The sequence below is a fragment of the Prosthecobacter algae genome (assembly GCF_039542385.1).
Taxonomy (GTDB): Bacteria; Verrucomicrobiota; Verrucomicrobiia; order Verrucomicrobiales; family Verrucomicrobiaceae; genus Prosthecobacter; species Prosthecobacter algae.
The window spans coordinates 1-43,509 of record NZ_BAABIA010000017.1; the positions used below are offsets into that span (position 1 = coordinate 1).

General features: G+C 61.6%; 38 protein-coding genes and 1 tRNA gene. 21 read left to right on the forward strand and 18 right to left on the reverse strand.

Annotated elements, in window-relative coordinates; translation table 11 throughout:
• Positions 1 to 1,246 precede the first annotated feature (1,246 nt).
• The 7 genes from ABEB25_RS23985 to ABEB25_RS24015 all read left to right on the forward strand — a co-directional run bounded on the left by ABEB25_RS23985 (position 1,247) and on the right by ABEB25_RS24015 (position 8,795).
• Positions 1,247 to 2,665, forward strand: coding sequence for a hypothetical protein (locus ABEB25_RS23985; RefSeq protein WP_345738999.1), 1,419 nt, complete (start codon positions 1,247 to 1,249; stop codon positions 2,663 to 2,665).
• 70 nt (positions 2,666 to 2,735) lie between these two features.
• Entirely contained in the window at positions 2,736 to 3,122 is a 387-nt protein-coding gene (locus tag ABEB25_RS23990) for a hypothetical protein (RefSeq protein WP_345739000.1), read from the forward strand.
• A 61-nt stretch (positions 3,123 to 3,183) separates the two neighbouring features.
• Positions 3,184 to 3,375 (forward strand): hypothetical protein, encoded by a 192-nt coding sequence (locus ABEB25_RS23995; RefSeq protein WP_345739001.1) that lies wholly within the window; start codon positions 3,184 to 3,186, stop codon positions 3,373 to 3,375.
• A 95-nt stretch (positions 3,376 to 3,470) separates the two neighbouring features.
• Positions 3,471 to 4,844: a hypothetical protein gene (locus ABEB25_RS24000; protein WP_345739002.1), complete on the forward strand. Its 1,374-nt coding sequence runs from the start codon at positions 3,471 to 3,473 to the stop codon at positions 4,842 to 4,844.
• Positions 4,845 to 4,884: 40 nt separating this feature from the next.
• Positions 4,885 to 5,652, forward strand: coding sequence for a hypothetical protein (locus ABEB25_RS24005; protein ID WP_345739003.1), 768 nt, complete (start codon positions 4,885 to 4,887; stop codon positions 5,650 to 5,652).
• Between the two features lie 516 nt (positions 5,653 to 6,168).
• Complete coding sequence (locus ABEB25_RS24010; protein ID WP_345739004.1) at positions 6,169 to 6,795, forward strand: hypothetical protein; 627 nt, start codon at positions 6,169 to 6,171, stop codon at positions 6,793 to 6,795.
• 215 nt (positions 6,796 to 7,010) lie between these two features.
• Positions 7,011 to 8,795: a hypothetical protein gene (locus tag ABEB25_RS24015; RefSeq protein ID WP_345739005.1), complete on the forward strand. Its 1,785-nt coding sequence runs from the start codon at positions 7,011 to 7,013 to the stop codon at positions 8,793 to 8,795.
• 99 nt (positions 8,796 to 8,894) lie between these two features.
• Here ABEB25_RS24015 and ABEB25_RS24020 read toward each other — a convergent pair whose 3' ends face one another.
• Positions 8,895 to 9,617, reverse strand: a complete 723-nt coding sequence (locus ABEB25_RS24020) for a leucine-rich repeat domain-containing protein (protein WP_345739006.1) — start codon at positions 9,615 to 9,617, stop codon at positions 8,895 to 8,897.
• A 361-nt stretch (positions 9,618 to 9,978) separates the two neighbouring features.
• On the opposite strand from ABEB25_RS24020, the gene ABEB25_RS24025 reads away from it, so the two are divergent.
• The 3 genes from ABEB25_RS24025 (at position 9,979) to ABEB25_RS24035 (ending at position 12,692) form a co-directional block, all read left to right on the forward strand.
• Entirely contained in the window at positions 9,979 to 11,370 is a 1,392-nt protein-coding gene (locus tag ABEB25_RS24025; RefSeq protein ID WP_345739007.1) for a KAP family P-loop NTPase fold protein, read from the forward strand.
• A gap of 23 nt (positions 11,371 to 11,393) precedes the next feature.
• Positions 11,394 to 12,104 carry a nucleotidyl transferase AbiEii/AbiGii toxin family protein gene (locus ABEB25_RS24030; protein ID WP_345739008.1) on the forward strand — a complete coding sequence of 237 codons (711 nt, stop codon included), beginning with the start codon at positions 11,394 to 11,396 and terminating at the stop codon, positions 12,102 to 12,104.
• Between the two features lie 147 nt (positions 12,105 to 12,251).
• Entirely contained in the window at positions 12,252 to 12,692 is a 441-nt protein-coding gene (locus ABEB25_RS24035; protein ID WP_345739009.1) for a hypothetical protein, read from the forward strand.
• A gap of 156 nt (positions 12,693 to 12,848) precedes the next feature.
• Here the strand turns inward: ABEB25_RS24035 and ABEB25_RS24040 are convergent, their stop codons facing one another.
• The 8 genes from ABEB25_RS24040 to ABEB25_RS24075 form a co-directional block, all read right to left on the reverse strand.
• A complete protein-coding gene (locus ABEB25_RS24040) occupies positions 12,849 to 13,589 on the reverse strand; it encodes a P-loop NTPase family protein (RefSeq protein ID WP_345739010.1) in 741 nt (246 codons plus the stop codon).
• A 261-nt stretch (positions 13,590 to 13,850) separates the two neighbouring features.
• Positions 13,851 to 14,669, reverse strand: coding sequence for a hypothetical protein (locus ABEB25_RS24045; RefSeq protein WP_345739011.1), 819 nt, complete (start codon positions 14,667 to 14,669; stop codon positions 13,851 to 13,853).
• An 883-nt stretch (positions 14,670 to 15,552) separates the two neighbouring features.
• Positions 15,553 to 15,801, reverse strand: coding sequence for an acyl carrier protein (gene acpP, locus ABEB25_RS24050; RefSeq protein ID WP_345739012.1), 249 nt, complete (start codon positions 15,799 to 15,801; stop codon positions 15,553 to 15,555).
• Between the two features lie 102 nt (positions 15,802 to 15,903).
• Entirely contained in the window at positions 15,904 to 16,227 is a 324-nt protein-coding gene (locus ABEB25_RS24055; RefSeq protein WP_345739013.1) for a hypothetical protein, read from the reverse strand.
• A 266-nt stretch (positions 16,228 to 16,493) separates the two neighbouring features.
• On the reverse strand, positions 16,494 to 16,775 hold the full coding sequence (locus ABEB25_RS24060; protein WP_345739014.1) for a hypothetical protein: 282 nt from the start codon (positions 16,773 to 16,775) through the stop codon (positions 16,494 to 16,496).
• Positions 16,772 to 17,125 (reverse strand): hypothetical protein, encoded by a 354-nt coding sequence (locus tag ABEB25_RS24065; protein ID WP_345739015.1) that lies wholly within the window; start codon positions 17,123 to 17,125, stop codon positions 16,772 to 16,774. The genes ABEB25_RS24060 and ABEB25_RS24065 overlap by 4 nt, the downstream gene beginning before the upstream one ends.
• Positions 17,126 to 17,224: 99 nt before the next feature.
• The gene (locus ABEB25_RS24070; RefSeq protein WP_345739016.1) at positions 17,225 to 17,395 is read right to left on the reverse strand and encodes a hypothetical protein; all 171 of its coding nucleotides are present in this window, start codon (positions 17,393 to 17,395) and stop codon (positions 17,225 to 17,227) included.
• 74 nt (positions 17,396 to 17,469) lie between these two features.
• On the reverse strand, positions 17,470 to 17,691 hold the full coding sequence (locus ABEB25_RS24075) for a hypothetical protein (protein ID WP_345739017.1): 222 nt from the start codon (positions 17,689 to 17,691) through the stop codon (positions 17,470 to 17,472).
• 1,272 nt (positions 17,692 to 18,963) lie between these two features.
• On the opposite strand from ABEB25_RS24075, the gene ABEB25_RS24080 reads away from it, so the two are divergent.
• The 4 genes from ABEB25_RS24080 to ABEB25_RS24095 all read left to right on the forward strand — a co-directional run bounded on the left by ABEB25_RS24080 (position 18,964) and on the right by ABEB25_RS24095 (position 20,854).
• Positions 18,964 to 19,036 (forward strand) — tRNA-Ala (locus ABEB25_RS24080).
• A gap of 85 nt (positions 19,037 to 19,121) precedes the next feature.
• Positions 19,122 to 19,376 carry a hypothetical protein gene (locus tag ABEB25_RS24085; protein ID WP_345739018.1) on the forward strand — a complete coding sequence of 85 codons (255 nt, stop codon included), beginning with the start codon at positions 19,122 to 19,124 and terminating at the stop codon, positions 19,374 to 19,376.
• 89 nt (positions 19,377 to 19,465) lie between these two features.
• Positions 19,466 to 19,900, forward strand: coding sequence for a hypothetical protein (locus tag ABEB25_RS24090; RefSeq protein ID WP_345739019.1), 435 nt, complete (start codon positions 19,466 to 19,468; stop codon positions 19,898 to 19,900).
• A gap of 180 nt (positions 19,901 to 20,080) precedes the next feature.
• Positions 20,081 to 20,854 (forward strand): hypothetical protein, encoded by a 774-nt coding sequence (locus tag ABEB25_RS24095; protein WP_345739020.1) that lies wholly within the window; start codon positions 20,081 to 20,083, stop codon positions 20,852 to 20,854.
• Positions 20,855 to 20,980: 126 nt separating this feature from the next.
• On the opposite strand, the gene ABEB25_RS24100 is transcribed toward ABEB25_RS24095, so the two are convergent.
• Positions 20,981 to 21,154 (reverse strand): toxin-antitoxin system protein, encoded by a 174-nt coding sequence (locus ABEB25_RS24100; RefSeq protein ID WP_345739021.1) that lies wholly within the window; start codon positions 21,152 to 21,154, stop codon positions 20,981 to 20,983.
• Between the two features lie 277 nt (positions 21,155 to 21,431).
• Here ABEB25_RS24100 and ABEB25_RS24105 point away from each other — a divergent pair, with 277 nt between their 5' ends.
• Positions 21,432 to 22,730 (forward strand): PQQ-dependent sugar dehydrogenase, encoded by a 1,299-nt coding sequence (locus ABEB25_RS24105; protein WP_345739022.1) that lies wholly within the window; start codon positions 21,432 to 21,434, stop codon positions 22,728 to 22,730.
• Positions 22,731 to 23,499: 769 nt separating this feature from the next.
• On the opposite strand, the gene ABEB25_RS24110 is transcribed toward ABEB25_RS24105, so the two are convergent.
• The 5 genes from ABEB25_RS24110 to ABEB25_RS24130 form a co-directional block, all read right to left on the reverse strand.
• A complete protein-coding gene (locus ABEB25_RS24110) occupies positions 23,500 to 24,135 on the reverse strand; it encodes a hypothetical protein (protein WP_345739023.1) in 636 nt (211 codons plus the stop codon).
• A 423-nt stretch (positions 24,136 to 24,558) separates the two neighbouring features.
• Positions 24,559 to 24,999 (reverse strand): NYN domain-containing protein, encoded by a 441-nt coding sequence (locus tag ABEB25_RS24115; protein ID WP_345739024.1) that lies wholly within the window; start codon positions 24,997 to 24,999, stop codon positions 24,559 to 24,561.
• A gap of 756 nt (positions 25,000 to 25,755) precedes the next feature.
• Entirely contained in the window at positions 25,756 to 28,260 is a 2,505-nt protein-coding gene (locus ABEB25_RS24120) for a tetratricopeptide repeat protein (RefSeq protein ID WP_345739025.1), read from the reverse strand.
• Positions 28,261 to 28,328: 68 nt separating this feature from the next.
• Positions 28,329 to 28,766, reverse strand: a complete 438-nt coding sequence (locus ABEB25_RS24125; protein WP_345739026.1) for an ExbD/TolR family protein — start codon at positions 28,764 to 28,766, stop codon at positions 28,329 to 28,331.
• Positions 28,767 to 28,792: 26 nt separating this feature from the next.
• Positions 28,793 to 29,617: a MotA/TolQ/ExbB proton channel family protein gene (locus ABEB25_RS24130; protein WP_345739027.1), complete on the reverse strand. Its 825-nt coding sequence runs from the start codon at positions 29,615 to 29,617 to the stop codon at positions 28,793 to 28,795.
• 255 nt (positions 29,618 to 29,872) lie between these two features.
• Here ABEB25_RS24130 and ABEB25_RS24135 point away from each other — a divergent pair, with 255 nt between their 5' ends.
• Complete coding sequence (locus tag ABEB25_RS24135; protein ID WP_345739028.1) at positions 29,873 to 30,733, forward strand: sugar phosphate isomerase/epimerase family protein; 861 nt, start codon at positions 29,873 to 29,875, stop codon at positions 30,731 to 30,733.
• 370 nt (positions 30,734 to 31,103) lie between these two features.
• On the opposite strand, the gene ABEB25_RS24140 is transcribed toward ABEB25_RS24135, so the two are convergent.
• A complete protein-coding gene (locus tag ABEB25_RS24140) occupies positions 31,104 to 31,616 on the reverse strand; it encodes a putative molybdenum carrier protein (RefSeq protein ID WP_345739029.1) in 513 nt (170 codons plus the stop codon).
• Between the two features lie 1,691 nt (positions 31,617 to 33,307).
• Between ABEB25_RS24140 and vccD the strand changes: the two genes are divergently transcribed.
• From vccD to vccA, 4 genes are all read left to right on the forward strand, one after another.
• Positions 33,308 to 34,048: a Verru_Chthon cassette protein D gene (gene vccD / locus ABEB25_RS24145; RefSeq protein ID WP_345739030.1), complete on the forward strand. Its 741-nt coding sequence runs from the start codon at positions 33,308 to 33,310 to the stop codon at positions 34,046 to 34,048.
• A gap of 83 nt (positions 34,049 to 34,131) precedes the next feature.
• On the forward strand, positions 34,132 to 34,659 hold the full coding sequence (gene vccB, locus ABEB25_RS24150) for a Verru_Chthon cassette protein B (RefSeq protein WP_345739031.1): 528 nt from the start codon (positions 34,132 to 34,134) through the stop codon (positions 34,657 to 34,659).
• Positions 34,656 to 35,705: a Verru_Chthon cassette protein C gene (gene vccC, locus ABEB25_RS24155; protein ID WP_345739032.1), complete on the forward strand. Its 1,050-nt coding sequence runs from the start codon at positions 34,656 to 34,658 to the stop codon at positions 35,703 to 35,705. The genes vccB and vccC overlap by 4 nt, the downstream gene beginning before the upstream one ends.
• 57 nt (positions 35,706 to 35,762) lie before the next feature.
• Positions 35,763 to 39,554 carry a Verru_Chthon cassette protein A gene (vccA, locus tag ABEB25_RS24160; RefSeq protein WP_345739033.1) on the forward strand — a complete coding sequence of 1,264 codons (3,792 nt, stop codon included), beginning with the start codon at positions 35,763 to 35,765 and terminating at the stop codon, positions 39,552 to 39,554.
• A gap of 1,479 nt (positions 39,555 to 41,033) precedes the next feature.
• Here vccA and ABEB25_RS24165 read toward each other — a convergent pair.
• Complete coding sequence (locus ABEB25_RS24165) at positions 41,034 to 41,411, reverse strand: VOC family protein (protein WP_345739034.1); 378 nt, start codon at positions 41,409 to 41,411, stop codon at positions 41,034 to 41,036.
• A 237-nt stretch (positions 41,412 to 41,648) separates the two neighbouring features.
• Here ABEB25_RS24165 and ABEB25_RS24170 point away from each other — a divergent pair, with 237 nt between their 5' ends.
• Complete coding sequence (locus ABEB25_RS24170) at positions 41,649 to 42,698, forward strand: hypothetical protein (protein WP_345739035.1); 1,050 nt, start codon at positions 41,649 to 41,651, stop codon at positions 42,696 to 42,698.
• 27 nt (positions 42,699 to 42,725) lie between these two features.
• Here ABEB25_RS24170 and ABEB25_RS24175 read toward each other — a convergent pair whose 3' ends face one another.
• Positions 42,726 to 43,061, reverse strand: coding sequence for a hypothetical protein (locus tag ABEB25_RS24175; RefSeq protein WP_345739036.1), 336 nt, complete (start codon positions 43,059 to 43,061; stop codon positions 42,726 to 42,728).
• Positions 43,062 to 43,509 lie beyond the last annotated feature (448 nt).

The window sequence follows — 43,509 nt, forward strand, 5'->3', positions numbered from 1 at the left end:
CCTGTCAAGCTTGTCTTCCTAAGACCGCTTGGCCTCCGACTTAAAACCCCACGCCCTGGCGGGCGCAGCTACACCCCGTAGCTGCCTGCGCCAGCAGGTGGCTGCCCCCCCCGAAAGGCATCGCCACTCGCCCCCCAAAACCCCACGCCCTGGCGGGCGCAGCTACACCCCGTAGCTGCCTGCGCCAGCAGGTGGCCACCCCCCGAAAGGCATCGCCCTTCGATCCCCCAAACCCCACGCCCTGGCGGGCGCAGCTACACCCCGTAGCTGCCTGCGCCAGCAGGTGGCTGCCCCCCGAAAGGCATCGCCCTTCGATCCCCCAAACCCCACTCGCGGGCGCAGCTACATCGCAGCCGCAGAGCGTCCTGGACTGCGCCAGTCCTCTGGCGCTTTCGATCAGCTCTCCCGCCTCCATTGCCTCACTTCCTGTTAATCCTGCCATCTTGTTAATCCTGTAAAAAAGGCCCCCATACCACCGCCGATCCCCGTCCGCCCCAAACACCCCCAAACCACGGGACTTGGCAAGTCCCGCTCCTTGGGCTGATCCCCCCTGCCCAGTCTTTCTCCGCCCAAAACCCCCAAACAAGCAAGCCTCCCACTTCCGTGTCTTCCGTCTTTTCCGTGGTTGAAAAGCTTCCCGCCCTGTCCGCGCACGCACATCATTTACCACTTGCACACAGTGTACCACGATTTTTTGAACTGGACTTTTACCGCTCTTCAGTGAATCTTTACCCCGGCGGTGGAGCGCCCTGGCGGCCGGGGCAGATGAGGCGAGTGGGCGCTGGGGAAAAGGCCCCGGCGCGAGGGTCAGGGTGCGGAATGGGGGAACACAAACGAGGAGGCAAAGCAAAGGGGCATGAACAACAAGGAACGATCACGGAACGGGACAGGCAAACACACGGCTCTGGACAGGCAGGGGCTGATCTGGGAATCACGCGCCCCCCAACTATCGCCGCCTGAAAAGCCCCTGCAGCGGACCCTCGCAGACTCAGCCCTCAATCCGTGGCTGAACCCTCCAGGGGCAACGAGCGACATCAACACCACGCTTCCTGTTAGGCCCTTCCAGCCGTCCCTGCTGCCGTCGCAGCCCCCGGCAGCTTTCCAAGAGGTACCCCGCCCCGCCGCCGAGGACTGGACGGAGCTTTTCAGAGGCCCGGCCCTGAGGCCCGCGCATCCCGATGCCAATTGGCTGAAGCCTCAAACGCTGGAGGAGCGACACAACCGAGACGCCTGGCCGCAGGGCAAGATGCCAGATCCTCGAACATTGGAGGGGCGCAGTGACATGCAGGGTTTGACGTGGGAGGACTTGCCCAAGGCACCTCTCTTCCCAACCGCCGCCGACCGCGCTACTGCAAAGATGGTTCGGCAGGCCCTGCTGCCCGGCGGCAAGGTGCCAGAGGGTGCCCTGCTGGCTAGCACACCTCCTGTTAGGCCTGCGGAGGCCCCACCCCAGGCCCCGCCGCCCCTGTGGCAGGGCCGCCTGGGGGCCGACCTCAGCGACAAGGCCGAGGACATCACCATCCACAGCCGCCAGGGCAATGGCACCTACCTCACCAGCGTGGGCGGGCGCGCCCCACAGCCCCTGGACGAGGGCGATGTGACCGCGCTGACGGATCTCCCCGCTGCCCGCCTGCAGGCCCTGGCCGCTCAATCGGAGAAAAGGTCGCCCGCCGCCGCTGCCCTGCTCGGGACCGCCCCAGGCGCAGCCGCCGCAGCCCAACCGCGACTGGCCGAACCCAAAGCATCGCAAACACAAACAGAAGGAAAGTCGGCAGCAATATCATCCGGACCTGACAAACTGAGAATGGACCGATCCTGGAGTGAACTGAAACAAGAATTGGCCAAAGCGACAGTAGAGACATGGAGGGAGTATCCGAGAACTGCCGAACAGGCGGCCGCCAACATCACCCTGAATGGAGCAGAGCTCAATGAACGGGAAGTACGAATGCTCTATGAAATGTTTCATCAAAAATATCCTGGCTGGGGGAAACGCCCGCAGGTAGATCCCACCCCCAAAAAACAAATGCCGTTGCCTCCCGGCACTCCAGTGATGGAGGCACTCAAGCCCCATCAACTTTTGAAAGAGGCCAATGCCTCATTTGACGAAGCCCTTTCAGCCTACTCAGCTTCGCCTGCTGAGTGGATAGTCAATGAAATAACAGGAATGAAAAATAAAGGTTTTTCATATGGTCCAGACCACGCGTGGACCAAGCTTTTGAAGCTAAAGCCGGTTTATGAAAGAATGCGCTACGGTCCCAATAGCATCTCAGCATGGGCTGCAAAAAAAGACAAAGAGGGAACTCTTGACCAATATGTTGGTTGGAAAGGTTCGCCTGAGAAACCTGGCCTTACTTGGGATGATTCAGCGGATGATGGACCATGGTATCAACCCGCAAATGATGTTATCAATTATGTAACGGGATCAAAATTAAAAACGTCTGGAAGTGTTGAAGCCGACATTGTGATTACCCATGTCGATCATGGTAATCGAACCATAACCTTTGAAGTGAACGCTCACGACAAACTCCGCGCCGGTAGCATGGCTAGAGTTCCCGGCAAGACACTTTTAATAGGCGATCAAGAAATGCTGGAAGACAATTCGAAAGGTCCATTTCTATACACGACCCCCTTGAGGTGGAAATGGACAGAAACGGTTAACTACTGATTTAAAACCTCATCCAACCAACTCCGTGCTTGCGCCTGGTTCCGATGGCAGGCAAACTCATTTGAACACCATGAAAAGCGCTTTTAAAATTCTGTTCGGTCTGACTTTGCTCCTTTCGCTGGGTTTTTGTTTTTTTTACAAGCCTGGGCCCGTATGGAAAGACGGCAGCTACCAAGTGTATCAGATGGATTGCGGAAAGAGGCTAGGCCTCTACAGTGATCCTGGTTATTTTGGACTCATACCAGAGGTGGTGGTGGCTGCAGGCAGCAACAAGGAATGGGTGGTAGCTGAACAGAATGCCAAAGGGGAACGACGGTTTTACATCCTTCGAAAACCTGTGAAGAACGAATTTCCAGATGACCCGGAAGGCCCCTTCACACTCGACGAGTATAACAAAAAGGTTATTACTTTGGGTTTACCACCGTTTTCCTGGCGGGAGCCACACACAGAGAAGTGAATGTTCAGCATGCCACCCCAATCAGATCCCTCCCCCAAAGCCATGCCCCGGCGCCATTTCCTTGAAGTGGATCGTGGCAGAGCGGCGGTGGAAGGGCCAACGACAGTTTTACATCATCCCGAAAGAGGCGGTGACCCATGACAATGGCATCGACTACTACGTGGGCAAACCCGAAGGTCCGCTGAGTCCAGAGGCCTATGAGAAAGAGGCCGTAAAGCGCAGTCTTCCCAGCTTTTCCTGGCATTCCGCGTAGGTGCTGGTGAAGCGGCCCGAAACGGTTCTGCGATCAAAGACAAACTTTGAGGCAGTGCCGCCGCAGACATAGCCCTGGAGGCCGCCAACCTCGCCGTGGAAAACCCCGATGCCCACCTCACCGACTACCTGGCCAGCGGGCGCGATGCCATCGCCGCCGCCCTCGGCCTGCATGGTGCCGGCATGGCCATCGGCGCAGCCGCCCAGGCCGTGGACCCCGCCCTCACCCGCCTGGCCGAGGCCGCCGGGGAAAAGGCCGGCACCGCCTTGGCCAAGCGCCTGCATGGGGACCTGCCCCCTGGCAGCCCGCCCGCCGCAGATCCACCGCCCACCAGCAGCCCCCAGGCACTGCTGCCAGACATCCCCCTGCCCATCTCAGAGTTCAATCCCCAGATCCTCCAGGAGGCCCCCGGCACATCTCCCACGGCAGAGCCCCCCACACAGCCCATCCCCGCCCTGCCACCCCTGTGGCAGGGCATCGCCCGCCACGGAGAAGCCGCCGAAGTCCTGCGCCGCAACCCCGACGGCACCTACCAGGTGCGCCGCAACGGCGGCCCCGAAGAGACCTTCAAGGAAAGCCAGGTCGCCGCCATGACCCGGATGCAAAAACCCGAACTCCACGCCTACATGGCCCAGGCCCTGCAACGGCAGCAAAGGCTGGAGAAGATCGGAAGTGAACAACGGCTGCCAGCAGATGCAGTTGCGCCGCCCCCTTCCTTTTTGCGTCTTGCAGACCAGGATCATGGGTCTAACTTCGGCCATGAGCGATCAGGAACTGAAAGAACTTATCCAAAGCGTGAAGATAGGGACCCTGGAAGAGCGCTTGAGAGCCTCCGCCAAAGTGCCTCTGGACAGCGCTCTGCGGGCTCTGGCCAAACATTCGGAAAAACCGACCGACCCAGACCCAATAGCCCAAGCTATCGCCTACCGGAACTCGATGCTCAATCAATCGAAAATGGAATAGTCTCACTGGAGCGAAGAAAGGGGGAGGAGCATGATGTCAGGTTTGACCCCGCATCCAACACGGTGATCAAACTCACCCGTCCTGGTGAATTTGGCTCAGAGAAGCTGGGATTGGACGGCTATCTCCAGCGTCTTGCATGGGCCAATGAGCTGTTTGGTGACCGCATTCGCGTGGAGGGCATCGTCCACCTTCCGGGAGAAAGATCGTCGCGGGTAGTGACAACGCAGCCTTGGTATCGGGCAGACGAATCCAGGCCACAACCGACCCAGCGTGAGATTGATATCTACATGCGTAAAAAGGGATTTCTAAAAGCGTACGATGGCGCTTACCTCTACGAAAGCCGGGATATTGTTGCCAGTGATGCGGTGCCCAAAAACTTTGTTCGCGATGTGGAAGGTCATCTACACCCTGTGGATGTGGTGCTGGTGGAGCCCTCCGCCACACAATACGAGAGGCTGGAAAATCAAGTCTACAATCTTCCTCAGATCTCTTTGGATACTCCTTGAAAAGGCCCGCCTTTAGCCTTGAATGAAACACGTAAATGTGATGAAAACAGGAACCCTGCCAGAGCGGCTTCAAGCATCTCTCAAAGTCACGCTTGAGGTGGCGCTTCAGGCTCTGGCACGACAGGCAGGCCAGCCCACTCGGCCCTGTCTGTGGGAGTCGCCCACAACCTTCCACGGGTATGGGTGTGTAGCGGATGCAGACTTGCTCAGACGAGGATTGGATCCGAAACCCTTTCAGGCCGCAGCAGCGGACACTGGAGTCAGCCTACCCATATTGGATACCGCTGCCCTAGCGGTGCTGCTACGGGGGCGGCCCCGCCTGCATGGAGGAGAGCACGAAGTTTGGTTTTGTGCCGAGGTCAATTTGGCCGTGAAGCTGACCAATGCGGGCGAATTTGGAGCTGAGAAACTAGGGCTGCCTGGATATGCCCGGCGGCTAGCCTGGGCGAATGAGCTTTTTGAAGATGACCTTCGCCTGCTAGGCCGCGTGCTGCTGCCTGGTGAAAATGGCGAGCGCGTGGTGACCACGCAGCCCTGGTACCGGGCAGATGGACTCGCCACCGAGGGACCGCACCCCACCCAGAAAGACATCGATCTCTACATGCGGCACCGGGGGTTTCTAAAAGCCTATGACGGAGCGTATCTGCATGAGGCGAGGGACATCGTGGCCAGTGATGCACTGCCCAAGAACTTCATCCGCGATGCCGCCGGACATGTCCACGCCGTGGACATTGTTTTGGTCGAACCCTCCTCTCGTCAGTCCGAGCGACTGATGACCATGGTCGCCAGCCAAATTCAGGTAACGTAAGCGGGAAAGAGCCCTGTTCACAACAGACGTCCCACCCGCCCAGCTCCAGGCCCTGGCCACCCAGGCCGGGAAAAATCAAACCACCCCGCCAGGCCCCACCGCACCTCCCCAGGCCGCAGGCAGCACGAATCTCGCCGAACCAAAAGCATCGCAAGAACCCGCCCCAGGGACAGTCGCCAGACCGCCCAGCATCCCGCCCCTGTGGCAGGGCACCGCCGGGCATGGCGTAGCCGCCGAAGTCCTGCGCCGCAACCCCGACGGCACCTACCAGGTACGCCGCAACGGCGGCCCCGAAGAGACCTTCAAGGAAAGCCAGGTCGCCGCCATGACCCGGATGCAAAAACCCGAACTCCACGCCCACATGGCCCAGACCCTGCAACGGCAGGAGGTCACTAGAAGACCTTCCACAGACGCGGTCCTGGAGGCCTCCAGCCCACCGTCGAAACCCTTCAGGATTCAAACGCTGTTCAGATTGCACCTCGACAATGAAGCCTTCGAAATCTAACGAGGGCAGGCATGGTCTACCTCCCTGTTCATACTTTTGAAAAGGTCCTCTGCTCGCTCGACCGCGAGAAGGCGACGGGCAGGCCCTGCCTGTGCATTCCAGTCATGACGGAGTTCTGCCAGTATGCGGAACACTATGAACTGACCCCGGATGAATTTGAAAATCTGGCGGGCGACATGGCAGCTCTGGAGGCCCTGGCCACCCAATGCAGGAACCGGGAATGCGACCACCGCCTGATGGAAGCCCCGCCTGCCGAACGCGGCCGCCCCTGCCGACTGGATGCCTGGGAGGGAAGATCCCTGATCACCTCCTTCCCGACGAGGGACCACCTGCACAACTACCGGACGATGTACGTCTATGAACCCCGATTCTCCCTGTGCTACGACTTGATCGGCGAGACTTACCTTTTAGATCTCCAGGTCACCCTGTCCCCGCATTTCGATGGCAGCGAAAGGTATGAACTGACCGCAGAAGAATTCACCACCGTGGCGCAGGATCGCGAAGCCCTGCTGGCCCTGGTGGAAAAATGCTGTGCCGGTGAAAATGATCCGCGACTGCTCACCCCGCTGCCCGAAAAGCGGGGCGATCCGGTGTATCTGGAATGGAAGAGCTTTAGAGAAAGACAAGGGCTGAGGTAACCCCTCGGCATCGGATTGGCCAGGGCCGTCCCCTGCCCTGATGGCCGCCACCAGCGTGGCTCCCCACGCCCCCTCCATTCCGTACCAGGCTTGACGTTTCACCCGTGGAGGATTAGAAACGCTCCAGAATTCCCCCTAATTCTGTTTTTTCGAGGCCCCTCAGTCTAACGGCCCATCCAGAGGCCCCGCCTCCCTAACCAAGCCCCCGTTTTGCCATGCCCACCCTTTCCGTTTCCCCCTGCATCGAAGCCCTGGAATCCCGCCTTGCTCCGGCAGGCCTCGTCACCGTCACTTCCAGTGGCGATACACTCACCATCACGGGCGATGGCGAAGATAACAACCTGGACATCCGTGATAACGGGGATGGCACCTGGACCATCCGCGATCTGGCAGGCGAGGGGCAGCCCATGCCAGACATCATCGTGCCCGCCCCCACCCATCTCAAGGTGAACCTCCAGGGCGGCAGCGACTACCTCGAGATGGAAGGCCTGCACATCGCCGGAAACGTACTCATCACCGATGCTGGGGCTGGGGGGGACGATACCGTCATCTTTCACTCCACCGTCATCTCCGGTACGACGAAGGTGGACCTGGGCGATGGGAATGACAGCGTCACCACGGAGTACGTCACCTTTGGCAAGCTGCTCACCCTCCAGGGCGGCAGCGGCAGCGATACCTACACTCTGGGCCGTGGCTACTACACGGGCATCAAGGCCGACTTTGGCACTGGCAGTGACACCTTTTCCCTGAGGGGTGGGGAAGGCGATATCACCGTGCAGGGGCGGGTGGATCTAGTGTCCAAAAGCACGTCCGCAGAGGCCCTCACCGTGCAGTTTGGCGCGGCCACTCTCACGATCACCGGCCACGTCTCGGTGAAGACGGGCGCTGGTCGTAGCAGTCTCGACCTCGGCACGCATCTCGAGGGGACCTTGCGGGTTCTAGGTGGCTTCACTTATACGGGCGGTGATGGGGCGGACGCCTTCCGGCTTGCGAGTCACATCTTCATCGGTGGTCGGCTGGACATCAAGACTGGCGATGGCCCCACCCTCCTGAGCACCGGGGGCTTGAACACCCTCACCCTCGGTTCCCTAAACTTCACGGGCGGCCATGGCGAAGACCGCCTGAATTTCACCCTGGGCCGCATCCAGATCCTGGGAGACGCCACCTTCAATTTGGCCCATGGGGACAATGAAATGCTGGTCATCTTCGGGCAAGTGGATCTCTCCATCGGCGGCAAATTCACCTACAAGGGTGGCTCAGGCAGTGACTGGGTGACGCTGCATGGCAGCCGCCTGCACATCGCCGGCCCGATCCACATCAGCCCCGGCGATGGCAAGAATACATGTGACATCGTGAACGCTGAGGCCTGGGTGGGGAACATCACCTACACGGGTGGCAAGGGGGATGATTCCTTCGAGGTCGGCTACTACACCGCCACCGTGGGCACCACCCACGTCTTCGGCCACATCACCGCCAGCCTGGGTGCCGGCAAAAACTTCGCCTCCATTAGCGACGCGTACGTTCACGGCCATGTCCGCCTCACCTCCGCCACGGATGATCCCAGCCATGTCCGTGGCTCAGAGCATCTCGGCATTCGCGACAGCATCATCACCGGCACCACGCACCTGAAGGCCACCGGCACCAGCGGCACCACCGCCGCCCTGCATAACAGCATCTTCCAGGGCCGCGTGCTCGTGGAGACGGGGCGGGGCAACGATGAGGTCATCCTCGACTATTCCATCCCCGACTTCCCCATGAAGGGGCGGAAAAACCAGTTTCACGGAGCCGTCCGCATCCTCCTCGGCGCGGGGGGGGATTTGCTGAATCTAGATGCCCCAAACCCCGCCCTCTACGGCAACATCTTCCACAGCACGTTTTACGCCGATGGCGGCCCAGGCAAGCCCATCACGGGCGATCTCAACATCGTCTTCGGCATCCCCAGCAGCGCCCATTTTTTCAGCACAGCCCCCACGCTGAAAAACTTCCAGCCCGTCGTCTAGCCCCGTTTCCACGGACGGGGTGTGGAGGATCACCTTTTGGTTAGGCAGATCGGCTCTCCATCCGTCAGGAGACCTCAGCGGGTCCTGGCCAGTCGCAGCCTAAAGTTGCAGGCCGGGTAGCTCGCGCAGATACTCGGGCAGAGAGATCAGCGGGTTGCCGGTGAGGACGAGAGTCCGCAGCTCAGGCAGCAGGCCCAGCTCCGCTGGCAGGGAGGTCAGCCGATTGCCCTTCAGGTACAGCTTCACCAGCGAGGTCAGATTGCCAATCTCAAGCGGCAGGCGGTCCAGGCCAAGGTTGTCCAGAAACAGGGTGCGCAGGCTGGTGAGTCCCCAGAGTTCCTCCGGCAGGCCGGTCAGGGGATTGTCATTGAGGCTCAGCTCCATCAACCGCTTCAGGTGGCCGATCTCGGGCGGCAGCCGGGTGAGCTGATTTCCCCACAGGTGCAGCCGCCACAGGCGCGTGAGCTGGCCTATCTCAGGCGGGAGCTCCGTCAGCGCATTCTCGCCCAGGTAGAGCTGCTCCAGCTTCGTCAGCCGCCCGATCTCTGCTGGCAGCGTGGTCAGCCGATTCTTCAGCAAGAAGACCACCTCCAGGTCTGTGAGCAGGCCGATCTCTGGCGGCAGGCAGGTGAGGCGGTTTCCGTTCGCCGAAAAAAACTTCAGCGCCGTGAGCTGGCCGATCTCCGGCGGCAACTCCGTGAGCCCCAGCGAGTCGAGGTTCAGGTGCGTCCCCCGCTCCCCCTGCGCCCGGCAGACCTCCATCCGCCGCCTCGCTTCCGCATACGCCCCCCGCGCCTCAGGTGTCATGGATGGATCAGTCATGGGGGGATGGGATGACGATCAAGATAATGAACGCATCACCGACCGCAACGAAAAGGCGTGGGGGGGGACTGGGAAGGGTTCAGGAGGCAAGTCAGCCAGCCTCACATACTGCACTTATTGTTAGGCTCGCATCGAAGCAGCGACGAAGAGGCATTTAAGCAGCCTCAACGCCGCGCTTATTCTTCACAGCAGAATAGGCATTCGAGATTCGCGAATCTCGAATATGCTCAGAAGCGTGACCGCGACTTTGGGTCTTCTTTGAGGAAGGAGAGCCCAACTTAAGTTGCTAAAAATTCCGCATGAAAATCCTTCACCTCAGTCTCATTCATAGGCACAGTCATGATTCCTTATTCATCCCATCATGTCCAAGACACCCTCACCGCTGACTTTTGAAGAGACCGATCGCCTGGATCTGAAAGCCTATTGTAAGCGTCTTGAGTCCTTCCTCCTCGTTGAAAGCGACTTTGTGGAAAGCAGTCTTGTGGTCGCTCTCAATGCCAGCTTTGGCCGGGGCAAGACCACCTTTATTGAGATGTGGAAGAACGATCTTCTCAAGCGCCGCAGTTCACCGAATGGCGATGCTCTTGAGGTGCCTATGCCTGTGATCCTCAATGCCTGGGAAAGTGACTACTGTGGGGATCCTCTGGTCGCCATTCTGGCAGGTCTTCTCAAGGCTGTGGACGCCATGCAAGGCAAGAGTAAGTCTGATGAAACCAAGGCCAAAAAGATCAAAGAAGCCGCCCAAAATTTAGGCTGGATGTTGGCGGGAGTAGGTAGTGGTTTTACCAGCAAACTCACGGGAGTGAATCCCCTCGAAGTTGCCAATCTTATGGATGCTAAAAAGGCCGAGCGAAATCCTGCCCCGCCCGACTTCATTCAACTGTTTAACCATCGGCAAAAGGCTCTTGAGGACCTTCGTGAGGCTCTAGCGGAAGCCTTCGCTGGATATAGCCCCAAGGTCCTTGTCTTTGTGGATGAGCTCGACCGCTGCCGCCCCGACTACGCCATCAACTACCTGGAGACCATCAAGCATGTCTTCAACATCAAAGGCATGATCTTCCTTCTCGCCATTGACGCCCACCAACTCGAGGTCTCGGCCAAAGCCCTCTTTGGTGATGGTCTGGATTTCCCTGAGTACTTCCGGAAATTTTGTCACCGCGTCTTTGAATTGCCAATGCCCGAACGAACACCATTGGCTTTGTTCCTTGAGCACCAAATCAGCCTATACGTTCAGGTATTGGAAAAACGAAACAGCCGCCTTAAGGCAGACAGTCAGTTCATCACCAATGCAACTCAATTGGCTCAAGGATTCAATCTGACTCTCCGACAACTCCAAGAGGTCTTCAGAGTTTTAGGGCACGCACTTTCTACACAGGATCAAAACAGCATAGAGAACATGCGTCCCAGCGCGGGCAGGGCCGCCCTTATGCTTGCCATCTTCAGAATTTCTTTCCCCTCTTTATACCTCCAAATTGGTCACTCCCAAACTGATCACGCCCCATTATGCCGAGAGCTTTATGCGCGATTGGGCGCAAGGAATGCCAGATCATGGATCATTCTTTATCTAAGTGGCCTAGTTGATGAGGATCAAGAGAAGAAAGATTTCAAAGCAATTTTAAAAGATGTCGGCGATGAAAGTTACCAATCGGAACTTCTAGATTCGGTCCAGCGAGCATCGTACGATTTATGGAGCCATCACGAAGGAGTATTGATACTTATATGGAACAAGATGCAAAGCATCGAATCCATTTAGCCTTGCCTTAATCAAGCTCGTCGTTGCGCCAACACAGCCGGGCGATCATCACCGATACCCTTCTGGTTAAGCTGCAACGCACCCTGGGAAATAGGGAAGCCTGGAGCCTCATTCCCGGCAATCTCACGGATGAGCGGGATCCCTTTACCCTTCATCTTCACTATCCTCAGTGTGGCTTCACCTCCGAAGATGACTACCACCAGCCGCGTGTGAAAATCGAACTGAGCGCCCGCGCCCGCCAGGAACCGATGGAACAACGCAGCATCCAGCCCTATGCCGCGCAGATCCTTCCCGCCGAATATCAAGCGAGCCTCACCGCCCAGGTCAACTGCGTGACACCCCGCCTCACCTTTTGGGAAAAGACGGCGCTCCTACACGAACAACATGTGAGGCCCGCCCAAGTGGGAGAGCCTGAAAAAGGCCCAGCCATGCATCAGGCACGCCATCTGTATGACCTTCATCGCCTGTGGACGCATCACGGCCTCGCCCAGGATGCCACCCTGACGGATCTGCTGCCCACAGTCGTGCATCATCGCAAAACTTTCTTTGCCTACAAGTGGGTGGATTACGATGCGCTGACGCTGGATAAACTGGTGCTCATGCCCCCGGAATCCCGGCTCACTGCGTGGAGGGAAGACTACCAGAAAATGCGGCCCATGTTCTTCAGTGAGCCACCCAGCTTCGAAGAGATTTTGCAAACCCTGGCGCAAATCCAGGATCGCTTTCGTTCCTAGCCCCTCTCGCCCATAGCCCTGGAGTATGATACAGTAGCTCTGGAGTATGATACAGTAGCCCTCCCCTTCCACGGGTGGGTTCGAATCCCACCCTCCCCCAAGCATTCGCTGGAAGTCGGGGCCACTTGGCCGCGTTATGGAGGGGGTATGAGACTTTCTTTTTTATCGGCTTCTTTCGTGTTTCTCCTGGCGGGCAGTGGGGCGCTGCTGGGGCAGGACGTGAAGGCGCAGGCTGCTTCTGCGGCTGCGGAGGCACCTGCGCCTAACTACACGTATTACTTTGAGCTGGTGCGGGTGGTGGATGCGAACACGGTGGCGGTGAACATTGACCTGGGCTTTGGCGTGTGGCTGCACAATCAGAACCTGGACCTCCAGGGCCTGCCGGAGCCTGCGCCGATGGCCACGGAAACCGCCGAACAAAAAGCATCGCGGCTAAAGCTGGCCGCACGCCTGCGCGATCTCCTGGAGGGCCGCACCCAACTGACGCTGCGCAGCGCCAAGGACAAATCCACCACCCCACCCCGCTACCTCACCACCCTCTGGGCCGATGGCGTGAACATCAATGAAGCGGTGCTGAAGGGGGAGTAGGCCGCGTCCCCTGCCCTGCCAGCACAGCGGCTGCCCTCGCGACCCACGCCATCCCCTTTGTCACTCACGAATGAGCGACAACCGGATTTGTCGCTCATTAAACGAGAAATGTGAGCAACAAATCCTGCGAAACGTCCCTGCAATGGCGCTTTTTCCTCACCCGCCCACCACGGTGCAGGATTCCAGGAGCCGGCGCAGGAGGGGGGCGCCGCGATCTGGGCCCAGGCGGTGCTGCAGGGTGGCACCGGGGGCATTGGTGGTGAGGATGAGCGGCAGGGCGTGGACGAGGCGGTGCTCGATGAGGCCGAAGAGCGCCTCCCCCACAGCCTCGCTGAGCTGGCCCGTCTGGCCGGAGGCGCGTTCCTTGCCCACGTCATCCAGCAGCAGCAGGCTGCAGGTGCGGGCGCGGTGCAGGCAGTGGGCCGCCGTCTGCGCCACGCGCGGGTCCTCATGGTATTGCAAGCGCACGGCGCTGGCCAGGCCCTGTAGGTGGCTGCCGTGATCCCACGCATCGCCCGCGTGCAGGGCATAGACGCTGCGGCCAGAGTCATGCACGCGCTGCAGCAGGGCAAAGGCGGCCCGCGTTTTCCCCAGGCCCGTGCCGCCGGTCAGCAGCAGGGACCGCCCCGGCGCAGGCTGCCAGGACTGCACCAGCGCCACCAGCCCCGGTGCCAGATCCGCGTGCGCCCAGTCTGTGTGCCGATACAGCGGCGGGCAGAGCGCCTGCCAGCGGCTTTGCCGCACTTTTTGTTCGGCCAACCGCCGCCCCTCCACCTCCCGCCACTGCCGCACCTCCGCACAGTCTCCACACAGGCCCAGCACACCCGTCAGCGTGCAGCCGCAGTCCACACACACACGTTCCCGCAGCAGCGGGCGGAGATCAGGAGAGGAAGTCATGGGGAGGGGGGAGGTCAAGGCGTCAAAGGTCAAGGTGGGTCAAGGTGGGTCAAGGCGTCAAAGGTCAAGAGGTCAAGAGGTCAAGAGGTCAAGAGGTCAAGAGGTCAAGAGGTCAAGAGGTCAAGGAGGCGCGGAGCGTCCTGGAGTGCGCCAGTCCTCTGGCGCTTTCGCAGGGCGAGGGAGTGTTGTTTGAGGACTCATGTCAAAAGGGGCGCATGGGTGTTAGCATTCCGGACTGAGCACTCAGCCTCGGTTCCCCACTCATCCCCGTCCCCCGCGCCCCGTCCCGGCGAAGAAGCTGGCGGCGGCATCGGTGGTCGTGGGGGACGGAGGCACGGGGGGCAGGATCGCTGGCAGCGCCACCGGGGGCGACAGGGGCGGTTCATAACGGCGCAGCCAGCCCAGGAAACGACGCCGCGTGCAGCACAGACCCCGGGCGGTATACCAGGCATGCATGCGGGCAAATTCCTGGGCCACAGGGATGTGGCGAAAGCGTGCCTCCTGCTGGAGCTGGCCTAACCAATTTTCCTCCGAAACCTCCTCCGCTTTTGTTGCTGCTGCCGTGCTGCGCCGCTTCCTCGCGGGCCGGGCCGCCCCGTACGCACCTGCGGATGGGGGCGTGGGGGTGGGTGCGGAGGATGGGGGAACGGGGGAAGGAGGAGAGGGAGGGGGCGAGGGGGAAGGGCCCGCCCCAGACGCAGCCCCGACTGAAAACGTCTGAACCGCGTCTGAAGGCGTCTGGACAGGGCGCACAGGCGTCTCCCCTGCCCTGTCGGCCACTGGGGCAGCGACCGCGCAGGCGGGGTTAACTTGTGTTAAGCCCGCCTCTCCTTCCTGTGGGTAAACCGATCCGCCGGGAGCTGCGGCAGCGCCAGATCCATCGTCTCCACCGGCAGCCAATTCCTCCATGCGGACCGCCGGTGCAGCCGCCAGCGCCGCCGCTTCCTTGCGGCGTTTGCAGGCCTCGTAGTAGCGGCGATTCCGCGCCTGGCGGGCCGTGTGCTGCGGCAGCGCACCATCCTGGGCCGCCGTCAGCAGCGCCAGCAGTTGCTCAGCGGTGAAGGTAAAAGTCGTGTTCATGCAAGGAGAGGGTGTCAAAAAGGGTGGCTCAGGCCCGGTGAAGGCGCGGGCAGCTTCGTGTAGCCGCGCCCGCCAGGGCGTGGGGTTTGGAGAGGCTTCGAAGTTGTGTGAGCCGTCGAAGCCACCCATCCCACCCGCTGGCGCGGGCAGCTACACGGTGTAGCTGCGCCCGCCAGGGCGTGGGGTTTGGGGAAGTTCGATGGGGCGAGACCTTTCGGGGCAGGCCACCCGCTGGCGCGGGCAGCTACAGGGAGTAGCCGCGCCCGCCAGGGCGTGGGGTTTGGGGAAGGTGCGGGGGCATTCCAGCCTTCGAAACCTCCCACGACCACGCAGGCCAGCCCAAGGAGGGGGACTTGCCAAGTCCCGTGGTTTGGGACGGTTTGGGTCGGACGGGGATTCGAGGGTGGAATGGGGGCTGTTTTTACAGGATTAACAAGATGGACAGGATTAACAGGAAGTGTGGCAAAGGGGCGGACGGGGCAGGTTTGTTCGGTCTGTTGGTGTTTAGCCTTTAGGCGACTCCATGACCTGCCGAACCTTCTCCGGATCGCCTAAAGGCTACACACCAACAGAGCGGGCGGGAGTTTGCGGACCGGATGAATGCGCTCGCCAAGGCGCAAAGCCGCCAAGGAACTGAATTTTTTTGCGTCTTTGCGCCTTTGCATGAGTCCTGCAGGTGAGTGCCTGGAGCATGGGGTTTATCTTTTGCCAAACATGAACGTTTATTTTGTTAGGCAGAATGATCCTTCCATCTTTGACCAGCCTCCATGAGGCGACGCCGAGGCATCCAAAAGCACGGCCATGGGCGGCAAGGTGGAGCACCGCTTCTCCACCCTGCCGCCAGCCTGCCCCGACCTCATCGATGGCCGGGGAAAAGGTGGCGTCAGTCGCCTTCCACGTGGTCCAGCAGCCAGGCCACCGTGTCTTCCACCGTCAGGATGCCCTCGGCATCGTCATCGGTGATCTCCACATCGAATTCCTCCTCCAGCGCCATGACAAATTCCGTCAGCTCCAGGCTGTCGGCCCCCAGGTCACCGGACAGCTCGCTCTCCGGCTCGATCTCTTCCGGCTCCAGGCGCAGCAGGGCGGCGAGGATCTTTTTGACTTTTCGTGTGATGATTTCTTCGGTCATAGGTGTCTTGATGTTTTGGGGTGTTTTCGGATGAAAAAGAATTGTGTGTTAATTTGGCTGCCTGCCTCCCCGGCCAGGGGTGCAGGAGTGAGCGAGGTGAAATCAGGTCTCCTCGCGCTGGGGGGCGTTTTCGATGAGCTCATCTGCCGTGATCCCCAGTGCGGCCTGCAGCGCGCCCAGCGCCTGGTTCAGCAGCAGGTCGGCGTTTTGGATGCGCGGCCTGCCCTCCGTCCAGTCATTCGGCACAAAGGCGATGCCCAGCACATCGCGGTCGCACTCCCCATCCACCGGCGAATCTTCACAATCGTAGGTGATGGCCAGCGGCCCGTAATACGCCACCCGCCGCACCCGCCCTGGTGCGCAGCGTTCCCGGCCACGCGGGCCGCCGATGAAGGGCGTGGGAAGAGGATGGCAGGCGGTGATCATGGGAGGAGGGGTGAGGGAGAGAGCCAGTTTTCAGGGCTCAGTTTTGAAAGCGAGGAGCGGGGTCAAGGCGTCAAAGGTCAAGGAGGGTCAAGAAGCCTCGAAGCGTCCTGGAGTGAGCCAGTCCTCTGGCGCTTTCGAGGAGCGATGAAGTGTCGTTTTAGCAACTCAGGTCAAAAGGGACGCCCGATCTCAGAACCCCGCACTGAGCACTGATCACTGTTTCCCACTATTACCCACTGTTTATGGATGCGACTTTAGACGCCACCTCACTCAGGATCCAAGCAGCGGCTGCTGGCGTGGTGGCGGCGGCGGCGATGGCAGGCCCCTTCCCGCAGCGTGGGCAGGTAGGCATACAGGGTGCCCGCCAGCAGAAAGAGCAGCAGCAGCGCTCCGGCCACGGCCACGCCCCAGGCAGGCATGGCATCGAATTTATACAGCAGCGCCGTGCCACTGGCCGTCAGCAGGGCCCCGCACAGGCAGGTGATGCACTGCCGCGCCCCGGCCAGCTCTTCCTCGGCGCGGATGAGGTCAAAGTTCACACGTTTCATGCGGCGGCGGCGTTCCGGGCTGTGGGTTCTTGCTTGCGGGCCTTCTTGCGTCGCGGCTTGCGGCCAGCCCGGCTGCCCAATTGGCACTGCACGCGGGCCAGTTGCAGCAGTTGCTTCGCCTCCCGCCGCGCCAGGATCTGGCGCAGCGCCCGGTAGGCCATGCCCTGGCTCTTGGTGGGGATCTCCCCCTGCGTCACCAGCCAGTCCACCGCCGCCGTCAGGCTGTGCGCCCGCTCCTCCATGAGGATGCGGATGATGGGCAGGTAGGGGATCCAGTTCGAGCGTGCCAAGCGGTCCGGCGGCTGCGCCACGCTGGCTTTTTGCATCAAGTCTTCGAGTCGTGATTTCATGGGTGGTAGGGAGGTGGAGTGACAAAGGGTGGATGAGGGTGTGTGGGGTGATTGGGATGGAGGGCGGATGGGGAAAAAGGCGAGCTACAGGGAGGGGCATCATTTCCCATTTTTTTCGGATGTTCGCGGCGGGGGCTCCGGCGGGCTCGCCTTCAGCCCCAGGCAGCGGCGCAGCAGAAGGTTGGCAAAGTTCGTCAGGCTGCGGCCCTGCGGGCGGGCACGGCGGCGCAGTTTCTCAGCGAGGTCAGTATCGAGTCGGATGCGGGACATGGGCAGGAGGGGCGGTTTCAGGGGTGGCGGGGTTTCGAAAAAAAGACGGGCGGGAAAAAACGCCCGGCAGGGCCTCAGCGGCTGGCAGCCCCAGGCCGCTGGGCAGGCAGGCGCGGCCCAGGCCGCAGAGCGTGCGCCCCCTCCACCGGCAGCCCCGGCGAACGTGCGCGACCGCCAAAGAGCACCGCCTTCAGGTGGGCCCCAGGACGGCGACCCGCCAGACGCGCATCGGCCTCGAAAAGGCGGCGTTCCTCCGGGTTAAGCTCGTTTTGGAACTGCTGAATGATTGCGTTCATAGTGAATGAATAATTTTTATCGAAAGCCAGAAAAGCCGCAAGGCGCAAAAGTGAATAATTAATTAAATACTGAACTGTTCAGTCACAGAAAAACAGGCCGCTTACTGGCGTCGAACGCCCCTCCGCACCGCCCAGGCAGGCGCTACCCCACGCCCCAGGTCAGGGCCGCCCCCGGCAGCACCCACCCGCCTCCCAGGCCGCCCCGCAGCCCAGAGAGGCAGCGTGCAGGGAGGGAGTGCGGGCCAGTTGTTTTCATGGGCCAATGTTCACCCGAACACACATGCTAATCGAGCAAAATGTCGCACTACCAGTATCTCCACTTTGCCCTTGACGCTCCCCTTCCCCTCTTCCCGAAAACGCCACCTGCACGGGTGCTCAGGCGCGGCAAAAAAGCACACACGCACCGTCCCCCCAAACCCCACGCCCTGGCGGGCGCAGCTACGCCCTGTGGCTGCCCGCACCCCGCACGTGGGATGGCCGTACCGCCACCGCAAAGCGTCCTCGACTGCGCCAGTCCTCTGGCGCTTTCGAAAGATCTCACGGCACCGTCAAGCCCCCTTGCCACACTTCCTGTTAATCCTTCCCGCGACTGCGGGACTGTGAATCCTGCCAAAAAGCCCCCCACACTCCACCCAACCTCCGTCCGCCCCCAACTCCCCAAGGAGCGGGACTTGCCAAGTCCCGGCCACTGAATCCGCGCACGATCTCACACCCACTCTCAGAGAATGGCAAAACCAGGCTGTCAAAGAGGGCTTATTAATAAGCACGCTTTTTGTTAGTCCGGGAAAACACATCTTCCACCTCACCTCTTTTCACCATCCACCATCCCAAACCACGGGACTTGGCAAGTCCCGCTCCTTGGGCTCAAACTTTGGGTCGGCCTACCCCTCTACTCCCGCCAGCTCTGCAGGTGTCTAGCCTTTAGGCGATCTGGAGAAGGCCCGGCAGGCCATGGGGTCGCCTAAAGGCTACACACCAGCAGACCGAACAAACCCGCCCTCATCCGCCCCTTGCAACACTTCCTGTTAATCCTGCTCATCCTGTAATCCTGTCTAAAAAATCCCGCCGCCCCCCGATCCCCGTCCGCCCCAACACCCCCAAACCACGGGACTTGGCAAGTCCCGCTCCTTGGGGGCATCCCCGTCATCCCCACTTTCCGTGTCTTCCGCCTCTTCCGTGGTTGGCCCTCCCCGCCCTGCTCCCGGCAAACAGCGCTGGACACCCCGGCGGCCTTGTTATACTTTTCGTTACCCAGGCCGCACAGGCCACGCCGGGGCTTTAGCTCAGTTGGTAGAGCGCGTCGTTCGCAATGACGAGGTCAGGGGTTCGAATCCCCTAAGCTCCACGGCAGGATCCTAGGCGACCGCGCCAAGGCAGGCAGAAAAACGAAACATCCGGCCAGGCTGGAAAATCCGAATTTTTCTTTAACCATGCCCCTCTTTGCCCGCCCCACCGGTGTCCCTTCTGAAAACGCCGAACTCGCCACCCACCAGTTGCAAGGCTGGCTGGATACCCTAAACCCCGAAGAATACACCCTGCTGGAAGAAGAACTGCGTGCCGAGCCCACCACCAGCGACCGCCCCATGGTCACCCGCACCAATGCCGAGATCGACCGCCTCAAAACCCTGTACGCCTCCCCAGAAGGCGAAGAAGCCTGGAGCCTCGTGGTGAAAAGCCGGCTGTAGGGTGGCTGGGGCTTCTCGAAATCATGGAGCCGATTCAAAGGCGTAGAGAACCGCCCTCACTTGACGTGCGTGCTAGGGTTGCGGCCTCCATGAAGAATCTTATTCTCATTGCCTCCCTTTCCCTCAGCACCCTTGCGGTAAATGCTGCTGATTTTGATGCACGCGCTGCCTTCGGATCTGCCCCTGGTCGTGATCTCGATGCGGCCCTGAAGCGCGCTCAAAAAGACGGCAAGAAAGTCTTTGTGGCAGTCTATGACCCCAAAGGCGACTACAACAACCAGGGGCTTCAGATCAAATACTTCACCGATCTGGAAGAGACCAAAAAACTGCTGAAAGAAAACTTCGTGGTCGTTTTGCTCCCTGTCGGTCACAAGGATCTGGCCAACATCACTTCCGGCACAAATCTTGAACGCCCCCGGTTCTTCCTCCTGTCCTCGACTGGCCAGAAAATTAAAGACGATACGCTGGCCCAGAATGCTGAATACGCACTGAAGGTCGTCAAGGAACTCGTCGCTCTGCCATAATCATAATATCATCGGCATCCCCCTTGAACTCCAGTGCGGAGATCAAGGGGATTGACCGATGTGTTCCCCTCGATGGCTGATATTCAAAATTCAGCTTCGTACTTGGTCTTGGGTGGTGAGTGCCATCGGTAAGTAAGGTGTGCCGATGTGCCCTTGACGCCCGTGCTAGGGTTGCGCCCTATGTTCTCCCGCCTGCTCTTTGCCGCCGTATTGGGTCTCACCATCGGCCCGTGCTTTGCCGAAAGCCCGGACGAGATCCATGCCTCCTACCAGAAACGCGCGGCTGCGGCCTGTGAAAAGATTGATGCGGTTCTAAACAAGGAATGCACTGCCATTGCCGCAGACCGCGCCGCCCAGGGAGATACAGGGGCGGCGGCCACGATTGCCGAGCAGATGCGCCGGAAAATAGCTGGAGAGAGCGTGCCCGCTCCTCACTCTGCCATTGCCAGCCTTTTCATCATGTATGACTCCGCCAAACTGGCCGTCCTGCGGCCCGTCAAAGAGGCCAGCTTGAAGGAGATCGACGCCGAATTGCAGCGCCAAGGGAAGGATATGACCACGGTGGTGGCTCTGAGCCGGGTTCGAGAGGTCATCGCATCGACCACCAAAAAACCGGGGGAGGGCGACCAGGAAGGTAAACCTCAAAAGGTGGATGCCTCGAAGCTGGAACTCCTCTTTGTTCAGAAGACATGGCTAAGCACCGCGGGCACCAAATACTTTTTCGCGCCAGACAAGACCGGGCACCGCCTCCATGGGAATGACAAGACCCCGCTGACGTGGAAAATCTCCACAGGCGGAGTGGTTGAGGCTCAGGGGTTCATGTCCCCCGGGGAACCTGCGGTGTTCTTCTTCAAGTTCCAAGATGAGGATCACGGTATCTTCGGACGCCAGCACATCCGCTTCATGCGAGATCCCATCACATCCGAACGGGTGTGGGTCAAACCTGGGGCTTGATGCTCGTTTGTCAGTCAGACCTGGTGAGCCGTAGACTGCAAATCTGGCGCATTCTCGTTCGGGCATCATGCCCCCGTCACCCTTACCGGATGACGGTCATTTTAAACGCAGCGGAGAGGAAAAACCTCACGCTTCCGTCTTTTTCTTCGTCAGGCGGTCGTGGCGGAGGATGTCCTTGGCGATGAGGTTTTCCACATAGGAGGAGAAGGAGCGGCGATCGAGCTTGGCGATCTTTTTGCCCTCCTTCATGATCTTCTTGTCCACCGTGATGCAGGCCTGGTCTTTGGTTGTGAGTGCCATCGGTAAATAATGTGTGCCGATGTGACATTGTGCAAGTGTGTATTTAGGCCACCCATGAAGTTTTTTTCCGCCCAGAGGAGGGCATGCTCCGGTTTTCAGTCTCCAGTCTCCGCTCATCCCCGTTTCTGCTTCCCCCCTTCCCCCGCTGCTGCGCGGACATTCTTTCAATAAAATTTAACTTCTTTATCGCGCCAAGGGTCAAATGGCACAATCCGTGCAGGCATGCACAGGGGAGTTTCGCCCCCGCCGCCGTCTTCACCCGCATCCCCGCCCTGCCATGTCGCGCCGCCCTCTGCCCCACGCCGCCTGCCTTGCCCTCGCCGCCCTGCTGCACCTCGGCGGCGGTGTGGCCCATGCCGTGCCCGAGGCCCTGCCGGGCGATGGACTGGCCCCGGAGGCCCCCCTGGCCCCGCCGGTGCCGGCGCTGGAAATCCCGGAGGACACCCTGCCGGGCATCGGCCTCAGCCGCCTCGTCTTCGACCGCGAATTCGACTCGCCCGTGGCCCTCAGCACCGCCCTGCCGGACAGCGGGGGCGAGCAGATCCTGGCCCTGCAGCGCGGGGAGTTTTGCGCGGTGAAACTGGATGGCAGCGGCCAGTGGCGCAGCTTTCTGGACTTCCGCCCGCGCATGGCCGGCATCGTCCTTTTTGAGGAGGGCGTGCACGGCATCGCCCTGCACCCGCAGTTTGAAAAAAACCGCCTATTTTACCTCAGCTACACGCAGAATGATCCGCGCCGCACCGTGATCAGCGAGATGCGAGCCACGGAAGGCGAGGCCCCCACGGCCCTGCCGGAGACGGAGCGCGTGCTGCTGGAGATCCCCCAGCCGCTGGCGGACCACTGGGGCGGCCACATTACCTTCGGGCCGGATGGCCACCTTTACATCGCGCTGGGCGATGGCGGCCTGCGCAGCGATCCCTACCGCCTGGCGCAAAACCCCTGGGTGCTCCACGGTAAGATCCTGCGCCTGGATGTGAACACCCGCAGCGGCCGCCTGCCCTACGGCATCCCGGCGGATAACCCCTTTGCGCACGAGCAGACCGTGCGGCCGGAGATCTTTGCCCTCGGCTTTCGCAATCCCTGGGGCCTCGCCTTTGACCCCCACACCGGCCATCTCTGGTGCGCCGATGTGGGCCAGGACCTGTGGGAGGAGATCAACCTCGTGAAAAAAGGTGCCAACTACGGCTGGAGCGACCGCGACGGCCCCACCACGCCGGATTTCCACCCGCAGCCCCTCATCCCCGGCACCGCCACCACGGACCCCGTGCACGCCTACACCCGCCTGCGTGGCGAGGGCCTGTGCATCGTGGGCGGCCACACCTACCGGGGCGAAAAAATGCCCGCTCTCCAGGGCATGTACCTCTTTGCCGACTGGGGCTACGGCACCGTCTGGGGCCTGGAGATGGATGCGCTGAACGAGCGCGCCACACGCCGCCTGGTGCTGCACCGCCGCGCCGAATCCACCAAGCTGAACCCCACCCTCATCACCCCCGATGCCGAGGGCGAGCCCATCCTCCTCTCCCAGGAAGGCAGCCTCTACCGCATCGAATACATCGAGGCCATCTCCGCCGAGTAGCCCGCGCCGCAGGTGAAAAACCGCCCCCCTGCCGATGATTTGTAGGTCGTGAGGGCGGACGGAGCGTGGGGGGAATGAGGCAGGCTTTTTTTTAGACAGGATTCACCGTCCCGCAGTCGCGGGAAGGATTAACAAGAAGTGTGACAAGGGGTCGGACGTGGGAATTCATTTTCAACCACGGAAGATTCGGAAGACACGGAAGGTGAGCTTGACCGGGAAGCCCCCAAGGAGCGGGACTTGCCAAGTCCCGTGGTTTGGGGGTGTTGGGGATTTGGGGCGAACGAGAATCGGGGGCGGAATGGGGGCTGTTTTTTACAGGATTGACACGATTTCAGGATTAACAGAAAGTGTGGCAAGGGGGCGAACGGGGGCGTGAGAGCTTTTCGAAAGCGCCAGAGGACTGGCGCACTCCAGGACGCTTCGCGCCATCTTGACCTTTGACCTGGATGCCTTAGTCGAAGAGTAGGTTAGGGATGCTGCGCATCCGGATGTTTTAGGATGCGGACAAAGTGTCCGCGCTCCCCTCGCGTTGAGCGGCGGACGTGGTCAAGTGAACTTATCGAAAGCGTCAGAGGACTGGCGCACTCCAAAACGCTTCGCGCCATCTCAACCTTTGACCTTTGACCTTTGACCTTTGACCTTTGACCTTTGACCTTTGACCTTTGACCTTTGACCTTTGACCTTTGACCTTTGACCTCGCACTGAGCACTTATCCCCTCTCCTCTGCTTTCCCCATTTCTCCTTTCTTCTTTCTTCCCCCGCCCCCTCCCTACCTCGTCATCACGGCAAAGCGCCACACCACCAGCATGCCCACGCCGCACCAGATCATCCACTCGCCCATTTGGCGGGTGCGGGCATCGTAGGTGGGGTATTCGCCCTCCGGGTGGCGCTCTTTTGAAAAAGCCAGCGAGGCCCCGATGAGGATGCCCACCAGACCGCCGAGCAGCACGGAGACCCAGCCCAGGATCACCTGCCAGCGCGCCGCTGGTCTGCCCAGGGACAGCACCTCCATCGCCTCGGCCGCCTTTGCCTCCGTCGCTGCCGGTTGGATGCCGCGCCCCGCTGCCAACCGCCGCGCATGCACCACCACAAAAGGGTCCCACTCCAACGGCGTGGCCAGGATTTCCAGCAGCTCCTCGTCGGTGGAACTGTGCAGAAAGTGGTCCCCCGGCAGCTCCGTCTCCGCAAAGGAAGCCTCCAGGGCCGCACGCGCCGCCTTCACCTCCGTCCAGGGCACCATCACCAGCATGTCTGCCGGGTAATCGCCGCGCCCCACCTCCGTGATGTCGAACCCCGCCCGCGTGCCCGCCACCCGGTGCGGCACCCCCGCCGCCGTCAGCGTCTCCACCACCGCCACCAGTTCGTCCCCGCTCTTCGTCCGCACCAGTTCAAAGGAATCGCTCATTCGGGCAGAGAATCATAGCGGGTGGGGGAGGGCAAGTGCTCAGTGCGAAAGTCAAAGGTCAAAGGTCAAAGGGTCAAAGGGTCAAAGGTCAAAGGTCAAGGGGTCAAGGGGTCAAGGGGTCAAGGGGTCAAGGGGTCAAGGGGTCAAGGGGTCAAAGGTCAAGAAGCCGCGGAGCGTCCTGGAGTGCGCCAGTCCTCTGGCGCTTTCGAAAGGTCTCACGCCTCCGTTCGCCCCATGGCCACACTTCTTGTTAATCCTGAAAATCGTGTCAATCCTGTCAAAAAACGCCCCGTATCTCCCCAATCCCTCGTTCGCCTCACCTTGACCCACCTTGACCCACCTTGACCCACCTTGACCCACCTTGACTGCCTTGACTGCCTTGACTGCCTTGACTGCCTTGACTGCCTTTCCCCCCCATCCCCCTCACCTCCGTTTGCGGATCGCCTCGCCCAGGGCGCGTTCGGCATCCTCGCACATCGTCTTCAGCATCTCCGGGCTGGTCCAGTCCGCCCCGCAGGCCAGGATGGTCTCGCGCACCATGCCATCGGCAGAGACCACCTGCATGGGGTGCAGCTTAGCGTAGCGGTTGGCCAGGCGCTCCAGCAGCATGTCCGCCGTCGTCGCCGCCTCCGCATAGATCACCTGCAGGCCCTCGGGTTCGCGCTCCTCGCTGCGCTGGGAGTGCGTGCCATCAAAGACCACCACCACCTGCTTGCCGCTCATGTCCTGGTAGGTGCGCAGGCGTTTCATCAGCTCCAGCCGCGCCAGGTGCCGGCGGCTGGCGTTGCGCTGCTCACGCTTCAGCTCCGGCCAGGCGTGCATCACGCTGTGACCGTCCACAAGCAGGTAAGAAATCGAAGGCATGACGTCCGCGCATCCAACAAGCAAAGGGGGGAGCGGTCAAGGGGGGCAATGGGAAGGTTGAGGGTTGAGGGTTGAGGGTTGAGGGTTGATGAGGTCAAGATGACGCGGAGCGTCCTGGAGTGCGCCAGTCCTCTGGCGCTTTCGATGAGGTCTCCTGTAGCTGCCCGCGCCAGCGGGTGGTCGGCCTCGAAAGCTCTCACTCCTTCGAACCCTCCCATACCCCACGCCCTGGCGGGCGCAGCTACGCCGCCGCGAAGCGTCCTGGACTGCGCCAGTCCTCTGGCGCTTTCGATGAGGTCTCCGGCCCTCTTTCGCCTCTTGCAGCACTTTTTGTTAATCTTGCCAATCCTGGAATCCTGTCTAAAAAAAACCTGCCCCACTCCCTCGAGCGCCGTCCGCCCTCAAGACCTCCAAACCACGGGACTTGGCAAGTCCCGCTCCTTGGGCTGACCATCGTGACCTTGTGAAATCTCGAAAGCTGGAACGCCTTCGCAGCCCCCAAAACCCACGCCCGGGCGGGCGCAGCTACGCCCTGTGGCTGCCCGCGCCAGCGGGTGGTCGGCCTCGAAAGCTCTCGCACCCTCGAACCCTCCAAACCCCACGCCCTGGCGGGCGCAGCTACGCCGCTGCGGCGCCATCTTGACCGCTTGACCGCTTGACCGCTTGACGCCTTGACGCCTTGACGCCTTGACGCCTTGACGCCTTGACGCCTTGACGCCTTGACGCCTTGACCTCTTGACTGCGTTCCGCAGCCCCCTACTTCACCCCATATCGCGGATAGCGCTCCTTCAGCAGCTTGCGGAACTCGTCCGCCTTGGCGGCCTGACCGGCTTTATCCAGGGCGCGGGCGGCCTTGTCCATGGCTTCCGGGGTCACTTCTTCATCGTCAAAAAACTGCGCGGGATACATGAACTTGCCCGCCGCCGCCTTGTACTTCTCCAGCGCGGCGTTAGCATCGCCCGCCTTCTCCAGCTTCTCGCCGGCGGCCAGGGCCACATCGCCTTCCAGGATCAGCAGCAGCGCCTGCGGTTTGCCGTCTTTGGCAAAGCCCAGCCCTTCCTGCGCCACCTTTTCCGCATCCTCGATCTTGCCCAGGCCCAGCAGCGCCCGGCCCTTCGTCATCAGGCTGCGGGCACGCACCGCGCTCTCGGGCGTCACGGCCAGGAAATGATCCGTGGCCTTGATGGCCGCCTCGTACTCCTTCGTTTCCAGGTTGGCCATGCCCAGGTAGTTCCACACGCGGGGGTCCGTATTTTCAGGCGTTTCCGGCGTGGTGGCCAGCGTCAGATACTTCGTCGAGCGCGCATACTGCTTCGCGTCATAGAGCTTCAGTCCCAGCCAGGAAACCACATTCGGCGGGATGTTCGCATTCGGGTTCGCCTTGCGATAGTCGTCGATGACGGTGCTGAGGGCGTCCATATTTTGCTGCGCGTAGGAGGCCAGCATCAGCATCTGGCTGGCGCGGTCCAGGTTCGCCGCCTTGTCCGTCTCGATGGCCTTTTGCAGCGCCGGGATGGCCTTGTCCCAGTCCTTCTGGTCGAAGTAACCGCGACCGATGCCATACCACGCCTGCCCAGCCGCCTGGCTGCGGGGATACTTCTTCACCAGCATCTCAAAGGCCGCCACCATGGCCTTCGGATCCCGCTGCTCCATGGCGATGAGTCCTAACTGCAAGTAGGCAATTTCCGCCGCATCGGAGTTGGTGAACTCCTTCACCACGCGCTGAAAGTCGCCCACGGCCTTCGGCAGATCCTTCGCCTCGCGATAGGCCAGACCGCGCCGGGCCAGGGCCTTCGGCTTGAACTCATGCGCGGGGTGCTCCGCCAGGAACTGGGTGAAAGCGCCCACGGCTTCCTGATGGCGAGCCGCCTCCGCCAGGGCCCAGCCTTTGTTGAAAAGCGTGCCCGGCTGCAGCTTCACCGGCAGCTTTTCAATCTGCACCTCCACATAGCTCTCTGCCGCCTTCGCGTACTCGCCTTTGTTAAAGTAAAAGTCCGCCCGGATCAGCCGCGCCAGATTCAGGAACTCATGCTGACTGCGCGTCTGCAGGTGGCGCTGGATAAAGGCCGTCGCAAAGTCGCCCAGGTCCTTGTCATCCAGCAGGTAAAAGCAGTACAGCTTCCAGTAGCCGGCCTCGAAGGCTTGGTCACTGCCGGGGTAGCCTTCCTCGATCATGAGGTACACCTCCACCGCACGGGCATAGGCCTTTTTCATGCGGTAGGCATTGCCCACCAGCAGCAGCATCTTCGGCCGCGTTTCGCCCTCCGGCAGCACGCCGGAGTTGCGATTGTAATTGTCGATCACGCCATCGTAGTCGCCTTTGGCAAACAGCGCCTGCACCACACCCACCAGGGAGATGCTGCGGTTCACCGGCGTGGTTTCTGGGTAGCTCAGCGCCTTTTCAAACAGGGGCACTGCCTCATCTGGCTTACCCGTCTCCGCATACAGCACGGCGGCCTTTACGCTGGCCTCGGAAAGCACGGCGTTGTCCTTGCTCAGCTTCAGCAGCTCTTGGAAAAGCGGCAGCGCCTCCGCCTTTTTGTCCTCCGCCAGATACAGCGTGCCCAGCATCAGCAGCCCTGCCTCGCGGTACGGATTTTCCGTCGTCACCGCCAGCACGGACTGCAGCGCCGCCACCTGCCGCTTGCCATCGGAAAGCATCTGGTAGGCACGCGCTCGGTTGTAGGCCGCCGCCAGCCGCACCTGTGGCAGGGGCGACTTCGACTCCGCAAAGGCAAACTGCCGCGCCGACTCCTCAAAGTCTTTCGCATTGAATCGCATGGCCCCCAGGCGATACGCCGCCGAGGGCGCACCGTCCGAGTTCGGGTAGCGGCTAACGACTTCTGTGTAATACGCCTCCGCCACCTTGAGCTGGTTCTGCTTCATGTAGCACTCGCCGATGCGGAACAGCGCCAGCGGCACCTGTGCGCCGGAGGGATAATTTTGCAGATACTGGCCAAAGGACTGCGCCGCGATGGCGAATTCCCCGCGGTCATAGATCATGTTCGCGTAGTCGATCAGGTCCTGGTCTGGCGACTTCGGCTTCGGCGGCGCGGGTGGCTGCGCAGGCTGGGCCGGGGCGGCGGGCTGGCCGGGCTGCGCAGGCATCGTGCTAGGGTCCACCGGGATCGCCCGTGGGATCGGCTTTTGCACCTCGTCCTCCTCCACCGGGATGGCGCGGGGCACCCCCTGGCCAAAGGCCGCAACGGCCCCCAGCAAAGGCAGGAAAATCATCAGTCGTGGCAGATCGTAACAGCGCATCTCAGTTCTTCAGGGGCTTCCTTTTCAGGCTCAGTTCAGGGGACAACGTCACAGGGGTGTGGGCCACTTTACTTCGGGGTTTCCGTCTCCGGCTTTTGCGTGGCAAAGGCGATGTTGTAGATGCCCGCCTTCTGGCAGGCATTCAGCACATTGATGATGTATTGGAAATCAGCCACCTGATCCCCACGCAGGATCACGGCCTGGTCTTTGTAAATGGAAGTGATGTTCTTCAGCTTCACCAGCAGCTCCTCCTCCGTCAGCGTCTGGCCATTGACGATGATCTCGCCGCCGGATTTGATGTTCACCACGATCTCGCCCACGTTGCGGATCTCCTCCTTCTTGTCCTCCTTCTCATCCGCCGCCGGCACGCTGATGTCCAGCACCTGCTCGTTCTTCGCGTAGTGCGAGGTCACGGCAAAAAAGATCACCAGCAGGAACAGCACATCCACCAGCGGCGCGAGCTGCATGGGCGTGGGTTCGATGGAATGCTGTTTGCGAAAGTTCATGGTCGTTCAGGGGGCTGCCGCATTGCTTACTCCCCAGTGCGGTTCACCACCGCGCGGGCCGCCCGCTTGTACTGCACGGCCAGCAGGGCCATCAGGTGCGTGGTTGCCGCCTCCATCTCGCAGATCAGGCGGTTCACCTTGCCACGGAAGATGGCGTAGAAAATCAGTGCCGGGATGCCGATCACCAGGCCCGAGGCCGTGCACAGCAGCGCCTCAGACACCCCCTGGGCCAGCCCTAGCTGGTTAGACCCGCCGTATTCCTTGCCCGAGATCGCGTGGAAGGTGGTGATCATCCCCAGCGTCGTGCCCAGCAGCCCCAGCATCGGTGCCACCGCACCCACATCGCCCAGGTAGGCGATGCGTGCCAGCAGCAGGCTGGACTGGCGATTGCCCTCCGCCTCCGTCACTTCCTTCACCTCTTCAAAGCTCGCCGTCGGGTTCCGCGTCGCAAAGTCCAGCGTCTTCGCCGTGATGCGGGCGATGCACTCATTGCGGCGATTGCACACCGCCAGCAGCCCCAGGTAATCTTGCTTGCGGATCAGAGCATCCGCCGAGTTCATGAAGGCATCGCTCACCACCGTGCCCTGCCGCACCGTGAAGGCGAACAGCACGATGAGAAACGCCGTGATCATGGAAAGAACAATCAGTGGGTAGGCCATCACGCCCGTGCTATCGATGAAGCCCTTCAGCGTCAGCGCATTGGCAAAAGGGTTTTCCGGATCCTCCGCCGCCGTCACCGTCGTCACCGCCGCCCCGGGGGCAGGTTCACCGGGCACGGTCACCATTGGCCGGGCCGCAGGGGCCGCTGGGGTCGCCGTTTGGGCCTGCGCCACAGGGGCCAGCCATGTCATCAGGACAGTCAAAAGGGCGAAAGCGAAAAAAGTAGGGCGATGCATGGGCGGGCGACAGTAGGCGCGAGGGTGAAGGATGCAAGAGACTAGAACCGACGGATTGAGACCTGTTTCCACGAAAATCCATCGGCTGAAAAGGCTTTTCGACCAGGAGGCGAGAAACAGGCCAGCAAGCAGCATACGGGCAAAAAAACACCGCTTTCCCACGGAAATTGGCTTTTCTTCCACGAATGTCCCCGCTTCCATAGGCTTCTCATGTTTTTCAGAATTGCTCTCACCCTCACCGCCCTGGCTCTCGCCATCAGCCCTCAGACGCAGGCCCAGGAAAAGAAATTCACCGCCAGCCCCGGCCTGCAGCTTTACAGCCTGCGCTCCAGCTTCAAGCTCAAGGGCGTGCCCCGCACCCTGGACAGCGTGAAATCCTTCGGCATCACCAATGTCGAGCTCGCCGGCACCTACGGCCTCAGCGCCGAAGCCTTCAAGCAGGAGCTCAGCAGCCGCGGGCTCAAAGCCGTCAGCGCCCACTTCCCCTACGCCCGCTGGAAAAACGAGCCCGAAGCCGTCGCCCAAGAGGCCAAGGCCCTGGGCCTGGAATACGCCGGCTGCGCCTGGGCCGATCACAAGGCCCCCATGGATGAACCCCAGGCCCGCGACATCGCCGCCACCTTCAACAAAGCCGGTGCCGCCCTGGCCAAAGAAGGCATCACTTTCTTTTACCACCTCCACGGCTTCGAATTCCGGCCCTGGAAAGACGGCGAAACCCTCGCCGACCTCATCATCAAGGAGACCGACCCCAAAAATGTGAAATTCCAGATGGACGTCCTCTGGGTCGTCTTCCCTGGCCAGGACCCCGTGAAGCTGCTGGAAAAATACGCCGGTCGCTGGGACCTCATGCATCTCAAGGACCTCAAAAAAGGCGTCGCCACCGGCGACCTCTCCGGCAAGACCGACGTGGAAAACGACGTCACCCTCGGCACCGGCCAGATGAACTGGCCCGCCATCCTCGCCGCTGCTGAAAAAGTCGGCGTGAAGTACTACTTCATCGAAGACGAAAGCTCCATCTCCGAAAAACAGATCCCCGCCAGCGTCCAGTTCCTGGGCAATGTGAAGTGGTAGGGGCTTTCGCTCGTTCGCTGCCCCGCGTAGCCCCCGTAGCCGCGCCCGCCAGGGCGTGGGGATTGGGGGGCGGAGTTGGGGGGATAGGACTTAGAGGTCGTATGGGGCCTATGTGTGGGAAGCTCGGAGTGTGTGACATCTTCGAAAGCGCCAGAGGACTGGCGCAGTCCAGGACGCTCCGCGGCAGTGTAGCTGCGCCCGCCAGGGCGTGGGGATTGGGGGGCGGAGTTGGGGGGATAGGACCTAGAGGTCGTATGGGGCCTAGGTTGGGGAAGCTCAGAGCGTAAGACCTTTCGAAAGCGCCAGAGGACTGGCGCACTCCAGGACGCTCCGCGCCATCTACACCTCATCAACCATCAACCATCAGCCCTCAACCATCAACCCTTGCCCCCATTTCTGCTTTTTCCGCCAGCCTCTCCAGCAGCCCGCGTATCATCGTGTACGCATAGGCCTGCGCCTCCGCCCGGCGGCTGGCGCGGGGACCGGCCACATTCAGGGTGCGCAGGTGCCGACGCTGCACAAAATCCAGCGCCAGCTCCGCCGCCCGGTCCGGCGTGATCTCCCAGCCATCGATCAGCCGATAGGGCCGCCGCGACTGCATGCAGTGAAACACCGTCAACTCCGTGCCGCCCTCCAGATCGCCAAAGTGGACGATCAGCGTGCCATCGGCCTCCTTCAGATTTTGCAGCGTCCGCGCCTTGTAGCCGCCCTGGGCCATCTCCCGCAGCGGGTAGCGGTCCGGGATGGTCCCCTCCTCATCCAGCCTGCCGGGCGGGCACCAGCCCCCGCAGGGAAAGCCCAGATCCAGGGCCGCATCCAGCGCGCCCCGGTCCACGCCCGTCTGGCCGCCGGAAAGGATGGTGATCGGAAAAGTAGGAGTCATCGGTTTCATCATCATCGTCAAAGCCCCCGCGCCTGGATTCCCCCATTCAGCCGACGCCTCCTTTAAAAGAGACCCACCGCAGCCCGAATGAAGCGCCCCCAGCACGCAAAAGCGCCCTCATCCTGGCTAAAAACCGCCACAAATCAACTGTTCATTAGAACATTTTAAAACGTGAAGCGGCCCAACTTCCGAAAAAATCTTTCCTCGTCCAATCGACCCCCATCTCACGCCCATCTCAAAACACCCTCAGCCAATCCTTTAGCCCACCCCGCCACTGCGAAGCGTCCTGGACTGCGCCAGTCCTCTGATGCTTTCGAAGAGGTCTCACGATCCGAGCTTCCCAGACATAGGCCCCATACGACCTCTAGGTCCTATCCCCCCAACTCCGCCTCCCCAAACCCCACGCCCTGGCGGGCGCAGCTACACTCGAAGCCTCCCCTTGTAGCTGCCCGCGCCAGCGGGTGGCCCGCCTCGAGAGGTCTCACTCACCTCGAGCTTCCCCAATCCCCACGCCCTGGCGGGCGCAGCTACACCCGAGGCCACCCCTTGTAGCTGCCCGCGCCAGCGGGTGGCCCGCCTCGAAAGCTCTCACTCCTTCGCCCCCCCAATCCCCACGCCCTGGCGGGCGCGGCTACACCCGAAGCCACACCCCGTAGCTGCCCGCGCCAGCGGGTGGCCCGCCTCGAGAGCTCTCACTCACCTCGAGCTTCCCCAATCACCACGCCCTGGCGGGCGCGGCTACACCCGAAGCCTCCCCTTGTAGCTGCCCGCGCCAGCGGGTGGCCCGCCTCGAAAGCTCTCACTCCTTCGCCCCCCCAATCCCCACGCCCTGGCGGGCACGGCTACACCCGAAGCCTCCCCTTGTAGCTGCCCGCGCCAGCGGGTGGCCTGCCTCGAAAGGTCTCGCACCCTCGAGCTTCCCCAATCACCACGCCCTGGCGGGCGCAGCTACACGGCCGCGAAGCGTCCTGGACTGCGCCAGTCCTCTGGCGCTTTCGAAAAGGTCTCACGCCCCCGTCCGCCATGGAGCGCGGGCGTCTCGCCTGCCGTTTCACGCGTCCTCGCGGGAAACCGTTCTCACACTCCGCAGCCCATGCCTGGCACCCCACAGCAGCCACCTCGGTTCACGGTCTTCGGCGGGACGCCGAACACAGCACGCGAGACGCGTGCGCTCCATCCCAAACCCCACGCCCCCCTGGCCACACATCTTGTTAATCCTGCCATCATGTTAATCCTGTAAAAAACGGCCCCCACTCCCCCCGATCCCCGTCCGCCCCAAACACCCCAAACCACGGGACTTGGCAAGTCCCGCTCCTTGGGGTCATCCCTCCATCGGAATCTCTTCCTTCCGTGTTTTCCGAATCTTCCGTGGTTGAAAATGAATTCCCACGTTCGCCCCCTTGCCACACATCTTGTTAATCCTGAAATCGTGTCAATCCTGTAAAAATAGCCCCCATTCCATCACCGATCCCCGTCCCCCCAAACACCCCAACTCCCAGAACTTGGCCAGTCCCGCCCCTTGGGCACGCCCTTGTTAACAAGAAAGGGTCCTCCCCTCCGCACCTCTGTAAACCCCGCGCCACCGCACAACTAAGCGAAATCTTTCTTCGTATGCACAGAATGTCATAAAAACACCAGAAATAATCAAATTTAGATTGAGCATTTCCGGCCATGTATTTACAAAGTAATACATGAGAGAGAAAATTCCCGCCAGCCCAAAGGCTGCCCCCCTGCCTCCTCACCGTGATTTTCTTCCGGTCACCCCCTTGCCAGAAGTCCAGACCTCGCGGCCCCCTCAGGCGTTCAGTATCAACATCGTTTCAAAGCGCCGTTCGGCCTTCACGTTGATCGAAATGCTGGTCGTGGTCTCCATTTCCACCATTCTCCTCACCCTCGCGGCCAATGTCGCCCAGGATGTCGTGGTGGCGAATCAGATCACCTCCGCCGGGGAGACCGTGATGGATGAATTCCGCCTCGCCCGCCACACCGCCATCGCCCGCGACCGCGTGGTGGAGGTACGCCTGTACCGCCCCACCGCCCTCAATACCTTTGGCGAGGCCCAGGGCATCAATTCCCTCCAGACCTTCATCTTTGATGAGGATAACAACCGCGCCACCCCCGTGCGCGAGGCCCGCCGCCTGCCGGAGGCCATCCAGATCAGCGAAAACACCACCCTCTCCTCCCTCATCACGGATGCCCGGATGAAAAACGACTGGAAGGAGGGCGATGAGCAGATCCCCCTGGCCGATGCCGGCACGGATTACACCGCCTACCGCGTGCGCTTCCTGCCCGATGGCAGCACCGACCTGGACACCCAGGAGCAGTGGTTCCTCACCCTTTATCCACGGTCCGTCCGCGAATCCCCGCCGCCGAACTACGTCACCGTCCAGATCAAGCCCGCCCGCGGCACCATCCGCCTTTACCGCCCCTGATTTCCCCCCGCCCAAAGGCCCCCTCAAGGGGTCCCCAAGGGCAGTCCACACCTGCGTTTAACCCACCAGCCCCCCCACTCCCCATGAAAACGTCCCTCCCCCCCAGGTCACGTCTCGGATTCTCCTTGGTTGAAGTTGTCGTCGCCATCGGCATCGCCGCCTCCACCATCACGCTGATGATCGGCCTCCTGCCCGCCGGGTTGTCGAACTTCCGCGATGCGCTGAATACCACCGTCACCTCGCAGATCGGCCAGCGCTTGCTGTATGAGGCCGGGCAGACGGACTACGCCGTGCTCACCGCCGCCCCCGCCACGAAGCCCACGCGCTACTTTGACGATGAAGGCACCGAGCTAGCAGATGAAACCGGGGCCATCTACCACGCCCTCACCCGCGTGCAAAATTCCACCGCCATCCCCAGCGCTGTGGGCGGTGCCGCGCAAAACAATCTGGCCACCGTCCTCGTCCAGGTCGTGCTGAATCCGGAAAACCGCCCCCTCACCCTGGCTGGTGCCCCCGTCGGCCCCACGGACCCGCCTGAAGGCACCCTGGACCCCACCCGCACCAACCAGAAATTCGCTACCTTCACCGGCCATGTCGCCAAAAGCCTATGAGCCACCCCACCTCCCATCCCCGCGCCCGGCGGCCCCTGCGGCCTGGCTTTACCCTGATCGAGCTGCTCGTCAGCATGACCGTGGTCACCATTCTCATGCTCATCTTCGCCACCCTCACGGATCGCACCGCCAATATCTGGCGCAGCACCCGGGGAAAAGTCAGCCAGTTCCAGCAGGCACGGGATGCGTTTGACACCATCACGCGCAATCTCTCCCAGGCCACGCTGAACACCTACCTGGACTATTACGACAGCACCGGCGCACGCCGCGATGCCAGCAACTCCGCCACCTTCCAGCCAGATCGCTACGGCCGCCATTCGGAGCTGCGGCTCCTCTCTGGCCCCGCCGCCCCCATGCTGGGCCAGCCCCCCGCCCAGTCCCCCGGCCACGCCCTTTTTTTTTACGCCCCCCTGGGCGAAACTGGCGCGCCCGCGAATACCGCCCTGCACCATCTGCTGAACCTCACCGGCTACTACATCACCTATGGCGAGGACACGGAGCGGCCCGACTTCCTGCCCACCGTGCCCACCTACGCCTTCCGCCTGCATGAGTTTAAACAGCGGACCGAAAACCTCACCCGCCCTGGGGGTGCCGGTGCCTGGCCACCGGATGTCACCAACCACCCCGATGCCCACGTCATCGCGCGAAACATCATCGCCATCACCTTCCTGCCCAAGCTGCCCTCCCAGGGCCCTGCCGGGGACCTTTCCATCGACAAGGATGGCAACGCCCTCGCGCCTAACTATCAGTATGACACCCTCACCGCAGGCCAGGCCGGCGTGCGCAAGGAGCTGAACAGCCTGCACCAGCTCCCCCCCATCATCGAGGTCACCATGGTCGCCATTGACGATGCCTCCGCCGAGCGCATCGGCCGGGAGGCAACCCCGCCGGATTTCGGCCTCGCCACCCTCTTTCAGAGTGCCGACCCCGCCGTGCGCAAGGCCGATCTGGAAACCCTCATCAACACCCTCCGCGCCCAGCGCCTGAATCCCCGCGTCTTCACCACCGAGGTCAGCCTGAAGTCCGCCAAATGGAGCCGCGAATAACCAACTTTGCTTCCATTTTAAACGCCTGCTTTCAACTTTCCCACTTCTCCCTTTCCCATGAAAACCCACCTCCACACACCCCGCCGCGGCGTGGCCCTGGTGCTCGTCATCGTCTTCCTGGCCTTGCTCACCGGCCTCATCGTCGCCTTCCTCTCCACCGTCAGCACGGAGTCCCAGGTGGCCACGCGGGCCGCCGCCACCAGCCGTGGGCGGGAGCTGATCGACAGCGTCAATGCCCTCGTCACCGGGCAGATCCGCGAGGCCACCTCCCAGGGGCCTGAGGTCGCCTGGGCCACCCAGCCCGGCATGATCCGCACCTACGGCACCCCAGATGCCAAAGCCTCCGCCGCGCCCCTGCGTTATTACAAACTCTACTCCGCCGAAAAACTCGTCTGGCAGCCTGCGGACGGCCCCTTCAATCCCACCGCCGAGGTGCCTGCCGGCTGGGCAGACAATCCCGCGCTGTACAATGACCTGAACCGCCCCGTCACCACCCTCACCGGTCAGGTGCGCTACCCCATCTTCCAGCCCCCTGCTACCACCCCGCCCGCAGATCCCGCCGCGCAGCCGCCCGTGGGCCTTACCCTGGGCACCCCGCCTCCGGCCAACAACGGCGCCGCCCCCGTGGCCACCATCAATCCCGCCCCCATGCCCGTGCGCTGGCTCTACGTCCTGCGGGATGGCCGCCTCACCTCCCCCACCCAGTCCAACCCCGCCGGGGCCGATGGCAGCGGGGCCACCGTGAGCTGGGAACCCGGCTCCCCAGATGCCCCCACCCCGGCCAACCCCATCGTCGGTCGCGTGGCCTTCTGGACGGATGACGAAACCAGCAAGATCAATATCAACACCGCTGCGGGAGATCACTGGACGGCCAATTCCCCCCTGGAAGCCGGTTCCTACTGGGACATGCCGCGCGTCACCTCCCAGTTCGACCGCCAGGCCCTGGCCAATTTCCAGCCCGCCCAGCGCGAATACCAGCGCTACCCCGGCCACCCCGCCACCACTTACCTCAGCGCCGCCATCCCCTCCCTCACTCGCGGCCAGATCGCCCAGATCGCCACCCGCGTCAGCTCCGGTGGCTCCCTCGGCGGCACCACCCTCGCCCCAGCCGCAGTCACGCTGGATGCGGATCGCCTCTATGCCTTTGAGGATGAGCTGATCTTTGACGACCTCCGCGCCGCCTCCCCCATCACCCCCGCCCAGCTTGAGCAGGCCCGCTTCCTCCTCACCGCCCACAGCCGCGCCCCAGAGGTGAACCTGCTGAACCAGCCCCGCATCGCCGCCTGGCCCGTCAGCGCCAATCCTGCCGATACCCACCGCAGCGCGTTCGATCGCCTCATCGCCTTCTGCTCCCGCATCGGTGGCCGCAGCTACATCTTTGACCGCCTCTATGCCGACAGCGCCACCGCCGACTACGCCGGGCGCAATGTCGAGCTCTACACCTACCTGCAGCGCCTCACCTCCGCCCCCATCCCTGGCTTTGGCGGCAGCTTTGCCAGCAAGTACGGCCAGGATCGCGACCAGATCCTGACGGAAATCTTCGACTACATCCGCAGCACCAACCTCTTTGACGATACCATCGAGCCTGAGCCCTACACCTACCCGACCCGGGGCAACCAGTTCACCGATGGCCGTGCCAACCGCACTGGGGCCCAGCCCGGCCACGGCCAGGTCACCCCCATCCGCATCGGCACCACCCAGGGTTTTGGCCGCTTCCTCACCCTTTCAGAAGTGGGCATGCACTTCATCGCCACTGCCGACTTTACCGTGCCGGACAGCAACATCGTGCCGAAAGACAACGAAGGCCAGGCCACGCCGAAACCCACCAACCGCACGCTCGGCTCCGGCGCCAGCGCCGTGAAGCTGAAGACGGGCGAACGCCGCATCGAGGCCATGCTCCTGCTGGAGGCCTTCTCCCCCAGCCAGGGCTGGGGCCCCCTGCGCCCTGACATGCAGATCCGCATCCGTGGGCTGAACACCCTCGCCGTCAATGGCACCAATCTCGGCTTCCCGGCGGAAGGCGTGCTCCGCATCGAGTCCAACGGCGGCTACCACAGCCGCATGTGGGGTGGCCACTCCGGCACCCGCTTCATGCTCAATGGCCGCCGCCTGCCCGCCCGTGGCGTCATGCCCGCTGATTCCGGCCACAACGTGAACAACTCTTACCCCTTCGTCAGCATGCCTATCACCGTCATCGTGCCGCCCACCGGCACCATGCAGTTCAGCGGCGGCGAAATCACGGTCGAGCTGTTCTCGGATTCCCTGCCCGGTGGCGGCCAGTACGATGCCCTCGCTGGCAAGACCCCCGTGCAGACCCTTTCCATCAATCTCCCCGGCGGCACCTTCCCCGTGCCCCGCCTGGCCATGGCTGGCACCGTTTACCCCCCCTCCACCACCGATACCCAGTCTGTGGAAACCCTCCGCGAATTCTGGTGGACCTTCTCCCGCGATGGCGCGCTGGCCGGGTTCCCCAGCTTCATCGGCACCGCCAATGTCCCCGCCGCCGCCGCAGGCCGCATCCACCGCACCGCCGCAGATCCCGGCTCCCGCACGGCCCCTCGTTCCGGGAACCCCATCCACTTTGTCAATGGCACCCCCAGCGATGTCGTGCGCACCGTCCAGGTCGGCCATGGCGACTACCGCCTGCTCGCCGCCCAGGCCGCCCCGCCCGCCAGCCTGTGGGAAAAACACCGCTACTACGACAACACCGCCCAGTTCAATGCCCACTCCCTGCAGGAGGCCACGGGCAGCAACTACATGGCCGGGGCCGATGACCAGGCCGGGGCCTACGTGGCCGGTGCCCCCTACAACGGCAACAAACGCCCCGACATCCCCTTTGCCTCCATCGCCCTCGCCCAGGCCGGTGGCGACTGGGACACCGGATCTGCCGCCGTGCAGGATGGCCCCTACATCAACAAACCTGACGAAGGCAACAACTACCGCGACAACAACGGCGTGCCTTACTTCGATGCCAACCAGGCCCACGAAACCACCGGCCCCACCTTCTTTTCCCCCAACCGCCAGATGCCCTCCGCTGGCATGTTCGGCTCCCTGCCTAACCAAGTGAAGGCTGGCAAACCCTGGTCCACCCTGCTCTTCCGCCCAGACCCCACCGGCCTCCACATCGGTGCCCAGAGCCCGCCCGACCACCTCCTCATGGACCTCTTCTGGATGCCCATCGTCGAGCCCTACGCCATCTCCGAGCCCCTCTCCACCGCCGGCAAGATCAACCTGAACCATCAGATCGTCCCCTTCACCTACATCGACCGCACCACCGCCCTCCGCGCCCTCCTGCGCAGCGAGCGCGTGCTCGCCGTCCCCACCACCACGGCCAATGTTTACAAGTCCTCCACCGTCGCCACCAACTACCGCCAGGAGATCAACGCCGACGAAACGCTGAAACAGTTCAAACAACGCTTCGACAGCGGCGACCTCTTCCGCAGCCCCAGCGAGATCTGCGCCATGTACCTCGTGCCGCAGAATGCTACCCTGGAAGGCATGCCCGCCTTCTGGGAAACCCACAAGCTCACCGCCGACAACAGCCGCGAGCACCCCTACGCCACCCTGTACCCACGCCTCACCACCAAGTCCAACACCTACCGCGTGCACTACCGCGTGCAGTCCCTGCAACAGCGCAGCCGCAGCCGTGGGGACGATGCCGATGCCTGGGCCACCTGGGAAGAAGGCAAGGACCGCATCGTCGCCGAAAACCGCGGCTCCTCCATCATCGAACGCTACATCGATCCCGGCGACCCCACCCTCCCCGACTTCGCCACCACCCCCAACACCCCCCTCGACCCCTTCTACCGCTTCCGCATCATCGGCAGCACCAAGTTCGGGCCGAAGTGAGGGCGGAGGCAAGGCGTCAAAGGTCAAAGGTCAAAGGTCAAGGCGTCAAAGGTCAAAGGTCAAGATCGCGCGAAGCGTCCTGGACTGCGCCAGTCCCCTGGCGCTTTCGAAAAGCTCACTCGGCTTCGTCCGCTGCGGGGCCCGAGAGGAGCGTGGGCATTCGCTTCGCGGCTTCGCACCTGCCCGCATCCTAAAACATCCGGACGCGCAGCGTCCCACTCCCTCCGTCCACCCATCCATTTCCGACCTCCCCACGCACTCCCTTGCCACACTTCCTGTTAATCCTGAAATCGTGTTAATCCTGTAAAAATAGCCCCCATTTCATCACCAACCCCCATCCGCCCCAGCCCCCCAAACCACCGGACTTGGCAAGTCCCGCTCCTTGCGCTCAAACTTTGGGTCCGCCTACCCCCCGTTCCCGCCAGCTCTGCTGGTGTGTAGCCTTTAGGCGATCTGGAGAAGGTCCGGCAGGTCATTGCGTCGCCTAAAGGCTACACACCAACAGACCCAACAAACCGTCCCACGCCCACCCCCTTGCCACACTTCCTGTTAATCCTGCGATCTTGTTAATCCTGTAAAAAAGCCCCCATTCCATCACCAACCCCCATCCGCCCCAAACACCCCCAAACCACGGGACTTGGCAAGTCCCGCTCCTTGGGGTCTTCCCCGTCATCGGAACCTCCCCCTTCCGTGTCTTCCGAATCTTCCGTGGTTGAAGATCCATCCCGCTCAGAGTAGCCCGCTCATAAGGTAGCCCGCTCAGTCCCTGAGCGGTAAGCAACCTCGAAGCCCCCAAGCCCCCACTTTCCAGCCTCACCGCGCCGATGGAACCCTGTGCATCCATCTTCATTCCCGCGGCAGTCCATCGCCCTTCGCAACGGCTGTCCGCACAGCGACTGTCCGGGCTACTTTTCACCCCGCTCATAGTAGCCCGCTCAGTCCCTGAGCGGTAAGCAGCCTCGAAGCCCCCAAGCCCCCACTTTCCAGCCTCACCGCGCCGATGGAACCCTGTGCATCCATCTTCGCTCACGCGGCAGTCCATCACCCTTCGCAACGGCTGTCCGCACAGGGACTGTGCGGGCTACTTGTCACCCCGCTCATTGTAGCCCGCTCAGTCCCTGAGCGGTAAGCAGCCTCGAAGCCCCCAAGCCATCCTTTCCAGCCTCACCGCGCCGATGGAACCCTGTGCATCCATCTTCGCTCACGCGGCAGTCCATCACCCTTCGCAACGGCTGTCCGCACAGGGACTGTGCGGGCTACATTTTCACCCCGCTCATTGTAGCCCGCTCAGTCCCTGAGCGGTAAGCAACCCCGAAGCCCCCAAGCCCCCACTTTCCAGCCTCACCGCACCGACGGAATCCCTGTGCATCCATCTTCGCTCACGCGGCAGTCTATCACCCTTCGCAACGGCTGTCCGCACAGGGACTGTGCGGGCTACTTTTTCACCCCCGCTCATGGGCAGAATTCAAAAAACGCAGCTCACAGCGGCACCCGATGGCAGACCTCAAAGCGGTTCCCACACGGGTCCTCAAAAAACACCGCGTAATAACCCGGCTCATAGGCCAGCGGCCCCTCCACGCGACGCGCCCCAGCCTGGATGGCCACCAGCGCCAGTTCATCCACGGCCTCCACCGATTCTGCCCGGAAGGCCACCCGGTTCTCATTCGCCACATGCGTGGCAGATTCCGTCACGCCCAGAAACTCCGTCACGCCATGTCCTGCGGCCTCAAACTGCAGCCAGCCCTCAATGGCCTGCCGCCGCGTAAAGCCCAGCGCAGGCAGCAGCGTTTCATAAAAAGGCGTCGCATCAGCCAAGTTAGGGACACGGAGGTCCAGGTGATCATAGATTCGTCGCATCGTATCAAAGGGGGGTGGGGGGATGAGGCGGGCGCGCCACCTCATTCATCCATCGTTCCAAACCGGCTGCCTGGTCGTGCGAAAAAACCATGACCAGCGGCCTTTCGATGCCTCCTCAACACGTGATAAAACAGAGCACGGAAAAACCGAAGCGTGTTGCCTAGAAAAGGATTGCAGCACCCTGAATCAGCTTATTCTTGGATTGCCTAAAGCTCGGCAAAAAAATTCGAAAGGTTTATGAAACACGCGATTCACCACCTGACTATTTTATGCTTTTTGTTAGGCCTCTCAACCGCCCATGGCTTTGATCCCGTCACCTTCATTGCCTCAGACAACCGATCCAGATTCACGCTGATCTCAGAAAAGGAAATCGAGTTCACGGAAGGCCAATCCACACTTTTGGGACAGTACAGCCTCCAACCGAACAAGACCATCCGCGTCACCATCCCGATTTTGGGCAGCGTCCAGGTGCGCTATTTGCAACCCGAAGGCCCCAACTTCCGTGAAAACAAAAAGCTGTTTATTCCAGAGAGCGCCTACGCCGAATTCCTCCGCCAACGCGAGCAAGCCAAGCAGCAGGAAGCTGCCATGAAGGAAAAAATCAAGGCCGACAATGCCGCCTTGCTGAAGGAATCCATGAAGAACCACCAGCAACTGGAGACCTTTGTGGACGTGAACGGAGAAACCCGATGGGTGCTTTACGACAGCATGCTTGCCATTCGGGAACCAGGCATTGAGGAAAAGCAAATTTGGTTCGGCCTCATGGGCACCATCGGCCCATCATTGACCCCCAATGTATTGAGCATTCACGATCGAAAACTTGAGTTCCCCACGGCGAAGGAGAAAGACGCAGCCGCCCTCAGAATAGACTCCGCCGTTCTGAAATGGCACTCCAAATATGCAGGGCTGAGATATCAAAGATCAACGAATGTGAATGTGCGCATTCCAAAATATCGCGACCTGCCTAAAAACCCCAACATCGAAGGTTTATGGGTCCAAAAGATTCAGACGCCTGAGGGCCTGAGAGAGATGGCCAAATTTCGAGTCGTTAGCACCCCCCAAGGGTTCACCATGACCTCCGAATCCCCAGGCGTAGAGGTGAAAATTTTTGACATCGCTCACACGGTAAACCCCGCTGGTGATCAATGGACCTTTAAATCAGATTGGGGCCAATTGGGAGTCGCTGAATTTAAACTCGAAAAGTTCAATCAAGTTCAGTTTGAAGGCTACTCTTACTTGAATGGATCGTTTGCGGATTACAACCTATTCCTCCGCGTAGAACCCTGATTGAGCAGGCATCCTCCTATCATCGGCCTACCTCGGGCTCTCGTAAAAGATGTAGTTCGTCGAGTGGTCGCTGAACTCAAAGTACACCCGCTTCTCGCCATTGTTCTTCACGCCGTCCAGGTTCTCATCCAGCACGCCGTAGCCAAAGCGGTAGGGGCGGGCCACGACATCCGTCGTCGCCGTGGCCGTGGTCAGCTTGTCCACCTGGATGAACTTCCGCACCAGCTTTTCCCCCGCATAGACCTCGAGGATACCATTCACCCCCGTCCAGTTTTGGATCGAGCGGCTCATCTGGTTTTGCGATTCCTGAGTGCAGGCCGGGATCAGAGCAAGGAGGCACAGGGCCAGAAAAGGTTTCATCATGCCCATTCATTCGTTTCCCAGCCCCAAGCTGCGAGTAGAAAACACCGCTTTTTTTCCAATAACAAAAAGTAGGCCCAGGATCTCAAGCTTCCCCCACGCCCCCAAGGAGCGGGACTTGCCAAGTCCCGCCTCTTTGAACCTGCCCCGTACCCTCCCCCACCGTCCGCCCCAACCCCCCCGAGAGGAGCGCGGAGATTCGCTTCGCGGCTTCGCACCTGTCCGCATCCTAAAACACCGGACGCGAAGCGTCCCACTGCCCCCCGTAGCTGCCCGCGCCAGCGGGTGGCCGACCCCGAAAGGTCTCAACCCTCCCCCCCAATCCCCACGCCCTGGCGGGCGCAGCTACACCCCGTAGCTGCCCGCGCCAGCGGGTGGGCCTCGCCGCAGCCGCAAAGCGTCTTGCCACCCCCGTAGCTGCCCGCGCCAGCGGGTGGCCCTCGCCGCAGCC

Excerpts from the sequence above, each read along its gene's own strand:
- ABEB25_RS24130 (WP_345739027.1), bottom strand. The coding sequence starts at position 29,617 with ATGACATGGCTGGCCCCTGTGGCGCAGGCCCAAACGGCGACCCCAGCG.
- ABEB25_RS24165 (WP_345739034.1), bottom strand. The coding sequence starts at position 41,411 with ATGCGACGAATCTATGATCACCTGGACCTCCGTGTCCCTAACTTGGCT.
- ABEB25_RS24175 (WP_345739036.1), bottom strand. The coding sequence starts at position 43,061 with ATGATGAAACCTTTTCTGGCCCTGTGCCTCCTTGCTCTGATCCCGGCC.
- ABEB25_RS24170 (WP_345739035.1), top strand. The coding sequence starts at position 41,649 with ATGAAACACGCGATTCACCACCTGACTATTTTATGCTTTTTGTTAGGC.
- ABEB25_RS24100 (WP_345739021.1), bottom strand. The coding sequence starts at position 21,154 with ATGGCACTCACAACCAAAGACCAGGCCTGCATCACGGTGGACAAGAAG.
- ABEB25_RS24065 (WP_345739015.1), bottom strand. The coding sequence starts at position 17,125 with ATGAAATCACGACTCGAAGACTTGATGCAAAAAGCCAGCGTGGCGCAG.
- ABEB25_RS24060 (WP_345739014.1), bottom strand. The coding sequence starts at position 16,775 with ATGAAACGTGTGAACTTTGACCTCATCCGCGCCGAGGAAGAGCTGGCC.
- ABEB25_RS24025 (WP_345739007.1), top strand. The coding sequence starts at position 9,979 with ATGTCCAAGACACCCTCACCGCTGACTTTTGAAGAGACCGATCGCCTG.
- ABEB25_RS23985 (WP_345738999.1), top strand. The coding sequence starts at position 1,247 with ATGCCAGATCCTCGAACATTGGAGGGGCGCAGTGACATGCAGGGTTTG.
- ABEB25_RS24090 (WP_345739019.1), top strand. The coding sequence starts at position 19,466 with ATGAAGAATCTTATTCTCATTGCCTCCCTTTCCCTCAGCACCCTTGCG.
- ABEB25_RS24035 (WP_345739009.1), top strand. The coding sequence starts at position 12,252 with ATGAGACTTTCTTTTTTATCGGCTTCTTTCGTGTTTCTCCTGGCGGGC.
- ABEB25_RS24140 (WP_345739029.1), bottom strand. The coding sequence starts at position 31,616 with ATGACTCCTACTTTTCCGATCACCATCCTTTCCGGCGGCCAGACGGGC.
- ABEB25_RS24020 (WP_345739006.1), bottom strand. The coding sequence starts at position 9,617 with ATGACTGATCCATCCATGACACCTGAGGCGCGGGGGGCGTATGCGGAA.
- ABEB25_RS24110 (WP_345739023.1), bottom strand. The coding sequence starts at position 24,135 with ATGAGCGATTCCTTTGAACTGGTGCGGACGAAGAGCGGGGACGAACTG.
- ABEB25_RS24070 (WP_345739016.1), bottom strand. The coding sequence starts at position 17,395 with ATGTCCCGCATCCGACTCGATACTGACCTCGCTGAGAAACTGCGCCGC.
- ABEB25_RS24120 (WP_345739025.1), bottom strand. The coding sequence starts at position 28,260 with ATGCGCTGTTACGATCTGCCACGACTGATGATTTTCCTGCCTTTGCTG.
- vccB (WP_345739031.1), top strand. The coding sequence starts at position 34,132 with ATGAAAACGTCCCTCCCCCCCAGGTCACGTCTCGGATTCTCCTTGGTT.
- vccD (WP_345739030.1), top strand. The coding sequence starts at position 33,308 with ATGAGAGAGAAAATTCCCGCCAGCCCAAAGGCTGCCCCCCTGCCTCCT.
- ABEB25_RS24125 (WP_345739026.1), bottom strand. The coding sequence starts at position 28,766 with ATGAACTTTCGCAAACAGCATTCCATCGAACCCACGCCCATGCAGCTC.
- ABEB25_RS24055 (WP_345739013.1), bottom strand. The coding sequence starts at position 16,227 with ATGATCACCGCCTGCCATCCTCTTCCCACGCCCTTCATCGGCGGCCCG.
- ABEB25_RS24095 (WP_345739020.1), top strand. The coding sequence starts at position 20,081 with ATGTTCTCCCGCCTGCTCTTTGCCGCCGTATTGGGTCTCACCATCGGC.
- vccC (WP_345739032.1), top strand. The coding sequence starts at position 34,656 with ATGAGCCACCCCACCTCCCATCCCCGCGCCCGGCGGCCCCTGCGGCCT.
- ABEB25_RS23990 (WP_345739000.1), top strand. The coding sequence starts at position 2,736 with ATGAAAAGCGCTTTTAAAATTCTGTTCGGTCTGACTTTGCTCCTTTCG.
- ABEB25_RS24085 (WP_345739018.1), top strand. The coding sequence starts at position 19,122 with ATGCCCCTCTTTGCCCGCCCCACCGGTGTCCCTTCTGAAAACGCCGAA.
- vccA (WP_345739033.1), top strand. The coding sequence starts at position 35,763 with ATGAAAACCCACCTCCACACACCCCGCCGCGGCGTGGCCCTGGTGCTC.
- acpP (WP_345739012.1), bottom strand. The coding sequence starts at position 15,801 with ATGACCGAAGAAATCATCACACGAAAAGTCAAAAAGATCCTCGCCGCC.
- ABEB25_RS24040 (WP_345739010.1), bottom strand. The coding sequence starts at position 13,589 with ATGACTTCCTCTCCTGATCTCCGCCCGCTGCTGCGGGAACGTGTGTGT.
- ABEB25_RS24135 (WP_345739028.1), top strand. The coding sequence starts at position 29,873 with ATGTTTTTCAGAATTGCTCTCACCCTCACCGCCCTGGCTCTCGCCATC.
- ABEB25_RS24005 (WP_345739003.1), top strand. The coding sequence starts at position 4,885 with ATGAAAACAGGAACCCTGCCAGAGCGGCTTCAAGCATCTCTCAAAGTC.
- ABEB25_RS24075 (WP_345739017.1), bottom strand. The coding sequence starts at position 17,691 with ATGAACGCAATCATTCAGCAGTTCCAAAACGAGCTTAACCCGGAGGAA.
- ABEB25_RS24045 (WP_345739011.1), bottom strand. The coding sequence starts at position 14,669 with ATGAACACGACTTTTACCTTCACCGCTGAGCAACTGCTGGCGCTGCTG.
- ABEB25_RS24015 (WP_345739005.1), top strand. The coding sequence starts at position 7,011 with ATGCCCACCCTTTCCGTTTCCCCCTGCATCGAAGCCCTGGAATCCCGC.
- ABEB25_RS24115 (WP_345739024.1), bottom strand. The coding sequence starts at position 24,999 with ATGCCTTCGATTTCTTACCTGCTTGTGGACGGTCACAGCGTGATGCAC.
- ABEB25_RS24010 (WP_345739004.1), top strand. The coding sequence starts at position 6,169 with ATGGTCTACCTCCCTGTTCATACTTTTGAAAAGGTCCTCTGCTCGCTC.
- ABEB25_RS24105 (WP_345739022.1), top strand. The coding sequence starts at position 21,432 with ATGTCGCGCCGCCCTCTGCCCCACGCCGCCTGCCTTGCCCTCGCCGCC.